Genomic DNA, 57,671 nt, shown 5'->3' with positions numbered 1-57,671 from the left:
AGCGACCAGCCGCTGTCGACACCGCGGCCGTCCTCCACCTCGACCCGGTTGAGCCGGGAGCGCTGCACACCGCTGCCGGTGCCCAGGACCGTCGTGCCGAAGTCGACGGTGTCACCGTCCTGGACCATGGAGAGCGTCCCGGCCCTGACCGAGGTGCTCAGCCGCTGGTCGGCGCTGCCGCCGCCCCCTCCCCCGCCGTCGGAGACGGTGAACGGCGCGGTCCGTACGGTCGCCGGATCGTTGCCCTCGTCGGCCTGGACCGCGACGACGGCGTCGGAGGTCACGGTGAACTCGACTGCGAACGTGCCGTCCGAGCCGCTCTTGACGTACACCGCGCTGTCGTCGAGCCCGGTGCCCGAGGCGTCGAGCCCGATGACGTTGATCCAGCGGTCCGGGTTGTAGTTCTTGCCGCTGACCGTGATCACACTGCCGACCGGTCCGCTGCTCCGCGACAGCGAGATCTCGCGGTCACCGGCCGCGACGGCCTTGACGGTGAGGGGGGCCGTGGCCTCCTTCGTACCGTCGTTGACCTTCACCTCGTACGTGCCGTCCGGCACCGCACCGGCCTCGGCGAGGGTGGCCGTACCGGTCAGCGTCCCGTCACCGCCGATGGCGAGCGTGTTGCTCCTGAACTTCAGCGGATCACAGCCTCCACCGCCCACCGCGCAGAGCGAGGGCACGGGCGCCCCGCCCGGAGTCCACCCCGAACCACCCAGCGCCACCTCGGTGTTGGGACGTACGGGATCGGCGGGGGCGGTCAGCGTGGCGGGCTCGGAGCCGGTGCCCTCCACCGTGACACTGCCGACGCTGCCGCCGCCGTCGACGACATCGCAGGGCGTCTCGAAGACCGAGCCGAGCACCTTGGTCTGCGTCAGCGTACGGATCGGGGTGAACGAGACGTCCCCGGAGGCGTTCGCCGGCACCAGGAAGTCACCCTCGTAGGGCGGGAGTTCGATGGGCGTCCCGGACGGGATGTCCATCGTGAACTCGGCACCCCGCACCGTGACGGTGCCGGTGGCCCCGCCGGACATGGCGAGGTCGAGGCTGGGGATGGTCGGCACGTCCTCCAGCGGCAGCGCGCTGGTGGCGGGTGACGGCCCCAGCGTGACCTTGGCGTGCACCTTCCCGCCCGGGGCGACGACCGCGGGCGACAGTTCGACGGTCATCTGCTGCGGCCCCGTCGCCTCGCCCTGCCCCGCGGGCAGGGTGCAGTGCACGGTCGGGGTGACCGTACCGGCGGCCCGCGATCCGACTGCCGGCGCGTCCTGCGGCACGGCCTGGGCGGTGGCCCCGGCGCAGCTCAGGGACAGTACGAAGCAGGCAGCGAGCAGACCGGTCACGCCGGGTCTTCGTCGTCGTATCACCAGACACCCCTCCATGGCCCATTGATTGCGCACATTGAGGAGGTCGTGTGCCGAGAAGTCAAGAGAGAATTGATTGATCCTTATCTGAAATGCCCGAAAAGCATTTCCATGGGAATTTCAAGTGCCTCTGTGGACATCTATTGACTTCTCTGAAGATCACAGTTTCACTGCTGCCGACATGCCGGGCCCGGCACGCAGATCCACTTCTCGGCTCTTCGGTGAATCTGCGGAATTCAGAACCGGAAGGAGTTCCCCCCGTCATGTCGTCGAATCGAAGACACATCCCGCTGGTACTGGCCGCGGCCTGTACCGTGGCCGGCGCGCTCGCGCTGGCTCCGACGGCCCAGGCCGTGGCTCCGCTCACCGCGACGGCCACGTACAACTGCGGCGCCTGGGGCAGCGGTCTCGCCACCCTGACCGCCGCCGACTCGGGCACGTCCAAGACCATCAAGATCACGTCCACCGCGATCACGATGCCGGCCGGTACCAGTGCCGACCCGAACAGCATCACGACGACGCTCAAGCTCACCAAGACCTCGGGCGGCGTCACCAGTCAGGTGCAGTTCTCCGGAAAGACCAACCCCGGCATGAGCGGCGGCAGCCCGATCACCCTGGGCCCGCTGAAGCTCACCTCCGGCACCCTGGCGGCGGGTGACAGCACGAACTCCGTGGTGCTGCCCCCTCCCCCGAGCGCCACCAACTGGTCACTGCAGATCGTGGCCTCGTCCCCGACGTCGGCCACGGTTCCGTGTGTGGCCACGTCGAACCAGTCGGCACCGTTCGTCTGGTAGCCGGGCCGTCCGTCCAGTAGCCGGGCCGTCCGTCCAGTAGCCGGGCCGTCCGTCCGGTAGTCGCGCCACCTCATCCGCACCCGCTTCCGCACCGTCATCCGCACGCACGACGTCGGCCCGGGGCAAGGACCGCTGTCCCCGCCCCGGGCCGGCACCAGCACGCCCCCGTGGGCTCACGTCATACGGGTGGCCCACTCCTGGACCTTCTTGATCCGCTGCTGGATCTGCCCGGCCGTGGCCTCCGCGCTCGGCGGCCCGCCGCACACCCGCCGCAGCTCGGTGTGGATCACCCCGTGCGGCTTGCCGCTCTGGTGCGTGTAGGCCGAAACCATCGTGTTGAGCTGCTTGCGCAGCCCGAGCAGTTGCTTGTGCGTGACCACCGGCCGCGCCTCGGCCGGCTTCTCCAGCAGGTCGGCCTCCACGGCCGGCCGCTGACGGCTGTGCGCGATCTGCCGGGACTGCCGCTTCTGGAGCAGCAGCTGCACCTGGTCGGGCTCCAGCAGCCCCGGAATCCCCAGGTAGTCCTGCTCCTCCTCGCTGCCGGGGTGCGCCTGCATGCCGAACTCGGCACCGTCGTACAGCACCCGGTCGAAGACCGCGTCCGATTCGAGGGCCTCGAAGGGCAGCTGCTCCTCGGTCTCCTCGTCCTCCAGCTTCTCGGCGTCGGCGAGGAGCTTGTCCTCCTCCGCGAACGGGTTCTCCTCGTCGCTGCCCTTCTTGGGCTTGTCGAGGACGTGGTCCCGCTCGACCTCCATCTCGTTGGCGAAGTCGAGCAGCATCGGAATGGTCGGTACGAAGACCGAGGCGGTCTCGCCGCGCCTGCGCGAACGCACGAAACGGCCGACGGCCTGCGCGAAGAAGAGCGGCGTGGAGATGGTGGTGGCATACACGCCGACGGCCAGGCGCGGCACGTCGACACCCTCCGACACCATGCGCACCGCGACCATCCAGCGCGAGTCGTCCCCGCTGAACTGGTCGATCCTCTTCGAGGCGGCCTTCTCGTCGGAGAGGACCACGGTGGCCTTCTCACCGGTGACCCGCTTGAGGATCTTGGCGTACTCGCGTGCCGATTCCTGGTCGGTGGCGATGACCAGCCCGCCCGCGTCCGGAATGCCCTTGCGGACCTCGGTCAGCCGCTTGTCGGCGGCGCTCAGCACATTGGGGATCCACTCACCGGTGGGCGACAGGGCGGTGCGCCAGGCCTGCCCGATGGCGTCCTTGGTCATCGGCTCACCGAGCCGGGCGGCGATCTCGTCACCGGCCTTGGTGCGCCAGCGCATGTTGCCGCTGTAGCTGAGGAAGATCACGGGCCGGACGACGCCGTCGGCGAGCGCGTTGCCGTAGCCGTAGGTGTAGTCGGCCGAGGAGCGCCGGATGCCGTCGTTGCCCTCCTCGTACACGACGAAGGGGATCGGGTTGGTGTCCGACCGGAACGGCGTACCGGTGAGCGCGAGCCGCCGGGTGGCCGGGTCGAACGCCTCCTGGCACGCCTCGCCCCAGGACTTCGAGTCACCGGCGTGGTGGATCTCGTCGAGGATGACCAGGGTCTTGCGCTGCTCGCAGCGGTTGCGGTGCAGCATCGGCCGCACGCCGACGCCCGCGTAGGTGACCGCGACGCCGTCGTACTCCTTGCTGAGCGGGCCCGCGCTGTAGTCGGGGTCGAGCTTGATCCCTATCCGGGCCGCTGCCTCGGCCCACTGCTTCTTCAGGTGCTCGGTCGGCGCGACGACGGTGACCTGCTGCACCACGTGGTGGTGCAGCAGCCATGACGCGAGGGTCAGCGCGAAGGTGGTCTTCCCCGCGCCGGGGGTGGCGACCGCGAGGAAGTCGCGCGGCTGCTCCTGGATGTACTTCTCCATGGCGCCCTGCTGCCAGGCTCGCAGCTTGCCGGCCGTGCCCCAGGGGGCGCGGCCGGGGAAGGCGGGTGAGAGGTGGTGGGAGGCGGTAGTAGTCACGGTCTCCGGTTCGGGTCTCTCGGGTACGTGGGGTGCTGTCCGCACGGCCGGGACGGACCCGCACGCGATACGACAACCGGGCCACCTTACCGGGGGGCGGCGTGGAACCTCGTACGGACGAACGGTGGTTCGGCGCCGCTGAGACCCTCTTCACAGATCGGCTTCACATGGCGAATCCGGGAAGCCGTTCAGCGATCCCGGACATGGCGAGGGCGCCCTGGCACACGTCCAGCACGAACTTCTCGGCCGCATCGGCATCGAAGTCCGCGCTCAGGCGATGCCCATTGATGTGCAGGAAGACCCAGGTGCCATACCAGGCGATGCGCTTGTTCCCGTCGACGAGCGCACGATTGCGCGCGAGGGACTCCATGAATGCCGCGGCCTTCTGCCACACGTCCGGATAGGCGTCCTGGCCGAACACGCTCGCCTGCGGGCGGGCGAGTGCCGAATCGAGCAGCCCGTAGTCGCGTACCTCGGCAGTCCCGAGGCGCTCGGCAAGGTTGAGCAGCTCGGGAAGTGTCAGGTACTGCATCAGGCGAGCCTCCGGTTGAGCTCCTCACTCACCTTCAGCACGTGGTCCGCGGCCTCGTCGAAGAGGCGCGAGTGTTCGTTTATGGCGGTGATCACCGCGTCGTGGGCGAACGACTGCATACTCCGCCCCTCCGACTCGGCGCGCGCACGCAGTGCGTCCAGCTCTTCTTCGGTGAACCGCAGATTCAGACCAGCCATGCGTGGATGGTGCCACGTGGCACTAAGCCTTGGTCCGCACCCGCGCCGCCACCCACGCCCCCACCAGCGCCACCCCCGCCATCGGCAGGAAGACCGCCGCGAACGCACCCGGATGGGACCCCGCGGCCCCCGCCCCCGCCGCGTCGTGCACGGCCCCCACGGCCCCGCCGCCGAGCGCCGCGAAGGCCGCTCCGCCCGCGGCGAGCAGCAGTACGTTCGAGAGCCCGTCGGAGATCTGGAGGGCGGCCGAGTTCGCCCCCGCCTCCTCCGGCGCCGACAGCTTCAGCAGCAGCACGCTCGTCGACGCGATCACCACGCCCATCCCGAAGCACCCGAAGGCCCAGGCCACGGCCACGGTCCAGACCGGCACCGAGTCGATCAGCACGGACGGCGCGGCCGCTATCGCCGCGGCGACCAGCACCATGCCGCCCACCATCAGGCGCTCCCGGTACGGCTCCAGGCGCGGCCGGGACTGTACGTACGAACCGAGCGCCCAGGTCCCGCCACCGGCGGCGAGCGAGAACCCGGCCATCGTCGGGCTGAGGCCGCGCTGGGTCACCAGCATCAGCGGTACGAAGGACTCGGCGGCGATGAACGACCCGGCCGCCACCCCGCGCAGCAGCACCACCGAGGGCAGCCCGCGCGCGGCCCGGCCGGTCCCCGGGGGCAGCAGCCCCCGCACGGCGGGCACGAGCAGCGCGACGCCCACGGCGGCCGGGAGCAGCGCGAACCAGTTCAGCTCCTGCCCGGCGTACTGGAGCAGCGCCGCGCCCAGCGAGATCCCGAGCGCGAGCAGGATGCGCCGCCGGTCGTACGGCTCGACGGGCGCCGTGGGATCGGCCGGTCCCGAAGCCCGCCGCCGGATCGCGGGCAGCGCGAGCGCCAGCGGGAACACCACGAGGACGGGGATGCCCATGAAGACCCAGCGCCACCCCAGGTGCTCGGTCACGCTCCCGGAGACGAGCGGCCCGACGACCGACGGGATCACCCAGCTCGCGGCGAACGCGGCCAGGATCGACGGCTGCAGCCGCTTCGGGTAGGCCCGGCTGATCACCACGTACAACGCCACGATCACCAGCCCGCCGCCGAGCCCCTGGACCGCCCGCCCCGCGACGAAGATCCACATGCTCCCGGCGGTCCCGCAGAGCAGCAGCCCCGCCGCGAACGCGCTGATCCCGGTGGCGAGCGGCCCCAGCGGCCCGCGCCGGTCCGCCCACTGCCCGGAGAGCACCATGGCGAAGAGGCTGGTCGTGAAGTACGCGGAGAACGCGAACGCATAGAGCGGGATGCCGTGCAGCTCACGGGCGGCGACCGGCATCGCGGTCCCCACGGCGGTCGCCTCGAAGGCGATCAGGAAGACGACGGAGACGATGCCGACGCTGAGCGCCCGGTAGGTCCGCCCGAGCACCCCTCCGGATTCGACGGCCGACCCGGTACCGCCGGGCACCTCCACGTCGTCGGCGGTGCCGGTCTCGACACCGGCGTCTCGTGGTTCCAGGGCACTCATGAGCCCAAGAGTAAGGGGCAAGATCTCATTTGAGCCCTGTCGCGAGACGGTCCTCCGGTCCTCCGTTGGTCGTAGGACCACGGCACCGAATGTGAACGCGCCATGGCAGTCGCATTGCACCCCGCCCCGCACTCTTGAGCGGCCGGGATGCCCGGTCCTACGGTCGGATCACGACGAGGAACACACGGCCGTGTGCCCGAGTGGTTCAGGGGCTCGACTGCAACTCGAGTTACACCGGTTCGAATCCGGTCACGGCCTCCACGCGGTGAGCCCGCCCAGCACGCGCCATACGTCGCGCCGGGCGGGCAGTCGCCTTCTCTCGTACGGTCCGCAGATCAGGAGGCGGTCGTCGTCTCCGCCTTGAACCCTTCCTTCATCATTTCCCGCAGGCGTGCCTCGTCCTCGTTGCTGAGCGACGTCTGCACGAGCTGACCGCCGAACTTGACGATCTCGGGGACGACCTTGTCGCGGACGGACTTCTTGACGAGCACGAAGACGGCGGCGGCGCCGGGCCGGAGATTGGTGCTGAGTTCCTTCATGAAGTTGTCGTTGACACCGGTGTCGATGGCGGACCCTCCGGCGGCGCCGGCCGCGGCGCCCACCGCGGCACCGAGGAACGGCACAAGGAAGAGCAGCCCGATGACGCTTCCCCACAGCGCGCCGCCCGCGGCACCGGTACCCACGTGGTTGACGGCCTGATGCAGCTTGATCTTGCCGTCCTTCTCACGCCGCTCGACGACGACGACGTCCTCCAGTTCGACGAGGTGCTCGCGGTTCATGGACAGCAGCTTGTCCCGGACCCGGTCGGCGGTGGCGAGATCGTCGTAGGCGATGACGAACAGATTGCTCATGCGGCTGACTCCTCCTCGTGGTGCGTTACGGCACCAACTATACGAAGCGATTCCAAACAGGGCATTCCGCCCCCCCCTGTATCCCCTCCAGGCCCGTCGACCAGCCTCCGTCGCAGCTGCCGCCCGCACCCGCCCCAGCCCCGCAAGGACCGCGCCGACCGCCTGCTCCACGCTCTGCCCGGCCGTGTCCGGCCAGAGCCCGATCCCCGGCATCTCCTCCCGCAGCACCCGGTCCAACGCCTCGACCGTCCACCCGGCCCCGTAACCGCTCCCGGCCCCGACCCGCGCGCAGCCCGACCCGTTCGACGCCTGACCGGCATACAGCTGTCAACAGATCTGCACCACCTGGCGGTTGACTGCCAGTCACATAGCCGCCACGCGCGACAGGCTTCAACTCCCGTCCCACGGACCAGACTCATCGCGACGCCCGGAACCACCCCTTCCCCCGGGCGTCCGAGGAGTGCGTCGTGATCAGACCTTCCGCAGGAGGAAGGGCCGCCCTGCTCGCCGCAGGGCTCTCCCTGGTGCTGCTCTCGGCAGGGCAGACCGCCGCCGCGCCCGATACCGCCCCGGACACCGCGTCCGCACCGGCCACCTTCGCCGGGGCCCGGGGCGCGAGCACCACCGTCACCCTCATCACCGGTGACCGCGTCACCCTCACCGACCTCGGCGGCGGCCGGAAGACCGTCACCGTCGACCGGGCCAAGGGCGCCACCGGGGCCGTCCGCAACGAGACCGTGAACGGCAGGGTCACCGTCATACCCGACGAGGCCCGTCCCTACCTGGCGGCCGGTGTCCTCGACCGGCGGCTCTTCGACGTCACCGGCCTCGTCGAGCAGGGCATCACCGGCGATCTGCCGCTGATCGTGACGCACGGCAAGGGTGCCCGCGCCGCCGTCGCCCCGCGCGGCACCAAGAGCGTCCGGGCCCTTCCCAGCATCGGCGGCGCGGCCGTACGAGCCACCGAACCAGCAGCCTTCTGGCGCGAGTTCACCGACTCCGCCCGCCCCGGCGCCCGCTCGGCCGGTGCCATGAAGGTCTGGCTCGACGCCCGGGTCAAGGCCGCCATGGCCGACTCCAACGCCCAGATCGGCACCCCCAAGGCCTGGGAGGCCGGCCTCACCGGCAAGGGCGTCAAGGTCGCCGTGCTCGACACCGGCGCCGACCTCTCCCACCCCGACCTCGACGGACGGGTCGCCGAGAGCCGGTCCTTCATCGAGGGCCAGGAGGTCGCCGACCGCCAGGGCCACGGCACCCATGTCGTCTCCACCGTCGGCGGCAGCGGCGCGGGCTCCGAAGGCAAGGAGCAGGGCGTCGCCCCCGGCGCCACCCTCGCCGTCGGCAAGGTCCTCAACGACCAGGGCACCGGCACCGAGTCGCAGATCATCGCCGGCATGGAGTGGGCCGCGAAGGACATCGACGCGAAGATCGTCTCGATGAGCCTCGGCTCCAGCGAGGCCAGCGACGGCACCGACCCCATGGCCCAGGCGGTGAACGCCCTCTCCGCCGAGACCGGCGCCCTCTTCGTCATCGCCGCCGGCAACTACGGCGCCCCGGGCTCCATCGGCTCACCCGGCGCCGCCGACTCCGCGCTCACCGTCGGCGCCGTCGACTCCGCCGACCGCGCCGCATCCTTCACCAGCAAGGGCCCCCGCTACGGCGACCAGGCCCTCAAGCCCGACATCTCCGCCCCCGGTGTCAACATTCTCGCCGCCCGCTCCCAGCTCGTCAGCGGCAGCGGCCTCTACACCTCCAAGAGCGGCACATCAATGGCGACCCCGCATGTCGCGGGCGTCGCCGCGCTCCTCGCCGAGCGGCACCCCGACTGGACCGGCGCCCAGCTCAAGAACGCCCTCATGTCCAGCTCCAAGACACTCACCGCGTCCTCGTACGCCCTCGGCGCGGGCCGGGTCGACGTAGCTGCCGCGATCTCCGCGAACGTCACCGCCACCGGCTCCGCCGACCTGGGCTTCTACTCCTGGCCGTACGAGACGAACAAGCCCGTGACGAAGACCGTCACGTACACCAACTCCTCCGACGCGCCCGTCGAGCTGAACCTGGCCGTCGAGGGCATGCCGCAGGGCACCACCACCCTCGCCGACACCACCCTCACCGTCCCGGCCCACGGCACCGCGCAGACCACCGTCACCGGCGACGGCGCCAAGGCCCCCGTCGGCAACAGCTCCGGCCGCATCACCGCCACCTCCGGCGGCACGCCCGTCACGCACACCGCGCTCGGCCTGGTCAAGGAGGAGGAACGCTACAACCTCACCATCCATGTCAAGGACCGCGACGGCGCCCCCACCCCCGCCTGGCTCGGGGTGCAGCACCTGGTGGCGGACGAAGACCCGTTCCCGGCGTCCGTCGGTGAGTCCGGCACCGTCCAACTGCGCCTGAGGCCCGGCACGTACACCGTCGACACCTTCCTCGACGTCCGTGGCTCGCACGGCAAGGACTCCCTCGGCCTCGGCTTCCTCACCGATCCGGAGATCGTCCTGGACCGCGACCGCGAGATCACCCTCGACGGGCGCCGGCTGCGTGAGATACGCGCCGAGGTGCAGAAGCGCACCGAGACCCGGCAGCTGCTGATGGAGTTCGACCGCAAGGCCAACGGGGCCGACTTCGGCGGCGGCGTCCAGGTCCCGCCGAAGTACGACTCGGTCTTCGCCGCGCCCACCACCAAGCCCGCCACCGGCACCTTCGATTACCGGACGGTCTGGCGGCTCGGCAAGCCGTTGCTCGAGGTCGCCGCGGGCGGCGTCCGGCTCTCCGACGTCACTGCGCAGCCCGGCGCCACCTTCCTCGACGGCCGCCACCGTCTCGGCGTCGTCGACGCGGGCACCGGCACCGCCGCGGAGTACGCCGGCAAGGACGTCACCGGCAAGGCGGTCCTGGTCCGCCGCACCGAGGGCGCCGACGCCACGCAGCTCGCCCAGACCGCCCAGGACGCGGGCGCCAAGGTCCTGTTCGTCACCGACGACAAGCCCGGCCGGCTGATGGCGTGGTTCGGCACCGCCGACAGCGAGGCACGGCCGCTCGCCGTGGCCACCGTGAACGCAGCCGACGCCGCAAGGATCGCGTCCGCCGCGGCCCGCGGGAAGGCCCTCGACCTGACGGGCACCCGCTTCACCCCGTACACCTACGACCTTTCCGAGGAGCACCCCGGAGCCATCGGCACGGACCTCGTCTTCCGGCCCGGCAAGGGCGAACTCGCCACGATCCACTCGAAGTACTACATGCCGACGGCCAAGAAGGAGCTCGGCGGCGAGTTCCGCTTCGCGATCAGCGACACCTTCCGGTACGGCTTCGGCTTCAAGGAGTGGATCGCCTTCCCGAGCAAGCGCACCGAGTACGCCTCCACCGCCGCCGGCCAGCGCTGGCACGAGTCCGTCGACCTGGAGAACTCGCTCGAGGAGCGCGGCGGCACCCCGTCCTACCGGGGCGGCAGCAAGGTCGAGCTGGAGTGGTTCAAGCCGGTCTGGCACCCGTGGCTCGGCACCGGCCTCGGCTGGGGTCAGGAGCGCTCCGGCAGCGAGCTGCGCTTCAACACGCCCGGCTGGGGCGACTCCGGACCGGACCACACCGGCTTCGGCAGGGTGTACGACGACCCGACGATGAGCCAGTACACCGAGGTGTACGTCAACGGCGAGCGGGTCGACCGCAGGAAGAGTTCCGGCGCCTACGCCCGGCCGGCCCCGGCAGAGGAGGCCACCTACAAGGTCGTCACCGACACCACGCTCGACCCGGCCCGCTGGCGGCTCGCCACCAAGGGCCACTCGGAGTGGACCATCCGCTCCAAGGAGACCCCGGCCGACCGGTGGACCTACCTGCCACTGATCAACCTCGGCTTCGACCTCGACACCGACCTCGCCGGCGACGTCCGGGGCGGCAGCCGGGTGCCCGTACGGATCTACGCCGAGTACGTGAAGGGCGCGCCGGACACCGGTGTCCTCGGCGGCGGCTCCCTGGAGGTCTCCTACGACGAGGGGGCGACCTGGACGAACGTCACGCTGAGCTCGTCGCGCGGTGCCTCCTGGAACGGTGAGCTGCGCGTCCCGAGCGGCGCGAAGTTCGTCTCGCTGCGGGCGGGCGTGAGCGACGACCGGGGCGGCTCGGTGAAGCAGGAGCTCATCCGCGCGGTGGGCGTGCGCTGACCATTCCGCGCATGACGCACAGTTCGACCAGGTCCTGGGGCGCGGCCGGAGCTGTCCGGCAGCCCCCGGGACCTGGTCCGCTCGGGTGGGCAGATGGTACGCATCGTGTCCGATAGCACCCAGATCATCCTGACTGACCACCAGATCGGGTTTGCTGGACCCGTCCCGACCGCTGGCGCTGCCATTGACACCGTTGAGTGCATATCGACTCGTTGAATCGATTCCGCACGTAGTGCCGCCCACTCTGCGTCAAACGTCCCGAATTCCCCCGCATTCACATCCGAGTACCGCCGAAAGCCTCAGCCCGGTATTCAGTGTGATCGCCGACGCAACTCGCTCGACTTCCCCGTGGGAGCCGGAGTGAGGGCCTCTCCCCACAACCTCTTCGCGCATGGAGCGCAACGCTTCAAACCACCCCCTCACCGTTCCTCACACACGGCACGGCGTCCGAGCCTCACAGCCCGCAAGCTGCCCCCCGCCCCACCTCAGCCCGATGCGACGGCACCGTCCACCCGCGCCCGCCCCAGCCCCGCGAGCACCGCGTCGACCGTCTGCTCCACGGTCTGCCCGGTCGTGTCCAGCCAGAGTCCGATCCGCGGCGTCTCCTCCCGCAGCACCCGGTCCAGCGATTCGACCGTCCAGCCGGCCCCGTAACCGCTCTTGCCCCGCCCGGCCTCCCGCTCGGCAACGGCCTGCGGCTCGGGGGCGAGCACGACGACGTACAGCGGCCGTGTCCGTACGAGACCGACGTACGCGGACAACTCCTCCCCCAACACCACGTCCTGCACCACAGCACTCCAGCCCTCATCCGCGTACGCGTCGGCCGTCATCGCGGACAGCCGGTACCGGAGCCGCAGTTGAGCCGCGGCCTCCTCGTACGCCCCCGGCACCATCTCGGCCCGCCCGGACACCACCATCCGCCGGAACACGTCTCCCCGCACATGCACGGCCCGCGGCAACCGCTCGGCGAGAGCCTGCGCCACGGTGGACTTCCCGGAGGCCATCACCCCGGTGATGAGCACGACGGCGGGCCCTGGCCCGTCGCCCTGCACCGGCTCCCGTTCTCCGTCTCCGCCCGCAGCCACCATCACGTCATCGCCCGCCTTTTCTCTCGCACCTACTGCCGGAACGGCTCACTGCAGGACCAGAAGTCAGAACGCTCCCGCGGTCCGAACTCCTCCGGCGGACGTTCCGGGAAACCTCCGAGGCTCAGCCAATGCCCCGTCCCACGATCAGGATCGCGGCGTCAGCACCGGCTTCTCGGGGAGCCCGCCGTCGTTCTCGCACTCCAACTCCTTTGCCAGGAAGAGGGATGCCGCATGCAGAAGCGTCAGGCTGACCTTCCTGGGGTCCGACGCCTTCGGTCCGCGGTCCTTCGGGCGGCCGAGTTGTCCGTGTATGCGCATCGGACGCACCTTCGACCCCTTGAACTGAGAACTCACACACTCAAAGTAGAGGGCAGCGGATTCGGGAGTCGCCTCGGACTGTTTGCCCATCGTGTAGAGCCGCCCTCCCGCCGGAAGACGAAGGTCGCCCACGTCCTGCGGCGCGTACATGGAGAAGGCGATTCCTGCCCGATCCGCCCTCCCACCACCCTCCGGAGCCAGTCGGCACAGAGTGCCGCCCCCGGCCCAGCTGTGGCCGGATTCGTACCCGGCCTTGAGCGCATCGACAACGCGGTCCAACTCTTTCGGGCTGGTCCAGGCGAACGAAGACGCGCCCATGACGGACTCGACCGTTTTCGCCAGCCGGCCTTTGAACACACCGTGGCACACCTCCTCCGTCCCAACGTACTCCGGCGGCGCCTCACCCTCGCCACACCCGGTCGCCGCCACGCCGACAGCCATGACCAACCCGACAACGCACAGCGCCCGTCTCGCGCGCACCGCTCCCACAGGTCTCATCTCCGCGCTCCGCCCTGCACCATCCACCGTCTCAGTCTTCGGTCTGGGGATCGCTGCCCTGCTGGTCCTCACGTTGAATCCCCTTTCCGTACCCGGCCGTCATCGACAGCTTCAAGTCCTGGCGGAAATCGTCGTCGACAGCAGGCGCATGACGCTTCAGGAACCCTTCCATGGGCGCAGCGTCTTCAGATGGGCCTTCCAGAAGTCGTGCACCTTGAGCACCGCCGACCCGCTCGCGAAGTTGCCGTTGGTCAGCGCGATCGCCGCGTCGAACGTGGCGGGACGGCCCGGTCCCCCTCCTTCGACAACCGGATCCGCAGGTCGTAGGCGTCGTTTCCGATGGCGCCGAGGGAGTCCCGGTTGACCACCAGGTCGGGGGCGCCACCCCTGCTGCCGCCGCCCTCGGCCGGGACGCTGTTGATCTGCATGGCACTCCGTCGCGCGGCTGCCGCGTCGCGAAGCTCCGCCCATTCCTCGTCGAAAGTCACGAACTCCCCCACAGTTCCCTCCTGTCGGCCGCCATGCTCGAAGAGCGCGGCCACCGCCCCGGTCACCGTGTCGGTTTCTTCGCCACCGACACCGGGCGGGCAGGACAGTATTCGTAAACAATCCCCGAGTCGAAGCGCAATGCCCGGGTGTGGTGTGCGGATGCGTGATTGTCCGAAAATAGCCGCCCCCGGTTCCGGCGATTTCGCCTCACGAATGCGGGGGTTGGGTTCGGGAGTTCGCTCTGCCCTGGCCAGTCGGTGGCGAGCAGGTGGTGAGCACGGATGTCGCACTCCGGGTTGTGTCCGCAACCCGGAGTGCGACATCCGTGCGGGGCTCAGGAGTTGGAGGCCGCCACCGCTGCCTGGGGTCTGATGGGGAGGCGGTTTATCGGGCGGCCGGTGGCGGCGCGTACGGCTGCGGCCACTGCTGCCGGGGACGTCACCACGGGGACCGCCGAGGCGGGCTTGGCGCCGAAGGGGGCCACCACGTCTCGTTCCTCGATGAGTTTGACGATGCGGATCTCGGGGGCGTCCAGGGCGGTCGGGAGGGTGTAGCCGGTGAGGTCGGGGTGGCGGATCAGGCCGCGGGCGCTGCGGAGGTTCTCGGTGAGGGCGGCGCCGATGCCCTGGGTGATGCCGGCCTCGATGCGGGTCGCGAGCTGGGACGGGTTGAGGACCCGGCCGACGTCCTGGGCGACCGCCATCTCCACGACCCGGATGGAGCCGAGCTCGATGTCGACGTCCACCACCGCGCGGATCGCGCAGAAGGCGAGGCCGACGAAGGCGTCGCCCTGGCCGGATTCGTCGAGGGGTTCGGTCGGGTGGGGGCGGCACTGGGCGGTGGCCCAGAGTTCCTTGCCGTCCATGGCCTCGGTGACCGTCGTGGACAGCACACCGTCGTACGAGGTGATCTTGCCGTCGGCGATCTGCAGCAGCTCCGTGGACATGCCGAACTTGTGGGCCAGGGGCTGGAGGAGCTGGGTGCGGACCATCTTGGCGGCGCGTTCCACCGCCCCGGCCGAGACCCAGGTGTGGCGGCCGTGCGTCGCCGGGCCGGCCGGGGGCTGGTCGGTGTCGACGGAGGCCACGTGGACCTCTTCGATGCCCAGGGTCTCCTGGACGACCTGGCGGGCGAGGGTCGAGAAGCCCTGGCCCGTCTCGACCGCCGCGCAGATGACCGTGGCGATGCCGTCGTGGACCCTGACCGTGGCCGTGGAGACCTCGTCGGCGCCCTCCGCGCCGAGCATGTGGACCATGCCGAGCGCGTAGCCGACCCCCCGGCGCACCGCACCGGGTTCGCCCGCGCCCTCGGGGCCGCCGGGGAGCAGCCAGTCGTCCTCCGGGGCGTCCTTGGGGAGGGAGGGGAGGGGGAAGTCCTGTACGGAGGCGAGGAGTTCGGCGACGGGTGCCGGGCAGGTCACCGTCTGGCCGGTGGGCAGGATGTCGCCGGTGGACAGGGCGTTGCGCAGGCGCAGTTCGACCGGGTCGATGCCGAGCTTGGCGGCCAGCTTGTCCATCTGGCCCTCGTACGCGGCGCAGACCTGCATCGCGCCCTCGCCCCGGACGTGGCCCGACGGCGGGTTGTTCGTACGGACCGCCCAGCCCTCGATGAACGCGTGCGGGACGACGTACGGGCCGCAGGCGAACGCGACCGCGGCGGCCAGCGACTCGGACGAGGAGTCGGCGTAGGCACCCGCGTCGAGCAGGATCTGCGCCTCGACCTTCACCAGCCGGCCGTCGGCGTCCGCGTGGTGGCGGTAGCGCAGCAGCGTCGGGTGCCGGTGGGAGTGGCCGAGGAAGGACTCCTCGCGGGTGGCGGCCAGCTTCACCGGGCAGCCGGTGCGCAGGGCGAGCAGGCCGAGCGGGAGCTGGAAGCCGGGTTCCTCGCGGTCGCCGGTCGCGCCGGGAACGCCCGTGACGACGACCTTCACCCGCTCCGGTTCGAGGCCGAAGCAGGCGGCGGCGAGATCGCGGTCGGTGTGCGGGTCGGTGGAGGCGGTGTAGATCTCCACGCCGCCGTCGGGGCGGGGCACGGCGAGCCCGGCCTCGGCGCCGATGGGAGCCGGGTCCTGGCGGCCGATGCGGTACAGGCCCTCGACGACGACCTCGCCGGTGGCGTCGGGGTCTCCGTAGCGCAGCGGGATGTGGCGGATCAGGTTGCCATCAGGGTGCAGCGGTTCGGCGGCGAAGGCCTTCTCCGGGTCGGTGACCGGATCGAGGACCTCGTACTGGACGGCGATGGCCGCGGCGGCGAGCCTGGCCGTGTCGGGGTGGTCGGCGGCGACCGCGGCGATCGGCTCGCCGTGGTGGCGGACCAGGTCGGAGGCGAAGACCGGACGGTCGACGACCCGGCGTCCGTACGCGCTCTCGCCCGGGATGTCCTCGTGCGTGATGACGGCCTGTACCCCCGTCATCTCGACGGCGGCCGAGGTGTCGATGGACAGGATGCGGGCGTGCGGGTGCGGGGAGCGCAGGACGGCCGCCCAGAGCAGGCCCTCGGCCCAGAGGTCGGCGGCGTACGGGAAGGTGCCCTCGGTCTTGGCGCGCGCGTCGGCGGGCGGCAGCGAGACACCGAGACCGAGTGCGGGCGGCTCGGTGTCGGGGCCCTCGGCCGTCGGGACGGTACCCGCCGGGGTGGTGATCCGTGTGCTGGTCGCGTTGGCAGCGGTGGCTGCGTCGTTGCTCACGCCATGCCTCCGTCCTGCGGGTGCGACTGGACGCTACCGGCGCCGGGGGCCGCCTGGTGCGGGATACGGGCCTCGTCGGGCTCCGGGGACGTGGAGTCCGACGAGGCGGGGTCGGTGCCGGCCTCGCGGCCCGCGATGACCTCGTTGACGGCGTCGAGGACACCGCGGTAGCCGGAACAGCGGCAGAGGTTTCCGCAGAGCGCCTGGCGCGTCTCCAGTTCGCTGGGGGCGTGGTTGCCCTCCAGCAGGTCGTGGACGGTCATGGCCATGCCGGGGATGCAGAAGCCGCACTGGACGGCGCCGCACTTGGCGAGGGCGCGCTGGACGTCGGACGGCTCGCCGTCCACGGCGAGGCCCTCGACCGTACGGACCTCGCTGCCGGCCGCGGTGGCCGCGGGGACCAGGCAGGAGGCGACCAGCCTGCCGTCCACCTGGACGTTGCACGCGCCGCACTCGCCCTGCGAGCAGCCGTCCTTGGCGCCCGCGAGGCCGAGGCGCTCGCGCAGCACGTAGAGGAGCGACTCTCCGATCCAGGCGTCGGTGACGGGTCGGTCGGCGCCGTTCACGTGCAGGACGTAGGAGGTGGCCGGGCGGTCGTCGGGAACGCCGAGCGGGGCGGGGTCGACCGGCTGGGAGTCAACCGGCTGGGAGTCAACCGGCTGGGGATCGAGGGGCCGGGATTCCTCGGGAGGGGATTCGGGATCGGCCGCCCCGGCCTGTGCGGCCGCCGAACCCGCTGCCTGCTCCGGGTCCTCGGGCGCGGCCTCCGCCGGCTGCTCGGAGGTGACGTTGTTCGCGTCGGGTTCGGGAGTGGTGTCAGGGACTGTGTCGGGGACGGCTTCCGGAGCGGTTTCTGCGGCGGTTTCGAGGGGGGTTCCCGCGGGCTTCGCCGGCTCGGGGGCCGCATCGACGGGGTGCGGGGCGCCTCCGTCGGGTACGGGGGCGGCCTCCGTCTCCACGGGGGCAGCGGCCTCGGGGGCGCGCAGGACGTCCTCGTACGTCACGGACGACGCCTCGGCCGACGGCTGCTGCTGCTCGAACCCGGCTTCCGGCGCGTGCTCCGGCTCTATGTCCGCCAGGAGTGCCGGCTCCGCCGCGAACTCGGCCTCGGGCTCCTCGTGGACGGGCTCCGGGGCCGGCTCCTGCGTCGCCCACGGCGCGGGCGCACCGCCCGGCAGCGTGGCCGGCGGGGTCCGGTCCCCGTACCACTGGGCGGCCAGGGCCGAGGCCGCGAACTCGCCGGACTCCTCCGGGAGATCACCGTCGGCGACCGGAATCGTCCACTGACCCGTGTGCCCGGTGTGGCCCGTGTGCCCGGTGTGGCCCGTGTGTCCGGTGTGGCCCGTGTGTCCGGCGTGCCCGGTGCTGTCGCCGTGCTGACCGGTGTGGTCGACGTGATCGGCGAGCCCCGCCTGGCCGGCCTGGCCCGTGTGGACGCCGAACTCCGTGGACTCGGTGAAGTTCCACTGGCCCGTGGCCGCCGGGCTCTGCTGGTACTGCTCCTGCGCATACGGATCGTGCGGGGGCTGCGGGGCGTGGGGGACCTGAGGGGCGTGGGGAGCCTGCTGCGGGTACTCGTACTCGTAGTCGTACGGGCCCTGCTGCTGGTTGGGGTCCGGCCAGTGCACCGTCTCGGGGGCCTGCTGCTCCGCCCCCGCACCGCGCTCCTGCTGGCTCTGCGTCTGCACGACCCAGCTGCCCGTCGCCGACGGGTCGAGCCCGGCCGCGGGGGTCAGCGGAACGATCATCGGCGGTACGTAGCCGTGGCCGGGTGCGGCCAGCGGGATGTTCGCCAGGTCCTCCGGCGGCAGGTGGACGAAGGCGGTCGCCTCCGCGTCGTACTCGCCGCCCTGCGGCGTCGGCTGCCAGCCCCCGTGCTGCAGGTGCTCCTGCTGCCCGTGCTGATCGTTGCGGTCCTCGTTGCTCACGACAGTGCCCTCCCCAGCGCGCGTCGGGCCAGCGCGGCGACGGTCCGCCGCAGGTGCAGTACGGCGGGGGGCAGCGGTTGTGCCTCTCCCCCGTCGGCGGGTGGTTCCTGGTCCGGGATGCAGGCCGCGGCAACGTACTCGCCGAAGGCGGCCAGCGCGTCGGGGGCCAGGCCCCGTTCGCCGTCCCAGTCGATCAGCGAGGCGATCCAGCGTTCGGCCTCCAGCGGCCGCAGCGGCATCGGGGCGATGGCTCCGACCGCGCAGCGCACCCCGCGCCGGGCCGGGTCGAGGACGATCGCGACGGACGCGGTGGCGCGGCCGGGGCCGGTACGGCCGGTGGCCTTCAGGAAGACCTGGGGGGCGTGCAGCAGCGGCACCCGGACGAAGCCGATGAGCTCGGCGGGTTCGAGCATGTCGCGGCCGGCCAGCAGGTGCGAGACGGGGATCTCGCGCCGGGCGCCGCCCGGACCCGCGATGACCAGCTCGGCCTCCAGCGCGGCAAGCACCGGCAGGGCGTCGCCGGTCGGGGCCGCGGTGGCGATGTTGCCGCCGAGCGTTCCGGCGTTACGGATCTGGGGCGGGCCGGCGGCACGCGCCGACGCGGCCAGTGCGGGGATCAGGGCCGCGAAGTCGGGCCGTCCCATGCGTGCGTGGGAGAGGCCGGCGCCGAGCAGGGCGTGGCCGTCCTGGTAGTGCCAGCCGCGCAGCTCGCTGATCCGGCCGAGGCCGACCAGGCCCGAGGGGCGCAGCAGCCCCTTGTTGACGGCCGCCATCAGGTCCGTGCCGCCCGCCACGGGAACGGCGGCGGGCATGGCGCTGAGCGCCGCCACGGCCTCGTCGAGCGAGGCCGGCAGCGTCACGGACTGCGTCGCCTGCGGTGCGTGCGTGGTCAACCCAGCTGCCCCTTCCCGGTGTCCCGGCTGTCCGGCTGTTTCGCCGTACGGTACGTGCTCAAAGCCTGGACGTGGCAACTCTGGCACATCTTCGGATCGGACCGACGCGAGGGTCCGCGAAGGGCGTATCCATCCCCGATCAGGGGAATGTTCCCGTTTCACCCTGCTTCGGCGCAGAGTGTGAATTGCAGCTCTTCGGCATGGCTCATGACTGATTGTTCCGTTCTGGCGCTTCGTTGCCGCGTCCCGTTCCGACAGAGCGAGTTCCGGACAAAAAAGCGCGGCCGGCCCGCCCTCTCGGAGCGGGCCGGCCGGCGACCGGGTACGGCCGGGATCACACGTTCGGGGGCACCCCGTCGATGGGCCGGCCCAGCACGCCGGGGCGCTGCTGCCGGGGCAACGGGCCGCCCGGCGGCCGGTAGTCGACGCCGAGGGCGTCGAGCCGGGCGTAGTGCGTGGTCATTCGGCTCTCGAAGCCGGCGAAGTCCCGCTCGGCGGGGGCGGGCAGCGGCGACCAGGCGACCTCCGCGAACGCCGCGAGGCGCGGGAAGACCTGGTAGTCGACGCGGGCCCGGTCCTGCATCACCTCGGTCCAGACATTGGCCTGGGTGCCCAGGACGTGACGGGCCGCCTCCTCGGAGAGGCCCGCCGGTACGGGCTCGAAGCGGTAGACGTCCTCCAGGGTGCGGACGAAGCCGATGGGCATCGGCTCGTCGGGGCCGCCGTCCTGACGGTGGTCCAGGTACACGTGCTGCTCGGGGCACATGACGACGTCGTGGCCGGCCTCGGCGGCGGCGATGCCTCCGCCGTAACCCCGCCAGGACGACACGGCGGCGCCCGCCGGGAGACCGCCCTCCAGGATCTCGTCCCAGCCGATCAGCCGGCGGCCGCGCGCGGTGAGCCAGGTGTCGAAGTGCCGGATGATCCAGGACTGCAGCTCGTCCTCGTTGGCCAGCCCGAATTCCTTGATCCGGGCCTGGGCGACCGGCGAGTCCTTCCACTGCTCCTTGCGGCATTCGTCGCCGCCGATGTGGATGAACGGCGAGGTGGCGGCGGGGAAGAGGTCGAGGACCTCTTCGAGGACGCCTTCGAAGAAGCGCAGGGTGTTGTCGGTGGGGGCGAGTACGTTCGAGTTGATGCCCCAGGTGTCCCAGACGGAGAGCGCGGTGGTGTCGACGACGTCGGTGTTGCCCAGTTCGGGGTAGGCGGCGATGGCGGCCTGCGAGTGGCCGGGGATGTCGATCTCGGGGACGACCCGGATGTGCCGCTCGGCGGCGTACGCGACGATCTCGCGGATGTCGTCCTGCGTGTAGTAACCGCCGTGCGGGGTCTCGTCCCACAGCTCGGACGCCCGGTGGCCGTGCTTCGTGCGGGAGCGCCAGGAGCCGACCTCGGTGAGCCGGGGGAAGCGCTTGATCTCGATGCGCCAGCCCTGGTCGTCGGTGAGGTGGAAGTGGAAGACGTTCAGCTTGTGTGCGGCGAGGAGGTCGAGGTAGCGCAGCACGTCGTCCTTGGGCAGGAAGTGCCGTGCCACGTCGAGCATCATTCCGCGCCAGGGGAAGCGGGGGCTGTCCTCGATGTCCGCGAAGGGGATGGCGCGCCGGGTGCCGGGGGCGACGGGGGCGCGGCGGAAGGCCTCGGGGCCCAGGAGCTGACGGAGGGTCTGCGCGCCCCAGAAGACCCCGGCGGGGCTGCCGCCGGTGATCTCGACGCATGTGCCGGTCCCGGTGCTCAGCCGGTAGCCCTCCGGTTCCAGCGCCGGGTCGATGCCCAGCCGGACCGTGTTCGTGGCGTGCTCGTCGCCCTCGGCGGCCGGCCGCGGGGCGAGCGGCAGACCGAAGGCGGCGCCGAGCGTGGTGCGCAGCCAGCGTTCGGTGTTCTCCGTGCCGGGGGCCGCCGTGATGGTGGTGGACGGGTCGAACAGGAAGCCGCAGCGCCCTTCACCGCCGGCGCGCACGGGTGCCGGGGCGATGTGCGCGGGGGCCGGGACGATGTCTGCGGGCGCCGGTGCCGGGTTCATTTCGTTGTCGGTGTCCATGGCGTCAGTCCTTTACCGCTCCGCCGAGTCCCGAGACCAGGCGGCGCTGTACGAGTACGAAGAAGACCGGTACGGGAACGGTCATCACCGTCGAGGCGGCCATGATCCCTCCCCAGTCGTTCTCATCGGGTTTGAAGAAGACCAGCAGCGCCATGGGGAGCGTCGACTGGGAGGTGTCGCTGATGATGAACGACTTCGCGAACAGGAAGTCGTTCCAGGTGGAGATGAACGAGAAGACGCTGGTCGCCACCAGGCCCGGGAAGGCCAGCGGGAAGAGGATCTGCCACAGGAAGCGGGTGCGGCTCGCGCCGTCGATGTACGCGGCCTCCTCCAGGGCCTCCGGGACGGCCTTGACGAAGCCGCGCAGCATCCAGATCGCGAACGGCAGCGAGAAGGCGAGGTGCGGCAGGATCAGCGAGCCGAGCGTGTTGAGCTGGCCGAAGTCCCGCATCAGGAACGAGTCCAGGGACGGCGACAGCGTCCACGGGCGGGGGTCGGTGGACTGGATCTCGCCGGCCGGTTTGAGCGCGGAAAGCACCATCCAGCAGAGCGGGAAGGCGAAGGCGGTGACGGTCGCGTTGCCGCCCATGGCCGCGAACTTGGCGGCCGGACAGTTGTCGTCGCCGAAGAGCGAGGTGTAGGCCTCGATGCCCTTGCGGGTCTTGTCGCTGTTGATGGCCGCCTTGTACGTTCCGCCGCTCTCGTCGGCGAGTTCGCCGTCCTTGACGTATCCGGCGGTGTCGGTGTTGCCGTACTCGATGAGGTCCGGGGCGCTCTTGGGGTCGTTGAACGTCGCCTTGATGCGCTGGGCGCGGGTGTCGACCGGTATGTACTCGATCTCGACCTCCACGTCCCTGCGGGCCTTCTTGAAGTCGGCGACCGCCGCGTCGACGACCTGTTCCTTGGGCTTGTTGCCGACTTCCTGGAAGAGCCAGACACGCAGTGTGCCGGTCCTCTCGTCCCCTTGGCCCCGGTGTCGGAGGTCTGCGGCGCGCATGCGGTGGCGGCGAGACCCGCCAGCACAAGGGCCGCGGCCGAGACGGCAATTCGGGCAGACAGCTTCATCCGGGAACCGTTCCTAGGCCAGTGTGCATGAGTGGGTCCCGGACCCACTCATGCGTGCTGGGCGCATCCCGAACGGTGTTGGATGCGCTGGGTCCCCGCTTTCTCGTCCCGCTCGGCGGCACGCCTCCGGGGGCGTGGTCCGTGACGGGTGGGCGGGTTCCCTCACGCCCCCGTGCACCTGGTCGGGCCTGGGCGGTCCGATGCCCCGCACGATCACTCCGGTCGTGTGGGGGCGGTGCCGTCCGACGCCGGATCGGGTGTCCGAGGGCGCGTCGTCCGATCGCGATGCCTGCGGCATCGTGACGGGACAGTCTGCGGCGCGGGGTGGCCAGTGGCTTCTGCCAGTGCTGGGCACCCCACACGGAGGTGTAGGCGGGATCGACCGCGACAATGCTCAGGCCCTGTTCGGTGGCCATGGAGACCAGCCGGGCCCTGAGTTTCCCGGTCGGGATGCCGGAGATCAGCTGCCGGAACCGTTTGCGGCGGCCGTGTTTCTCCCGGGTCTTCTCGGCGGTGAAGTCGAGGTCCTCGATCGCGATCGCACCCGCACCGGTCTGCCTGGCCCAGTGCAGGAGCCGGGTCAGGGCGTGGCGGATCTGGGCGTCGCGGTGTCCGGTGGTGCCGGACAGGTCGTAGAAGAACCGCCGGGGTTCGCCGACCGGGTTGCCGTGGGGGTCGAGGTGGTAGGCGGCGAAGTGGTCGGCGTTGGTGTCGACACCGATCATGCCCCGGGCGCGGGCGGCCTGCAATGGGATCATCTGGACAGCGGGGCGTTGCCAGGACGCGGTGAGGTACCAGCGGACGCGGTCGGTGTCGAGATGGATGCGGTAGGCGACGGCCCGGTTCGCGGCGATCCGGTCGGCCCACTCCACGCCACGGTGCGCGAAGCTGACACGTGCGGTGAGGGTGTACCGGCCGTGCTTGGCATTGGCCAGGTGGGCCAGCGGGGCGGGAAGCTTGATCGACACTTCGCCGGTGTCGGTGACGCGGATCGTCTCGTTCCCGAACCGCTTCCCCGACTCACCGTCCGCGGCGATGAACCAGCGTTCCGCCTCCCACCACTGCCGCCACTGCTCCTCGGTGAGATGGGCCTGGGCGAGGTGGTGGCGGGTGTTCAGGAGACGCTTGCCGCCCCGCACGACCCGAACGCGTCCGGCCTGCCGGTCACGGACCGCCGCGGTGTGGCGTGCTTCCAGGGCTTTGAGGCGGCGGGACTTGTGGAACCACTCGCCCCGGGAGCGGTAACCGCCCGGGGCGCGCTTCGTCCCGGGCGCGCCGATGGGGAGGGACAGGCGGTGCCGCAGCGTCCTGATCCCGGCTTCGAGTGTCTGGATGTATGCGGCCTGGCAACGGCGCGCGAGTGCCCACTGGTCGTGTGTGGCCTTGGTGATCGCACCCGCGATCCGCGACGACGACACCCCGGTCAGTCCCCGCTTCCGCGACGCCCAGGACTCCGCGCCGTGCTCCAGACCATCCGCACAACGGGCCTTCAGATCACGCGAAGCCAGACGCCCCTGATACTCACCGACCAGACGCAGAACCTTCTCGTCCTGGGGCGTGAGGTGCTTGAGACGGTCCCGGACCGCCACCCCGCACGGCCCTGACACCACGAACGGCGCCGCCAACTCCCGCACACCACCCACCACAACACCCCCTCCCCACGAGACCGGACACCACCACCCAGCCCAACGAGCACCGGCCGCCAAGGTCACCCATTCGGCACCAGAACTACCGTTCCCACCCCACGAAATCACCGACCGGACCCACTCCCGCCCACCACAACTCACTCCAGCCACCCAAATCGACAGCAGCTCACAACCCCTACCGGTCCGCGTTGCAGCATACGCAACGAGCGTTTCGTACTGCACAACTGGCAGGAGAGTAGGTGCGTACGCAGACGCCGACAAGTGGTCTCTACCACTCTGTGACCCGGCGAAGCAGTCCGTGCAACGCGAAGGCCCCGGGACGCGGGTTCGTGCAACGCGACGGACCCTCGGGGCACGCGTCCGTACAACGCGAAGGGCCCCCGGGGCACGCGTCGTACGCGTGCCCCGGGGGCCCGAAGCGGAGGTCGCCGGACGGCTCCGGCCCGCTTCTCGCTACTTCTTGTCCTTGCCGCCCTTGCCCTTGTCCTTGTCGCCACCGGCGCCCATGGACTCGTAGATCTCCTTGCACATCGGACAGACCGGGTACTTCTTGGGATCGCGCCCCGGCACCCAGACCTTCCCGCACAGTGCGACCACGGGGGTGCCCTCCAGGGCACTCGCCATGATCTTGTCCTTCTGGACGTAATGGGCGTAGCGCTCGTGGTCGCCGTCGCCGTTCGACACCTGCGGCGTCGGTTCCACGAGGGTTCCGGTACCTGCCCCGCGCTCGGGCTCGAGAGTGCTCATAACCGCCAAGGGTACCGACCGCCCGGAGCTTCAGTTCAGCGAAGGGTCGTCCGGATACGTGGCGATCATCGCCAGTTCGCTGCGCTGGCGGCGCAGGACCGCGCGCCAGAGGTGCTCCGGGCGCGGGGAGGAGACGTCCCCGGGTTCGGACTCGACCACGTACCAGGCACCCTCGGTCAGTTCGGTCTCCAGCTGTCCGGGGCCCCAGCCCGCGTACCCGGCGAAGATCCGCAGCGAGCCGAGCGCCGCGGCCAGCAGCTCCGGGGGCGCCTCCAGGTCCACCAGCCCGATCGCCCCGTACACCCGGCGCCAGCCGAGCGGGCCCTCGTCGCCGGGGATCACGGCCACGCCGAGCGCCGAGTCGAGCGAGACCGGGCCGCCCTGGAAGACGACGTCCGGCTCGCCGGTCAGGCCGGCCCAGGGCGTGAGGATGTCGCCGACGCCGACCGGGGTCGGGCGGTTCAGGACCACGCCGAGTGAGCCCTCCTCGTCGTGGTCGAGGAGGAGCACCACCGCACGGTCGAAATTCGGGTCCGCGAGCGCGGGTGTGGCCACGAGCAGTCGCCCTGTGAGCGAGGACACCTCCGTCATGGCAGAAATGATCCCGCATCTTCGCCCGCCGCGGGGGCCAAGCGGGCGGCCCGGTCACCGGCCGGGCCGGAGCGCAGCTCAGGGCGCACGGATGCATGGGGAGCGCGCGATCCGGAGGGCCTTGCGGACGGTAACCCTCCGCAAGACCCGGGGAGCAGAGCGTGTTGTGGCGGATTCATGACGTTCGTACACCCCCGGTTCTCTTACGGAATGGGGGTAGTCGGCCATTACTCTTTCGTTTGGCCCCCTGCCCGACCACTCCGGAACGCGAGATTCATGACCGGCACAGACGATGTCCTGCTTGTCCACGGCGGAACCCCGCTGGAGGGCGAGATCCGCGTCAGAGGCGCCAAGAACCTGGTGCCGAAGGCGATGGTCGCCGCGCTGCTCGGCAGCGGGCCCAGCCGGCTGCGCAACGTGCCCGACATCCGCGACGTGCGGGTGGTCCGGGGGCTGCTCCAGCTGCACGGGGTGACGGTCCGGCCCGGTGACGAACCGGGTGAGCTGATCCTGGACCCGACCCATGTGGAGAGCGCCAACGTCGCCGACATCGACGCCCACGCGGGCTCCTCGCGCATTCCGATCCTGTTCTGCGGCCCGCTGCTGCACCGGCTCGGCCACGCGTTCATCCCGGGCCTCGGCGGCTGCGACATCGGCGGCCGGCCGATCGACTTCCACTTCGACGTGCTGCGGCAGTTCGGCGCGACCATCGAGAAGCGGGCGGACGGGCAATACCTGGAGGCCCCGCAGCGGCTGCGCGGCACGAAGATCCGGCTGCCGTACCCGTCGGTTGGTTCCACCGAGCAGGTGCTGCTGACGGCGGTGCTCGCCGAGGGCGTCACCGAACTGTCCAACGCGGCCGTGGAGCCGGAGATCGAGGACCTCATCTGCGTACTGCAGAAGATGGGCGCGATCATCTCGATGGACACCGACCGGACGATCCGGATCACCGGTGTCGACCGGCTGGACGGTTATACCCACCGGGCCATCCCGGACCGCCTGGAGGCGGCCTCCTGGGCGTCCGCAGCGCTGGCCACCGAGGGCAACATCTACGTACGGGGCGCACAGCAGCGCTCGATGATGACGTTCCTCAACACCTTCCGCCGGGTCGGCGGCGCCTTCGAGATCGACGACGAGGGCATCCGCTTCTGGCACCCGGGCGGCGCGCTGAACGCCATCGCCCTGGAGACGGACGTGCACCCCGGTTTCCAGACCGACTGGCAGCAGCCGCTGGTGGTGGCCCTGACGCAGGCCACGGGCCTGTCCATCGTCCACGAGACGGTGTACGAGTCGCGGCTCGGCTTCACCTCCGCGCTCAACCAGATGGGCGCGCACATCCAGCTCTACCGCGAGTGCCTGGGCGGCTCCGACTGCCGCTTCGGCCAGCGCAACTTCCTGCACTCGGCGGTCGTGTCCGGGCCGACCCGGCTGCAGGGCGCGGACCTGGTCATCCCGGACCTGCGCGGCGGTTTCTCGTATCTGATCGCCGCGCTGGCGGCGCAGGGCACGTCGCGGGTGCACGGCATCGACCTGATCAACCGCGGCTACGAGAACTTCATGGACAAGCTGGAGAAGCTGGGCGCGAAGGTCGAGCTGCCGGGCGGGGCGCTGGTCTGAGACCGGGCGCCGGACGGCTGCTGACGGGGGTTCGGGGCACTGCCCCGGGCCCCCGTTGCCCGTTTCCGGGCCTCTGTTCCCCGTCGACCGGGCCCCCGGGGCCTCGATACCGGGCCTCAGAGGCACAGAACGGGGCCTCTCGGGCCGGTACACCGAAGGGCGGTCACCCTGGTGGGGTGACCGCCCTTCGTCGCGCCTGTGGGGCTTACTTGCCCTTGGCGGCTTCCTTGAGCTTGGAGCCCGCGGAGACCTTCACGCTGTAGCCGGCCGGGATGTTGATCGGGTCGCCGGTCTGCGGGTTACGAGCGGTGCGAGCGGCACGGTGGGTGCGCTCGAAGGTCAGGAAGCCGGGGATGGTGACCTTCTCGTCGCCCTTGGCGACGATCTCACCGACGGTCTCGGCGAGGGCGGCCAGCACGGCGTCGGCGTCCTTGCGAGTCACCTCGGCGCGGTCGGCCAGGGCGGCCACCAGCTCACTGCGGTTCATGTTGTTACTCCCGTGTTCTTCTTGCCTGTGAGGCGTGAGATCGAAGCCGATGCTGCCAGGGCCCTCGGACAGTCCCCGGACCCGGGTCTGTCGTCAGACCCTCGCGCCCGATTACGCATCCTGCCCCCACCTGCGGCGGTAACGCCAATCCGGCACCCTCCGGAGTCACACGAAAAGCGCCACCGCCTCCTCGTGGTGACGTTCCGTCGACTCCCCGAAAGCGTTCCGCAGTGGACGCGGGGCTCAGGGCTGCCCCGTAATCCCTGGCGGGCGGGACGCGCCGCCCGCCCACCCTAAAGGGGCGTTTGGGGCGTCGCGACCCGCGACGCGCCGTAGGCCGGGCCGACGTGGGCCGGACCTGCGTGGGGCGCCGCGGGCGCGCACGGCGACGGCAGGGGTCGCGCCGGGGCGTGCGGGCGGATCCGGGTCAGACGAGGTTGCCCGGGGCCACCCCGGCGGCGGCCTTCGCGGCCTCCCGGACGGCGCCGGCGACCGCGCCCGCGACCCGGTCGTTGAAGACCGACGGGATGATGTAGTTCGCGTTCAGTTCGTCCTCGGCGACCACGTCGGCGAGGGCACCCGCCGCGGCAAGCATCATCTCCGTGTTGACGGTGCGGGACTGGGCGTCCAGCAGACCGCGGAAGACACCCGGGAAGACCAGCACGTTGTTGATCTGGTTCGGGAAGTCGGAGCGGCCGGTGGCGACAACTGCTGCCGTCTGGCGAGCGATTGCCGGCTCCACCTCGGGGTCCGGGTTCGCGAGCGCGAACACGATCGCGCCCTCGGCCATGGCCGCGACGTCGTCGCCGTCCAGCACGTTCGGGGCGGAGACGCCGATGAAGACGTCGGCGTCCACGACGGCCTGCTTGAGGGTGCCGGTGACGGACTCCGGGTTGGTGTTGTCGGCGATCCAGCGCAGCGGCGAGTCGGCGTCGGCGGAGACGAGGTCCTCGCGGCCGGCGTGCACCACGCCGTGGATGTCGGCGACGACGGCGTGCTTGACGCCCGCGGCGATGAGGAGCTTCAGGATGGCCGTACCGGCCGCTCCGGCGCCGGACATGACGACCCGTACGTCCCCGATTCCCTTGCCCACCACGCGAAGTGCGTTGGTCAGCGCGGCCAGCACGACGATCGCGGTGCCGTGCTGGTCGTCGTGGAAGACCGGGATGTCCAGGGCCTCGCGCAGCCGTGCCTCGATCTCGAAGCAGCGGGGTGCGGAGATGTCCTCCAGGTTGATGCCCGCGAAGCCGGGGGCGATCGCCTTGACGATCTCGACGATGGCGTCGGTGTCCTGGGTGTCCAGGCAGATCGGCCAGGCGTCGATGTCGGCGAACCGCTTGAAGAGGGCCGCCTTGCCCTCCATGACCGGCATGGCGGCCATCGGGCCGATGTTGCCGAGGCCGAGCACGGCGGAGCCGTCCGTCACGACCGCAACGGTGTTGCGCTTGATGGTGAGGCGGCGGGCGTCCTCGGGGTTCTCGGCGATCGCCATGCAGACCCGGGCCACGCCCGGGGTGTAGATCATCGAGAGGTCGTCACGGTTGCGGATGGGGTGCTTGGACGCCATCTCGATCTTGCCGCCGAGGTGCATCAGGAACGTACGGTCGGAGACCTTGCCGAGGACGACGCCCTCGATGCCGCGCAGGCCCTCGACGATCTCGTCGGCGTGCGAGGTGGAGGTGGCCGCGATGGTGACGTCGATCCGGAGCTTCTCGTGACCGGAAGCGGTCACGTCGAGGCCGGTGACCGAACCGCCGGAGGACTCCACGGCCGTGGTGAGCTGAGAGACCGCTGTGCCGCTCGCGGGCACCTCCAGCCTGACCGTCATCGAGTACGAGACGCTGGGCGCCGTTGCCATGGCCGAGTCCTTCGCTTTCCCTAGCTTCTTTGCCGCGCGGCCGGGGCGCTCGCCTCGGACACGCTTCCCGATCGTCGCACCTACTAGCCGGTAGCCGGTAATGACTGCCACTCTTCGGAAAGTAATTTCCACCATACGAGATATGAGGGCTCCAGCGGAAGCCCCAAATCTCCGGCGGAAGCCCCGGAACTGCGGTGCAAGCCCGGAAACACGAACAGACCCGCGCCACCAAGAGGTGACGCGGGTCTGTCGTACGGGTCAAGCGGCACCGACCCGCCATGCTCGCCTCGCGGCAAGTGGTCGCTCGTAGCGACGAAGGTTGGGCCCGGGGGCTTGGATCGAGCCGGTGCCGACACCAGGCTAACAAAGACCCCGAAGAAGTGATTCCCCGCGGCACAGGTTGACCCGGAAAACAGGCGATCAGTCCCTCAGCAGGTCCGGGACGCCGTCCTCGTCGGGCAGGTCCCGCTCCCCCGAGACCACCGTGAGCTGCTGTGTCGCACGCGTCAGCGCCACGTACAGCACCCGCAGGCCCGCCGGGGACTCGTCCGCGATCTCCGCGGGCGAGACGACCACCGTGGCGTCGTACTCCAGTCCCTTCGCCTCCAGGCTGCCCAGCGCCACCACCCGCTCGCCGAGCTCGGCGAGCCAGGCGCGGGCCTGGGCCCGGCGGTTCATCGCGACGACCACGCCCACCGTGCCGTCGACCTCGCCGAGCAGCCGCCGCGCCTCCTCGCGCACCGAGGCGGCCAGGTCGCCGTCGCGTACCGTCTCGAAGCGCGGCTTCACTCCGGTGGAGCGGACCGCGGACGGGGACTCCATCCCGGGCATCGCCAGCGCCAGGACCTTCGAGGCCAGCTCGGCGATCTCCGCCGGGTTGCGGTAGTTGACCGTGAGGGTGAAACGGCGGCGCGGCCGGTTGCCGAGCGCCTCGTCGCGCGCGCGGGCGGCCTCGTCCGGGTCGGACCAGGAGGACTGCGCCGGGTCCCCGACGATCGTCCAGGTGGCGTGCCTGCCGCGACGGCCGACCATCCGCCACTGCATGGGCGTCAGGTCCTGCGCCTCGTCGACGATGACGTGCGCGTACTCCGTACGCTCCGCCGCCAGCCGCTCGGCGCGCTCGCGCTGCGTCTCCTCGCGCTGCGGCATCAGCTCCTCCAGACCGGAGAGCTGGTCCAGCGGGTCGAGTTCGCGCTTCTTCTTCGGCCGGTGCGGGGTGCCCAGAAGCGTCTGGAGCTCGTCGAGGATGGCCACGTCGTGCACCGACAGCGGCCCGTTCCCCGCGCTGTCGAGCCGCTTCAGGGAGCGCACAAAACGGCGCACCTCGCCCTGGTTGAGCACCCGGCGGGCCCAGCGGCCGAGCCGCTTCTCGTCGGCCATCGCCGCGAGCACCCCGCGCGGGGTGAGCTCGGGCCACCAGGCGTTCAGGAAGTCGAGGAAGTCCGTCTCGGTGGAGACGTCCTCGTCGAAGGAGGAGCGCAGTTCGGCAGCGAGCTCGGGGTCGGTGTAGCGGCCCCGGCCCGAGGACTTGTTCCACAGGGCGTCCAGCAGCAGTCTGCGGGCGCGCGGGCGCAGCAGGTTGACCGGTGCGGTGCCGCCGAGGACGGACTGCCGGATGCGGTGGAGCTCGTCGGCGTTCAGCTCGACGCGGGCGCCGAACGCGACGACCCGCAGCCGGGTGGGGGTGGCGGGGGTCGCGTCCGCCCCTTCGTCGCCGAAGGACAGCTGGCCGTCCCGGTCCGCCGCCGCCTTGCGGGAGGTGCCGGGCTGTTCCAGCGCGCCCCGGGACGCCCTGCGCAGCACCTGGAGCATCCGGGAGGAGCCCTTGATCCGGGCGACGGCGGGTTCGTCGTAGGTGGTGGCGCCCTCGACGCCGGCCGCCTCGTCGGAGAGCGAGCCGACGGCGCGGATCGCGACCTGCCCCTCCTCGCCCAGCGAGGGCAGCACGCCCTCGGTGTACGCGACCAGGAGCGGGGTCGGCGAGACGACGAGGATGCCGCCCGCGTAACGCCGCCGGTCCTGGTAGAGGAGGTACGCGGCGCGGTGCAGGGCGACGGCCGTCTTGCCGGTGCCGGGGCCGCCGGAGACCTCGGTGACCGAGGCGGCGGGGGCCCGGATCACCAGGTCCTGTTCGGCCTGGATGGAGGAGACGATGTCGCGCATGGTGTGGCTGCGGGCCTGGCCGAGCGCCGCCATCAGGGCGCCGTCGCCGATGACGGGCAGCTTGTCGCCGTCCAGGTGCGCGGTCAGCTCGGGGCGCATCAGGTCGTCCTCGACCCCGAGGACCTTGCGGCCCTTGGAGCGGATGACCCGGCGGCGTACGACCCTGCCGGGTTCCTTCGGCGTCGACCGGTAGAACGGTGCGGCGGCCGGCGCGCGCCAGTCGATGACCAGCGGCGCGTAGTCGGAGTCGAGGACCCCGATCCGGCCGATGTGCAGCGTCTCCGCGATATCGGCCGACAGGTCGTCGCGTACCGCGTCCTCGGCCGGTTCGACGGAGGTGTACGCGCCGTCCGGACCGCGTACGCCGTCCTTGCCGAGCAGCAGGTCGATCCTGCCGAAGAGGAAGTCCTCGAACTCGCTGTTCAGCCGGTTCAGGTGGATTCCGGCCCGGAACACCTGGGCGTCGCGCTCGGCGAGCGCCCCAGGCGTACCGACCTGGCCGCGCTTGACGGCGTCATTCATGAGAAATTCCGCCTCGTGGATCTTCTCCTCAAGGCGGTGGTACACACGGTCGAGATGTTCCTGCTCGACACCGATTTCCCGGTCCCGCAACGAATCGACAGCGGCATCCTGCGCGGCCACCGAGGCCCCCTTCTGACGTGCATTGGGCAGCCGTCAACCTTATGCGAAGGGGGACCCGCCGCGCACCTGCCGCGCGTCTCGAAATGGTCTGCCCGGGATCTCGGTCAGGCATCGACCTCGACCAGCCGCCTGCCGTCGAACGTACGCACCTCGAAATGGTCGATGTCGCCCCGGCCCATGGCGGCGCCGCCGGAGACCTGGAGCGGGTATCGCGCTCCCGGGTACGTGGAGCCCTCGATGCCGTATCCCCACTCCGGCACGGACCAGGAGGAGACGACCTCCTCCTCACCGGTCTTCGACACCGCGATCAGCCGGCATTTCTGCGGGCCCTTGACGTTCCTGAGCTCCAGCACGGTGCTGGTGCCCCAGGGCTTCCTCGCCATGCCGATCGTGGCGTCGACCCGGGTGACGGGGTCGGTGGCCCGCACCTTCTCCGGCATGCGGCCGACGGAGGCGTCCCCGGAGTCCACGGAGTCTCCGGCGGGGCTGGTGGGACTGGTGGGGCTGGTGGGGTACGGTTCGGCCGCCCGTGTCGTCGGGCCGTCGTCGCCGCTCGCCAGGACCACGGCCACCGGGCCGCCGATGATCAGTGCCACCGCCGCCGCCACCAGCCAGATGGAGCGGCGCCTGCGCCGGGCCCGCCCGGCGCTCACCTCGTCGAGCAGCCGCTCCAGCACGCGGGGGCCGGGCTGCCCCGGTACGTAGCGGGCGGCGGGGGCGCCCGGGGACACGGAGACCCTCGCGAGCACGGGCCCCAGGGCTGCGAGCTCGTCGAGCCGGGCGGCGCACAGGTCGCAGTCGGCGAGGTGCGCCTCGAAGGCGGACGCCTCGGCGTCGTCGAGAACACCGAGGAGGTACGCGCCGGCGGCGTCGTGCCCGGCGGCGTCGGCCGCGTGACCAACGGGGCCGGGGCGGCCGCAGGGCCCGGCCGGACCGGGTCCGAAGGGCTCCCACTCGTGGTCGTCGTTCATGCCGTGATCCCCCTCTCCTCCAGCGCGAGCTTCATCGAGCGCAGTGCGTAGAAGACCCGCGACCGTACCGTCCCGCTCGGAACGCCCAGCACCTCGGCCGCCTCGCCGACCGTGCGGCCCTTGAAGTAGGTCTCGATCAGGGCTTCCCGGTGCGCGGCGGTCAGATCGTCGAGCGCCTCGGACAGTGTCATCAGCCACAGCGCCTTCTCCATCTCGTCCTCCGCCGGAACGGCCTCCAGCGGCGACGGATCGACCTCGGGCGGCCGGGCCTGCCGGCTGCGGTGGCCGTCGATGACGATGCGCCGGGCGACCGTCACCAGCCAGGGCCGGACCGATCCGGTGGCGCTGCCCAGCCGTCCGGCGTTCTTCCAGGCGCGGATGAGCGTCTCCTGCACCACGTCCTCGGCGCGCTGCCGGTCACCGGCGACCAGCCGGAGCACGTAGGCGAACAGGGGCCCGGCATGCTCCCGGTAGAGCGCCCGCATCAGCTCCTCGTCCGGGACGGCGGAAGGTGACGAGGGCGGAGGCTCGGGCGCGGAAGGCTGGGGTGGTGGCGGCTGTGTCTGCCCGTCGCGGTGCCGAGCCCTGTGCGGACGATCATCGGCCACGGCCGCATCCTTGCGCACCCGAACCTCCCGGTCGAGACCCTGTGGAGCTCCTAGGTCATCGAATACGGGGGCGGACCGCGATCCGTTCAAACCTGGCTCGGGTTTCCTTACGGGACCGCCGCGTCCGGCACCGCCACGGCCGCCACCCGACGCCGGTGCCGGGCCACCCGCTCACGGTTCCCGCAGACCTCGCCGGAGCACCAGCGGCGCCGCCGGCCGCGTGAGGTGTCCAGGTAGAGGCGGCGGCAGTTGTCCGCCTCGCAGCGGCGCAGTCCGGCGCGGGCCACGGGGTCGGTGAGGAGTTCGACGGCGTCACGGGCCACGGCGGCCAGCAGCGCCCCGCACTCGGGATCGGCGCTCAGTGTCCGTACCAGCTTGCCGCTCCTGCCGCGCACGGCCCGCAGACCCGGTGGCGCCTCGGCAGCGAGCGCGTTGACCCGGTCCAGGGCGCCCCCGGCGCCACGGCCGCCCAACTCGGCGGTCAGCAGCCGTTCGACGCCGGTCCGCAGCTGCCGGAAACGCACCACCCAGCTCTCGTCCACGGCGTCGAGGCACGTGCCGTCCGGTACGAGTCCGGCGGCGAGCAGCCAGTCGGCCAACCGCTCGGCGCAGTCGAGCAGTTCGCACGCGCCGGTGGTTCCGACCCCGGTCGCCACGAGGTCGAGGCAGGGCCGACCGGAGTCGAACCGCCAGTCGCACGAGCTCTTGGCCGCCATGCGCATGTCACCGCCTCGGGGTCACCGGTGGGGTCTCCCCCAGAGTGCTCCTCGCGGGGCGAGCCCGGAACCCCTGCTGCCGCGCGGTGTCCGGGGACATGGGCCGTACGGTTGCCGGATGGACGACGATCACGCCACCACCGACACCCTCTCGGCCGGCCCGCTCCTGCTCAGGCCCTGGCTGGCCGCGGACCTCCCGGCACTGATCGAGGCGTACCGCGATCCCGCGATGCGCGCCATGCTGCGTTCCCAGGTCACGGACGAGGCGGAGGCGGAGCAGTGGCTGCGGGTGCGGCAGGAGGGCTGGGAGTCCGGCAGCTACTTCAGCTTCGCGGTGGTGGACCGCGATCGCGACGGCGAACTGGTCGGAAATGTGGCGCTCAAGTACCCCGCACCGGGCACCGGCAGCGCGGAGGTCGGCTACTGGACGGCGGCGCCCGCACGCGGCCGAGGGATCGCGCCACTGGCGCTCGGGGCGCTCGGCGACTGGGCGTTCGAGGCGTTCGCCGGGGACGGACTGACGCGCCTGGACCTGATGCACCGACTGGACAACGAGGCGTCCTGCCGGGTCGCGGAGAAGAGCGGGTACGGCTTCGTGGAGGTACTTCCGGCGCGGCCGCCCTGGCCAGTGGACGGGCACCGGCACACGCGGCTGCGTACCGGAAGCGTGCAGCTGGTCAGCCCGTGGGCGGACCGTCGTGCAGGATCCGCTGGAACAGGCAGTGGTCACGCCATTCGCCGTTGATGTGGAGGTAGCGCGGGGCCATCCCGAACTGCTCGAAGCCGCACTTGGCGAGCACCCGCTGCGAGGCGAAGTTGTCCAGTACCGTCCCCGCCTCCACCCGGTGCAGGTGCAGCTCGTCCCTGGCCAGCTCGCAGATCCGCTCCACGGCGGCCGTGGCGAGACCGCGGCCCGCGTACTCGACGTCGACCCAGTACCCGAGCGTCCCGCTGCGCAGCGGCCCGAGCACGATGCCGTTCAGGTTGAACGCGCCGATCGCGCGGTCCTCCTCGTCGGCGAGCACCCAGGGCATCACCCGCCCCGCGTCGCGGTCCGCGAACATCGCGGCCAGCCGCTCCGACTGACCCTGCTCGGTGTAGAAGAAGTCGGGCCGTACGGGCTCCCAGCGCTCCATGTACGCACGGCTGCGGGTCAGCGAGACGGCGAGGGAGGCGGCGTCGGCCGGGGCGGCGGGGCGGAGCCGTACCTCCGCGTCGAGCCGGTGGATGTCCTGAGTCATCCCGGCACGCTATCCCGGTGCGATCCCCCCTCGCGCCCCCTTACTGCGCCGTGTGCGCCTGCTCTGCCAGGGCTATCAGCCGGTCGAAGGTGCGGATCAGCTCCGCTCGTCTGTCCTCCTTGTACTCCGGCTCGGGCTCCAGGTCGTCGATGGTCCGCTCCCACACGTCCATGAACGTCTTCTTCCAGCCCTCGGCCACCACCGGCTCCGGCACGCTCGCGCCGACGTGGTTCTGCTCCGCCATCAGGCACAGCAGCTCGACGTTGCACGGCACGGCGACGCCGTCGTACTCGTCGGGCTCCAGGCCGACCGGGTCACCGGCCATCGCCTCCTCGATCTCCGAGACGAGCCGTCCGGTGATGCCCGACAGATGGTCCGCCGCCGTGTCACTGTCGAAATTCCCGCTGCCCCAGGTACCCACGGGGCCCCCTTCCGCCGGTCTTTCCTGCCTGCCCCCGTTCTACCAAGCGGCACTGACAGCGGAGCACCTGCGGCAGCGGTCTCAGGGGCGGGCTCAGGAGCAGCCTCGGCGGCGGCCCTCGCCGCCCTCCGCCGTGTCCAGCGCCAGCCGGTAGCCGCGTTTGACGACCGTCTGGACGATCCGGGGCGCACCCAGTGCCGTGCGCAGCCGCGCCATGGCCGTCTCCACCGCGTGCTCGTCGGTGCCGCCGCCGGGCAGCGCGCGCAGCAGATCGGCGCGGGACACCACCCAGCCCGGCCGGCGGGCCAGGGCGTGCAGCAGGGCCATACCGGCGGGCTGCACCGGGCGCGGCTCCCCGTCGACGGTCACGGCATGGCCCCGGATCTCGACCCGGTGCCCGGCGACCGGCAACGCCGGGGCCCTGGCGGGGAGTTCCTGGCAGAGCAGCTGGACGAGCGGGGCGATCCGGAAGCGTTCCGGCTGGACGGTGCCGATGCCCCTGGCCTGCAGGGGCTGGGCGGTGACCGGTCCGACGCAGGCCACGAGGACGTCTTCGCGCAGTGCGCTCAGGAGCTCCGGGAGCAGCCCGCGCTTCTCGGCCCGGCCGAGCAGGGAGGCGGCGGCCGGGGCGCTGGTGAAGGTGAGCGCGTCCAGGCCGCGGGCGAGGGTGGTGTCGAGCAGCCGGTCGAGCGGGGCGATGTCCTCGGGGTCCGTCCAGCGGTAGACGGGTACGGCGAGGACCTCGGCGCCCGCGGCGCGCAGCGACTCGATGAAGCCGGGAAGGGGTTCGCCGTGCAGCTGGAGGGCGATGCGGCGGCCCGCCACGCCCTCGGCCAGGAGCCGGTCCAGTACCTCGGCCATGGACTCGGAGGCGGGTGACCACGTCTCGGTCAGCCCGGCGGCCCGGACGGCGCCCTTGACCTTGGGGCCCCGGGCCAGCAGTTCGGCGCCGCCCAGGGCCGCCGACAGCCGTTCGCCCAGGCCCCAGCCCCCTGCTGCCTCGATCCAGCCGCGGAAGCCGACCGCGGTGGTGACGACGGCCACGTCGGGGGCGGTGTCGACGATTGCGCGGGTGGCGGCGAGCAGTTCGCCGTCGTCGGCGAGCGGCACGATCCGCAGGGCGGGTGCGTGCAGGACCACGGCGCCCCGGCGTTCCAGCAGCGCGCCGAACTCCTCCGCGCGCCGTGCGGCGGTGACCCCGACGGTGAAGCCCGCGAGGGGGCCGTGCTGTTCGTCCTCGTGCATGTGGTCTTCCCGGCTCTCGTCCCGCTGCTGCCCGATGATGCCGAGGGGCGAGCCTGCCAATGATGCGTGACAGGGCTGGTTCACCCGTATTTCCCGCCGGTTACGTCACCCGGCACCGAACGGCCGTACCCGTACCCGGCCCGCCGAAGGTATACCGCACACAGCGCGTACGAGCGGGCTCAACCGCACGCAGCACGTACGAGCAGGTCAGCCGCAGGCAGCACGTACGAGCAGTTCAGCGCACGCAGCACGTACGAGCAGTTCAGCGCACGCAGCACGTACGAGCAGTTCAGCGCACGCAGCACGTACGAGCAGTTCAGCGCACGCAGCGCGTACGAGCCGGCTCAGCCGGGCTCCAGCATCAGTGCCTCGTCCGGCCCGGGAAGCCAGGTGTCGGCGGGGCGCACCAGCCAGCCCTCCGCGGAGCCCAGCCGGGCCGCGGCCTCGCGCAGGGCGTCGAGGCCCGGGTGGCGCAGCCCCTTGCGCCAGACCAGCAGGAGCGGCGAGAGCGGCACCGGCCGGACCAGCGGACGCACCACGGTGCCCGGCACCGGGGGGAAGTCGACGACGGCGAGCACCGGGTGCCGGGACTTGGCCATGACCCGCTGGAACTCCGCCACGCCTATGGCGAGCGGGGCGGGCGGCGCCAGTTCGATGCCCCGCTCGGCGAAGAGCAGCCGGGCGAAGTCCGTCCACTCCTTCGTGCGCGGGTTCCCGGCGCCCGCGTAGACGGTCTCACCGGCCAGGTCGTCGAGCGCGACGGCCTCGCGCGCGGCGAGCGGGTGGTCGTCGGGGAGCAGCACGGCCATCGGCTCGTACCGCACCGGCTGTGTGGCCAGCCGGGCTCGTACCGAGGGGTCGAGACCGGCGGCGCGGCCGAAGGAGACATCGAGCCGCCCGGCGAGGATCTCGTCCGCGGCCCAGGTCAGGCCGCTCTCGAACCGGGCCATGAGCTCGCACTCCGGAGCCAGTTCGCGGGCGCGGGCGAGTACCCGGGCGGCCGCCATGCCGTCGGTGTTGAGGTCGACGAAGAGCGGCCGGGCCGCCGGGTCGGCGAAGGCGGCGGCGAGGTCGGCGTGCGCGTCCAGCACCCGTCGCGCGTACGGCAGCAGCCGCTCGCCGTCGGCGGTGAGGGCGACCTGCCGGGTGGTCCGTACGAACAGTTCCGCGCCCAGTTCGCGCTCCAGCCGGCGGATGTCACGGCTCAGTGCCTGCTGGGCGATGTAGAGCCGGGCGGCGGCGCGGGTGAAGTGCAGCTCCTCGGCCACCACGACGAAGGCGCGGAGCAGCCGGGGGTCGGTATGGGCATGGGCGGTACGCGTCCGGGTGCTCGTATCGTCAGCGGAGGAGGCCACACCAGAATTTACAACACAGATGCGTCAATCGGCGCGGAGAAGGTGTTGGACCCCGGGGACCGCCTGCCCGGAGGCTTGCTCCATGCCGTACGAGAGAAACCCCGCCACCGACCCCCTGCTCACCGTCTCCGGTGACCTGCTGGTCATCGCCCAGCGCACCGCCCCCGCCCGGCGGGCCTCCACCAACCCGTACCGCAGGCTGCTCGCCACCCCGGGCGCCCGCGCCTTCACCGTGGGCAATCTGATCGCCAGGCTGCCCATGGGGATGTTCAGCGTCAGCGCGGTCATCATGATCGCCGGGTCGCGCGGCTCGTACGCCCTGGCCGGAGCCGTCACCGCGACCGGCCTCGCCGCCACGGCGGTGGTCGCCCCCTGGACGGCCCGGCTCGTCGACCGGTACGGGCAGGCCAGGATCGCGGTGCCCGCCACCGCGATCGCCGCGCTCGGCTCGCTCGCCCTGCTGCTCTGCGTCCACTACGACGCCCCGGCCTGGACCCTCTTCGCCTCCTACGCCGCGACCGCCACCACCCCCAACACCGGCGGAATGTCCCGGGCCCGCTGGGCCCATCTGCACCGGGGCGACCCGGCCGCCCTGCACACCGCGAACTCCTTCGAACAGGCCGCCGACGAACTCTGCTTCATGCTCGGCCCGGCCCTCGCCGCACTGCTGTGCGCGGCGCTCTTCCCGGAAGCCGGAACGCTCGTCGGGGCGATCCTGCTGATGACCGGCGTCCTGATCTTCGCCGCCCAGCGCGCCACCGAACCACCGGTGGCACCCCGCACCCACGCGGGCTCCCCGCTCCGCACCCGGGGCATGCCCGCGCTGCTCGCCGCCTTCCTCGCCACCGGCGCGGTCTTCGGCGCGATGGAGGTCGTCACGATCGCCCACGCCGGAGGCGCGATCCTGGCGCTCCAGGCGGCCGGCTCGTGCGTGGCGGGCCTGCTGTACGGCTCGCTGCGCCCGGCCGCCGACATCCGGCGCCGGCTGCTGGTCTGCCTGACCGGAATGACGGCCCTGATGTCCCTGCCGCTGCTCGCCGCCGCCTCGACCGGCTCACTGCTCGCCCTCGCCGGCGCGCTGCTGCTGGCCGGCGCGGCGACGGCACCGACCATGGTCACCGGGATGACCCTGGTGCAACGCCTCACTCCGGAGAGCCAGTTGAACGAGGGCATGACGCTGGCCGTGACCGCACTGCTGGGCGGAATCGCCGCGGGTTCGGCGACCGGCGGCTGGATGGTCGAGCACACGGGCCGGGTGACGGGCTACGTCGTACCGGTCTGCGCGGCAGGCCTGGCACTGGCCGTCACGGCGGCCGGGGTCCGGGCACCCCGGGGACGGTGACCGGCAAAAGCATCCCCGGGGCCGATGACCGGCACAAGAACGAGGACCCCGCTGCCGGTGGGCAACGGGGTCCTCGTTCACATGGGAATTGTGGAGATGGCGGGAATCGAACCCGCGTCCAACGGTGCAGAATCAGGGCTTCTCCGTGTGCAGTTCGCTGCGCTTTTCTCAGCCCCGGAAATCACGCGAACAAGTCTCCGACGGGCTCAGTCACTGTTTGATTTCCTTCTAGGCCCCGTGACCGGGTCTAGAAGTTTAGATCCCTTGATGATGCCAGGATCCGGGTCGGGATCACCCCCGGGCTGACACTTCGCAAGTCGCTACTTAGGCAGCGAGGGCGAAGGAATCGCGCTTGGTGTTGGCGATTATTGGTTGCGACATATGGTTTACGAGATCATTGCCGCTTCCTCGACACGCTTCCCCTGCTTCGACATCCGCTGTCGAAACCGATCATCCCCATGTTTTGTTTTCAATGCGTGCACCTGCTGTGAGGTGCAGTGCCATCGTACGTGACCAACGCGCGACGATGCCAGCCTATTCCTGCCACCGGCTGCCCGAGCCGGTGCTACGCGCTCCGCTGGCGCCTGCGCGCCGCCGCGATCGCGCGGTTGGTCTCCCTCGTGTCCTGCTTCTCGCGGAGGGTCTGGCGCTTGTCGAACTCCTTCTTGCCCTTGGCGAGGGCGATCTCGACCTTGACCCGGCCGTCCTTGAAGTACAGCGCGAGCGGCACGATCGTGTGGCCCGTCTCGCCCGACTTCGACTCCAGCTTGTCGATCTCGGCCCGGTGCATCAGCAGCTTGCGCTTCCGCTTGGCCGAGTGGTTGGTCCAGGTCCCCTGCACGTACTCGGGCACGTGGATGTTGTGCAGCCATGCCTCGCCGCCGTCGATCTGGACGAAGCCGTCCACCAGGGAGGCCCGGCCCAGCCGCAGTGACTTGACCTCGGTGCCCATGAGCACGAGGCCGCACTCGTAGGTGTCGAGGATGTGGTAGTCGTGCCGCGCCTTCTTGTTCTGCGCGATGAGCTTGCGCCCTGTGTCCTTTTCCTTAGCCATAGTGCGGCCATTTTCGCACTACGACCCACCCCCGAGGCCACTCAATACCGTCTCGGCCCGCTGCTCGGCCTTCGAGCCGACCGCGAGGTCCGGGGTGATGCCGTGTTCCTCGACGGTGCGCCCGGCCGGAGTGCGGTAGTGGCCCACGGTCAGCTCGGCCACCGATCCGCCCGGGAGCTTGCTCGGCATCTGGACCGAGCCCTTGCCGAAGGTCCGTGAGCCGACGGTGACGGCGCGGCCCCGGTCCTGGAGCGCGCCGGTGAGGAGTTCGGCGGCGCTCATCGTGCCGCCGTCGACCAGGACGACGAGGGGGCGGCCGGTGTCGCCGCCCGGCTGCGCGTACAGGGCGCGCTGCTCGCCGTGCACGTCGTACGTGGCGACCAGGCCGCCGTCCAGGAAGGCGGAGGCGGCGGTGACGGCCTCGGCGACCAGGCCGCCGGAGTTTCCGCGCAGGTCCAGGAGCACCCCGGCGTCCGACGGCGCGTCCCGGACCGCGTCACGGACCTTGGCGCCCGAGCCCCTGGTGAACGAGTCGACCTCGATCATCACGGCCCCGGAGGAGGACGAGGGGGAGGACGAGGAGGAGGCGGCGGAACGAGGGGGGCCGAGTCGTCGCACGGTCACGGGGTCGGTGGTGAGTCTGGCCCGGTGCAGCGTCTCGGTCCGCAGGCGGGCGCCGCGCCCGATGCCCAGGACGACGGTGGAGCCCGCGGCGGCCTCCGTACGGTCTCCGCGCAGCAGGGCGACGACCTCGGCGACGGGGCGCTTGTCGACCCGGTGGCCGTCGATCGTGCGGAGCAGGTCCCCGGGCTCGATGCCGGCCCGGTCGGCGGGGCCGCCGGGCTGCACCCGGGCCACCTCGACCTGCCCGTCGGCGGAGCGCTTCGCGGCGATCCCGACACCGGTGTACGAGCCGTCCAGGGCCTGCTCGAACTCCTCGTACTGCCGCTCGTCGTACACCGCGCCCCAGCGGTCGCCGCTGCGGCTGACGACCTCCTCGGCCGCCTCCTTGCCGGACTTGCCGTCGGCCACGGCCCGCGCGGCGGCGTCGGCCACCTCGTCCTGGTCGACGGTGGAGGCGACGGAACGGCTCGCCAGGGCCTCGGACTTCGCGCCGCCGCGGGGCAGCGAGCCGGTGACCGCCCCGGTGGCCAGCACGCCCGCGAAGACCAATGTCAGAGCAGCCCCGCGGCGGACGCCGCGGGGCCCGAAACACTGCGTGGGGCCCGACATGTCGCCGAGTCTAGGACAACGCCCCCTCGGCGCACGGCCGGTTGGCCGCGCACCGAGGGGGCGCTTGTCACACCTTGAGGTACTTGCGGAGCGCGAAGAGCGCGGCAACGGCGGGCATCAGCAGGCCGATTGCCAGGACCAGGGGCAGCTTGGTGAAGACCGCGTCCCAGCCGATGAAGTCGATCAGATTCAGCTTGCTCTGGAGCGCCAGGCCGCCGTCGATCAGGAAGTACCGGCCCGCCAGCAGCATCACGCAGGCCAGGACACCGCCGATGAGACCGGCGAACGCGGCCTCCATGATGAACGGCATCTGGATGTAGAAGCCGGAGGCCCCCACCAGCCGCATGATGCCCGTCTCGCGCCGCCGGCTGAACGCGGACACCCGGACGGTGTTCACGATCAGCATCAACGCGATGACCAGCATCAGCGCCATGACGAAGAGTGCGGCCACGTTCATGCCGTTCATCAGCTGGAAGAGGTTGTCCAGGATGCTTCTCTGGTCCTGGACGGACTGCACCCCGTCACGGCCGGCGAAGGCGGTGGCGACGACCTTGTACTTCTTCGGGTCGTGGAGCTTGACCCGGTAGGACTCCTGCATCTGGTCCGGCGTGATGTTGCTCGCCATGGGCGAGTCGCCGAACTGGTCCTGGTAGTGCTTGTACGCCTGGTCGGCGGACTCGTACGTGACCGTGTCGACGACGTCCATCTTGTCGAGGTCGGTCTGGATCTGCTTCTTCTGCTCCGCGGTGACAGCGCCCTTGGCGCACTTGGGAGTCGAGGTCACATCGCTCTTGCTGCAGAGGAAGATCGAGACGTTGACCTTGTCGTACCAGTAGTCCTTCATCGTGCTGACCTGCTCGCGCATGAGCAGCGCGCCGCCGAACAGGGCGAGCGAGAGGGCGACGGAGACGACGACGGCGAAGGTCATCGTGAGGTTGCGACGGAGGCCGACGCCGATCTCCGACAGGACGAACTGGGCGCGCATGGCGTCCTTTCAGTGCTCGGTGCTCAGTGCTGGTAGCCGTAGACGCCGCGGGCCTGGTCGCGTACGAGACGGCCCTTCTCCAGCTCGATGACGCGCTTGCGCATCTGGTCGACGATGTTCTGGTCGTGGGTCGCCATGATCACGGTGGTGCCGGTCCGGTTGATCCGGTCCAGCAGCTTCATGATGCCGACGGAGGTCTGCGGGTCGAGGTTGCCGGTCGGCTCGTCCGCGATCAGCAGCATGGGGCGGTTCACGAACGCCCGCGCGATCGCCACGCGCTGCTGCTCACCACCGGAGAGCTCACCGGGCATCCGGTCCTCCTTGCCGCCGAGGCCGACCAGGTCGAGAACCTGGGGCACCGCCTTGCGGATCTCTCCGCGCGGCTTGCCGATGACCTCCTGCGCGAACGCCACGTTCTCCGCAACGGTCTTGTTGGGCAGGAGCCTGAAGTCCTGGAACACGGTGCCCAGCTGGCGCCGCATGTGCGGCACCTTCCAGTTGGACAGGCGCGCGAGGTCCTTGCCCAGGACGTGGACCATGCCCTGGCTGGCACGCTCCTCGCGGAGGATGAGTCGCATGAAGGTGGACTTGCCGGAGCCGGATGAGCCCACCAGGAAGACGAACTCGCCCTTCTCGATATCGAGAGACACATCCCGTAGAGCGGGACGGCTCTGCTTCGGGTAGGTCTTGGAGACGTTGTCGAATCGGATCACGGATGCACCACGGTCGGCCGGGAGTAGGTGTGCGTGACACTACGCGACCCGGACTGAGGCGTGCAGGCGCGCGTCCGAGGATGGGCGTTTTATGGCGGAACGGGATCGGTCGGAAGCCGGTGCGAAGCAGGTCCGAAGCACTATGGATCGGGTGATGTCCGGCGGGCCGCGCCGAAATCCGCGCGAGCTGGCACAGTGGTAGGGGGAACGGTTGCGTTTCCATGAGCGTTGTGCGGAGAGAAAGCGTATGCGGCTCCGCCGCGCGGGAGGAGGAAAGCGCATGACCTATGACCGACTGGTGTGCGCGAACTGCGCGGCACCCGTCAACGAGGGCCGTTGCCCCGTGTGCCGGGCAAGCCGCGCGCGGCTGCAGCAGGAACAGGAGCAGGGAATGTTCGCCGGGCTGAACCCGGCGATGCTGGTGGCCCTGCTGGTGGTGCTGCTGGGCGCGCTGGCGCTGCTGGCGCACCAGACCGCGTAGCCGCGCGCTCCACCGGACCGCCCGCAGGCGTCGGGACGTGTACGCGGAGGGGCCCGGGATGCCGATCGGCGTCCCGGGCCCCTCTGTGCCTATCTGTTACCGCAGGTGACCCTTAGGCGACCGAACGGCTGCCCATCAGGCGCGGCATGACCCGGAAGCCGATGCCTCCGGCAATCATCGTCGCGGCGCCGACCAGCAGGAACGTGGTCTCGGCGGCACCGGTCTCGGCGAGCTCGTCCTTGCCCTTGCCCTGCTCGACCGGCTGGTTGCCGGCGGAGTCGGGGGTGGTGTTGTCCGCGCAGTTCGCGCCGTCGAGGTCGACGGTGCAGGCGTCGTCGCCACCGGTGGCGGAGCCGGTGGTGCCGCCGTTGCCGGAGGTGCCGCCGTTGTCCGTGCCGCCGTTGTCCGTGCCGCCGTTGCCGTTGCCGCCGGACTGGTGGCCACCGTTGCCGTTGCCGCCGTTGCCGTTGCCGCCGTTGTCCTGGCCGCCGTTGCCGTTGCCACCGTTGTTGCCGTTGCCGCCGTTGTCCTGGCCACCGTTGTCGGTGCCGGCGTCGGTGCCAGCGTCGGTCCCGGCGTCGGTGCCCGCGTCGGTCCCGGCGTCGGTGCCAGCGTCCGTACCAGCGTCGGTCCCGGCGTCGGTCCCGGCGTCGGTGCCAGCGTCCGTACCAGCGTCGGTCCCGGCGTCGGTCCCGGCGTCCGTACCCGCGTCGGTCCCGGCGTCCGTACCCGCGTCGGTCCCGGCGTCCGTACCCGCGTCGGTGCCAGCGTCCGTACCGGCATCCGTGCCCGCGTCCGTACCGGCGTCGACGCCGCCGCCGATGTCGGCACCGTCGGTGCTAGCCGCGGGCGCCTTGATGCCGGCGTCGATGCCCAGGCCGCCCTCGTCGACCTCCGCCTTCGCGGAGACGACGCCGAGGTCGACACCGATACCGACCGCCGATGCCGCACCGGCGGCAGTGAGCGAGGCGCCGGCGGCGATGACCGCACCGGCGGCGATCCGCGCGACGCGCAGTCGCGTCTTCTTCGTCATGTGCTGCTACCCCCAGTAGCTGTTCTCGTCAGTGGAGCAGCCATATGCGGGCCCCGGCTCTGCGGGGTTCGCTCCGAGCAGCGCCACTTGGAGCCGTGGTCATGCCGCCCGCCCCCGTTCACACCCGTCCCAGACATACGCATGCTGCCCTAGCACCCTGTCCACAGTTAAGGACTACGTCAAGGCCGTTCCGTGCAATATGCACTGCTTTATTCGCAGTTGGTCTTCATTCGGAGTCACGACTGTGACGCACTCGCCACAGCTCCCGCGCAACCCGAAGCCTCAACTCCCCTTCGGGAACGGCCCCGTGCGGCCGACGAAAAGCGGCGGTGCCGGAGACCCCGTGGGGATTCCGGCACCGCCGTGAACGCTTGCTGTTCCTACTTCTCCCGCTGCTTGCGCCAGCGGATGCCCGCTTCCAGGAAGCCGTCGATCTCGCCGTTGAAGACCGCTTCCGGGTTGCCCATCTCGAACTCCGTACGCAGGTCCTTGACCATCTGGTACGGGTGCAGGACGTACGACCGCATCTGGTTGCCCCAGGAGTTTCCGCCGTCGCCCTTGAGGGCGTCCATCTTGGCCTGCTCCTCCTGGCGTCGGCGTTCGAGGAGCTTCGCCTGGAGGACGTTCATCGCGGATGCCTTGTTCTGGATCTGCGAGCGCTCGTTCTGGCACGAGACGACGATGCCGGTCGGGAGGTGGGTCAGGCGGACCGCGGAGTCCGTGGTGTTGACGCCCTGGCCACCGGGGCCCGACGAGCGGTACACGTCCACGCGCAGCTCGGACTCGTCGATCTCGATGTGGTCGGTCTGCTCGACCACCGGCAGCACCTCGACGCCCGCGAAGGACGTCTGGCGGCGGCCCTGGTTGTCGAAGGGCGAGATCCGGACGAGCCGGTGGGTGCCCTGCTCGACGGAGAGCGTGCCGTAGGCGTACGGCACCTGGACGGCGAAGGTGGTCGACTTGATGCCGGCCTCTTCCGCGTACGACGTCTCGTAGACCTCGGTCTTGTACCCGTGCCGCTCGGCCCAGCGGATGTACATGCGCTGGAGCTTCTCGGCGAAGTCGGCCGCGTCCACGCCACCGGCCTCGGCCCGGATGTTGACCAGCGCCTCGCGGGAGTCGTACTCGCCGGAGAGGAGCGTACGGACCTCCATCTCGTCCAGCGCCTTGCGGACCGACTCCAGCTCGGACTCGGCCTCGGCCAGGGCGTCGGCGTCGCCCTCGTCCTGGGCGAGCTCGAAGAGGACTTCGAGATCGTCGATCCGGCCGCGGAGGGCCTCGGTCTTGCGGACCTCGGCCTGGAGGTGCGAAAGCTTGCTGGTGATCTTCTGCGCCGCCTCCGGGTCGTCCCAGAGGGAAGGCGCTGCCGCCTGCTCCTCGAGCGCGGCGATGTCCGCCCTCAGCGCATCCAGGTCCAGGACGGCCTCGATCGACCCCATGGTCGAGGAGAGGGACTTCAGCTCTTCGGAAATATCGACGACTGCCACGGGTCCAGCGTAACGGCTGTCGGCACGGACGTTCCTCGGGCCGCATGATCAGGACCCCGCGACCATGTGCCGGGCGCCTGTGGGGGCGCGTGCCGGGCGCCTTCCCCGGCCGCTCCCGGGCCCGCCGGGAGCCTCCTCGCCGAGCCCTCGGGTCAGGGCGTGCCCGGCGCCGAGTTGCCCGTCTCCCGCGCGGGTGCGCCCGCGTCGTCGTCGCTCAGCGCCAGCCAGCCGCCCACGCCCAGCGCCACCAGCAGCACCAGGGCCGCGGCGCCCAGGGTGAGGCGGCGCTTGCGGACGGCCGCGGACTTGTTGCGGGCGGAGCCGGGGCGGGGCGTGCCCGGGGAGCGGGGGGCCCTGGCGGTGCCCCGGGGGCCGCCGGAGAGCTCGTCGGGGGCCGGGACGCGCATGCTCGTGTGGGTGTCGCGGTTGGAGTCGGCGGACGAGCCGGGGACCAGCGGGACCGCGCCGCGGCGGCGGGGTTCCTCGGGGGCGGGGGTGTACTGCTGCTCGTCGTACGTCTGAGGTTCCGGCTCGGTGCCCGGCTCGTCCACGTCGAGCGGCGGGATGCCGGTCAGGTGCGGGAGCTGCTCGCGCAGCCGGGCCGCGAGCTCGGAGGCGCGCAGCCGGGAGGCGGGGGCCTTGGCCAGGCACTGGACCAGGAGCTGCCAGAGCTCGTCGGGGATGCCGGGGAGCGGTACGACCGTCTCCGTGACGTGCCGGCGCAGCACGGCGCCGGGGTGTCCGCCGCCGAAGGGCGTGAAGCCGGCGAGGAGTTCGTACAGGACGGTGGCGAGGGCGTAGATGTCGACGGCGGCGCGCGGCGGCAGCCCCTCGACTATCTCGGGGGCCAGGTAGTCCGGCGTGCCGATGATCTTGGTGGCCTTGGTGCGGCGGGGGGTGTCGATCAGCTTGGCCACGCCGAAGTCGGTGAGCAGCGCGGGGTGCGAGCCGCCGGGGCCGAGCGGGCCCTCCATGTCGAGCAGGATGTTCTCCGGCTTGACGTCGCGGTGGACCACTCCGGCCGCGTGCGCGGCGGCGAGGCCGTCGGCGACGTCCGCGATGATCGCCACCGCGGCCTCGGGGGCGAGGCGGCGTTCGCGGTCCAGGCGGGTGCGCAGGTCGGTGCCGCGTACCAGGTCCATGACCAGTGCCAGGTCGTTGCCGTCCACCACGAGGTCGCGGACCGCGACGACGTGCGGATGGTCGAGCCCGAGCAGGGCGGTGCGCTCCTGGACGAAGCGGCCGACGAGTTCCTGGTCGGACGCGAGGTCCTCGCGGAGCAGCTTGATGGCCACCGGGCCCTCGGGCCCCTCGCCGAGCCAGACCGTGCCGGCGCTGCCGCGCCCCAGGATCTGGTGTGCGGTGTACCGGCTGCCGATATTCCGTGCCAAGACTGCTCCCTCAGCGGCTGGCGATGGACCGTCGCTCATGACCCCCGGTCGACAAAGTTACGCGTCGGCCGGGGGGTTGAGTGCCCGGGATGGTGCCAACCTTCACTTCCGCGGGCGATATGCGGTGGAAACTGGCCCGCGGAAGTCGATATAGCTACAGATTTGATGGTGTTGCGGCCCCTCGGAGGCCGGTGTCCCGGCCACGGCTCAGGGGCTGATGTCGCGACCGCGCTCAGGGGCCGGTGTTGCCGCTGCTGCTGCCACCGCCGTCGCCGCCGCCCAGTTTCGAGATCCAGTCCGTGACGGTGGAGACCGTGTCGGTGATCGCCTGCCAGTAGCTCTTGCCCTGGCCGATCCAGTCCTGCAGCGGGGTCAGCTCCCAGATCAGCCAGCCCGCGACGAACAGCAGCACCAGGGTGAACAGACAGCCCTTGAGACAGCCGAGGCCGGGGATCCGCATCGGGTTGGCGCTGCGCTGCCTCGGCTCGCGGGGCTGGCGCGGGGCCGGCGGCTGGGGCGCCGGCTGCTGTGGGGGCGCGTACTGCTGCCGCTGGGGCTGGGGCTGGGGTTGCGGCTGGTACTGCTGCTGGTGCTGGGGGTACTGCTGCTGCGGCTGCTGGTACTGCTGATGCGGCGGCGGCTGCTGCCTCCGCTGGGGCTGCTGAGGCTGCTGGGGCTGCGGGCGCTGGGGGCGGCGGCGCAGCGGGTCCTGGCCCGGGTCGAGGTACTGAACCTGGGTCTGCTCGTTGCGGTCGCGGGCCGCCCGGAGCTGGGACTGCCAGGGGTGCGGCTCCTCGGGCTGCGGAGGGCCGTCCGGGCGCGGCGGCACGGGCGGCAGGACCGAGGTCGGGTCGGCGTGCCCGCCCGTGCCCTGGCCGGGGGCGTGCTGCATGACGCTGGTGGCGGCGTTCGGGTCGTACGAGCCGGCGTTGCTCGGCAGCACCTGCGTCGGGTCCGCCGCGCCGGGGGTCTGCGGAACGGCCGTGGGCGCCGGGTCGGGGGCGAGCAGGGCGCCCACGCCGTCGGCCGCGGCGATCTGGGCGGAGCTGGCGTGCACGCCGATCCCGTCCGCGACGACGCGCAGGCCGCGGGCCAGGTTCTCGGCGCTGGGCCGCCGGTCGGGGTCCTTGCTCAGGCAGCGCTCTATGACCGTCCACAGCGGGGCCGGGACGGTGGAGGGGCGGCGGGGCTCCTCGCTGAGGTGCCGGTGCAGCACTTCGAGGGCGGTGCCGCCGGCGAACGGCGGACGGCCGGTGACCAGCTCGTAGAGCAGGATGCCCGCGCCGTAGATGTCGACGGCGGAGGTCTGCGGGCGGCCCTCGGCGGACTCGGGCGCCACGTAGGCGGGCGTGCCGACGAACTCATGGGTCCGGGTGAGCCCCGGGGAGTCGGCCAGGCGAGCGATGCCGAAGTCGGTGAGCATCGGGTGCATCTGGCCGTCGCGCTCGTCGAGCAGGACATTGGCGGGCTTCAGGTCGCGGTGGACGACGCCGTCGGCGTGGCTGGCGGCGAGCGCGTCCGCGATCTGCGCGGTGAGCAGCGCGGCGGCGACCGGGGTGAGCGGGCCGTTCTCACGGAGGTAGCGGTGCAGGTCGGGGCCGTCGACCAGGTCCATGACGAGGGCGAGGAGGTCACCCTCGACGACCAGGTCGCGGGTGCGCACGATGTTCTCGTGGGTGAGCCGGAGCAGCACCGAGCGCTCGCGCAGGAACCGCATCACGACGTCGGCGTCGTTGGCGAGCTCCTCCTTCAGGACCTTGATCGCCACGGTCTCGCCGGGCTCACCCGCGACGGCCGCCTCGGCGCCCGCGGCCTCCCGCTGGCGGGCACGCCAGACGGTGCCGGTGGCGCCGCGTCCCAGCGGCTCCTCCAGGAGGTACTTGCTGCCTACCGGCCGCACGTCATGCGCTCCCTGCAGATCGTGGTGCTTACGGTCTTCCCGGATCCGCCCGGGAGTTCGGGCCCAACTCTAGGGCCTGCCGTCAAACCGCCGCCTACGCCCGGAGGGCGGCCGGGCGGCATCCAGGGCCTCTCGTCGTCCACCGCGGCCGGTGCCGCCCCGAGGCGGCACCGACCGGTTGCGGAACAAGACGCTCACATCGGGCGGATGGTTGCCGCACACGCGTGCGACGCGCCGCCCCGGACGCCCTTCCGGAACGGTTCCGTCGCCGTCGGCAACGTTCCGAGCAGGCACCCAAGCAGGCACTTATGGGCGCACAGCCGACGTTTCAAGATCACTTAGCCGTGACCGCCGGGCGTGTTGTCAGTGGCAGGTGCGAGGATGCCTCCAGCACGGACTGTGGGGTCGGGAGCCCCGCGGCACGTGACGAACCTGTACCGGACGACGCGTCCGTGTCGGGTGGGGGGAATCACAGGCCGTTCCCCCTGCCCGGCGCCCCGCGCAGAAGGGACCGCTGACGGCGATGCAGATCCGGCTGACCGTCCTCGCGCCGCGCAGCGGCCAGACCCCGGCGCGCGCGTGCGACGTGCTGGTCACCGCCCCGTCGGGGACGGCACTCGCCACCGTGGCGTCCAACCTGGCCGCGGCCGTCCTGGGGCCGGACGGCTCGCTCGGCAGCGGCGCGGTGGTGCTGTTCGCCGGGCGCGAGCGGCTCGACGCGCAGCGGTGCGCTCTGGGTGAGCCGCCACTGGTGGACGGGGCGGTGCTCTCGCTCCAGGTCCCGGGCGAGGACGAGGCGGTGGACGACGCCGTCCCGGCGCGGCTGCACGTGGTCGCGGGGCCGGACGCGGGCGGGGTCCATCTGCTGCACGGCGGGCAGATCCGGGTCGGCCGCTCCGCCGACGCGGACGTGCCGATCGACGACCCCGATGTGTCCCGGCTGCACTGCGCGGTGACGGTCTCCGCCGACGGCCTGGTCTCGGTGGCGGATCTCGGCTCCACCAACGGCACCCTGCTCGACGGCGCGGCGGTCCGCGACCGGCCGGTCCGGCTGAAGCCCGGTGCGCTGCTGCGGCTCGGCGAGTCCACGCTCCGGCTGACCTCCGGCGCGCCCGCTCCGGCGCTGGCCACGGCCCCGGACGGCGAGGGTCATCTGCGGGTGTCCGGCACGTCGGCCGCGGCCGGTGCCATCGGCCGTACCGAGGAGCACGGCTCCGGCCACGGGTACGCCCCGGCGGACTCCCCCGGCTCCGGTCCCGTCCCCCACGAGGGGTCCGGTTCCGGTCACGCGTACGGGGACGGCGACGGGCGTACCGACGGCGGGCGGCCGGCCCCGGGCGAGGAGTCGCCCCGGCGGGGCGGGATCGGCGCCTGGGCCCGCAGACTCGCTGGCAACAAGGGCGAGCCCGTCCACGAGGCGGCGCCCGACAGGACGGGCGCGGCCGAGCCGCTGTTCCCGGCCGCCCCCGCGGCGCCGTCCGGGACCGCCGCGCAGAGCGTCTGGCCGGATCCGGCGGCCGTGCTGCTGACCGCTCTCGGCCCCGGCCCCCGGCTGTGGGAGCGCGGCACCGCCCACCCCGAGGCGCTCGTGGTGCGGCTGGGCACGACGGACCGGGCCGAGCTGCCCGCCGTGCCGGTGACGGTGGGGCTGCGGGAGGCCGGTTCGCTCGGCCTCGCCGGGCCGCGGACCCGGCTGGCCGGGCTCGCCCGTTCGACGGTGGCCCAGCTCGCCGCGCTGCACTCCCCCACCGATCTGGAGATCGTGCTGATCAGCACGGACCGCACCCGGAGCGCCGAGGAGCGCAGGCGAGAGTGGGCCTGGCTCGGCTGGCTGCCCCATCTGCGGCCGATGCACGGCCAGGAGTGCCGGCTGCTCCTCGCGTACGACCGCGAGCAGGCAGACGCCCGTACGACGGAGCTGGTGCGCCGGCTGGACGACGGGCCGCTCGGGCCCGGCTGGGCGAGCCAGGACCGCACCACGATCGCCGAGGCCGCGCAGCGGTACACCGGTCCGTACACCGTGGTGGTCGTCGACGGCGACCCGGGCTCGGCGGCGCTGCGCGAGAACACCGCCCGGCTGGCCGCCGCCGGTGCCGCGGCGGGCATCCATCTGATCTGTCTGGCCGAGACCCCGGCCGCCACCCCCACCTCTCCGGTCGCGGCGACGTACGAGGCCGCCTGCCACGCCTCGATCGCGTTCCGCGAGTGCGGGGCGGTGGCGATGCTGAGCGGCGACGTGGCGACGGCCCTGCGGCTGCTGCGGACGGCGGACGGTCGGGCCGCGGGCCGGGGCACGGTCGCCGCGGTGGACGCGGTGTCGGCGCACTGGGCCGAGCGGTTCGGCCGGGCGCTGGCCCCGCTGCGTACGGAGGGTGCCGCCACGGCCCCCGGCCGGCCGGCGGCGGCCGCGCTCCCGACGACCGCCCGGCTGCTCGACGAGCTGGGCCTGGCCCGCGCCACCCCGGCCTCCCTGATGGCCCGCTGGGCCTCCACCGCGGACGACCAGCCCGGTGCCACGGTGCGCGGTTCGGGCCGCTGGTCGGGCGGACCGGCGGGCGGCGCCGATACGGACACCCCCGGCTCGGGCCGTACGGAGTATCCGCGCTCCACGGCTCCCCGGGTCGGCGCCCAGCGGCTGGGCGGCACGCCGGGCCCGGACGGCACGGGCGGATACGCACCAGGCTCGGGCCGCACCCCGTACCCCGGCAGTGAGAACGCCACCCACATCGGCACCCCGGGCCACCCCTTCGCCCCCGACGACGCCCACGACTCCGGCCGCACCCCGTATCCCGGCGGTTCCGTGCCCCGGGTCGGCGGGCAGCGCCACGGCAGCGCGCCCGGGGACACCCCGAGCTCGCGGACCGTTTCCGGATCGGGCCGCACCCCGTACCCCGGCGACGGTGACGTCCAGGGGGCCGAAAGTCTGCGTACGGCCGGGTCGGGGCGCGGCTCGAACCGGGTCAGCGGGCCGCGCGGCGCCGACACCCCCCGGATCGCCGCGCGAGGCGCCGGGAGCGCCGCCACGGCCGGGCACCCCGCCCCGGAGGGCGCCGACACGCCCGCAGCTGCCCCGGCTCCGGCCGAAAGCACCGCCCCCGCCGCCGTCGGGCGGCCCGTGGTGGTGCTCGGGGCCGGGCCCCGGGGCGCGGTCAGCGTGGACCTGGCGGAGGAGGGCCCGCACCTCCTCATCGAGGGACCGGCGGGCAGCGGACGTACGGAGCTGCTGCGGGCCGTCGCCGCCTCGCTCGCCGCGGCCGCCCGTCCCGACCTGCTGGGCATCCTGCTGGTGGACGGCGCGGGCGGCGACCGGGGCGAGGGCCTCGGCCCCTGCACCGAGCTCCCGCACGCGTTCATGCACCTGGTGGCCTCCGATCCGGTGCGGATGCGGGAGTTCGCCCAGGCGCTGGGCGGCGAGCTGAAGCGCCGTGCCGAGCTGCTCGGCCCGTACGACTTCACCGAATGGCACCACCGCCACGAGGTGGCGCGGCGGATGGTCGGCCAGCGCCCGCCGGTCACCGCGGAACAGCGCGGTGACGTGGACGCCCCGATGAGCGGGACGCTCCGGCTGCGCCCCGCCGCCCCGGCCCCGGACCCCGGGCCCTCCCCGCTGCCCCGGCTCGTCGTCCTGGTCGACGACTTCGACGCGCTGGTCGCCCCGGCGCTCGGCAGCCCCGGCCGCCCCGCCGCGGGTTCGGTGGTGCGGGCCCTGGAGGCCGTGGCGCGGGAGGGCGGCCGGCTGGGCGTCCACCTGGTCGCGGCGTCCGCCCGCCCGGAGCGCACGGAGGACACGGACCTGGCCCACGGCGCCCGGCTGCGCATAGTGCTGGACGCCCCGGTGGTCCCGCCGTCGCCGGAGGACCCCGCGCCCGGACGGGGCAGGCTCGGGCATCCGGACGGGCGGGTGACGCCGTTCCAGGGCGGCCGGGTGACCGGACGCATCCCGCGTACCGCCACGCTGCGGCCCACCGTCGTACCGCTGGAGTGGGAGCGGATGGGCGATCCGCCGACCCGGCGCCCGGTCCGCGAACTGGGCAACGGACCGACGGACCTGGCGCTGCTGGCCAGTGCGCTGGAGTGGGCGGCCCGTTCGGTGAACGCCGAGCCCATAGCCCCGCTCGAACCCGTCCACACCTGACCGAGAGCGGGTCCGGACATCCACTGACATCACGTCACGAGCCCATCACGATCAAGGAGTTGACACGAGAAGCGGTATTGCGGCACCCGAACGCCGGGCGTAGGACTGTGCGCACACAACGATGTGAGAGACGGGGAAGCAATGCGCACAACCCTTCGGATCAGCAGGGCCGCCGCGGTGTTCACCGCCATCGGCGCCCTGGCCCTCACCGGTTGCGGTGACGACGGCGGCGGGAAGAACAAGTCGGACAAGGACTCGGGGAGCGACAAGCAGAGCTCGTCCGTCACCCTGCCCGAACTGGACGGCGAGAAGCTCTCGGTCGCGGCCGTCTGGACCGGCGCCGAGCAGGCCAACTTCGTGAAGGTGCTCAAGGAGTTCGAGAAGCGCACGGGCGCCGAGGTCACCTTCGTCCCGGCGCAGGACCCGATCGTCAACTTCCTCGGTACGAAGATCGCGGGAGGCCAGCCGCCGGACGTCGCGATGATCCCGCAGGTCGGCGCGATCCAGCAGGCCGCGCAGAAGAAATGGGCGAAGCCGGTCGGTCCCGAGGCCAAGGCCCAGCTGGCCAAGAACTACTCGCAGGTCTGGCAGGACCTCGGCGCGGTGGACGGCACCCAGTACGGCGTCTACTTCAAGGCCGCCAACAAGTCCCTGATCTGGTACAACGCCAAGGCGTTCGAGAACGCGGGCGCGGCCGAGCCGAAGACCTGGAAGGACTTCCTGAAGACGGCCGAGACGGTCTCCGCCTCGGGTGTCACCCCGGTCTCGGTGGGTGGCGCGGACGGCTGGACGCTCACCGACTGGTTCGAGAACATCTACCTCTCCCAGGCCGGTCCGGAGAAGTACGACCAGCTGGCCCAGCACAAGATCAAGTGGACGGACCCGTCCGTCAAGGCCGCGCTGACCACTCTCGCGGAGCTCTTCGGCAAGCCGTCGCTGATCGCGGGCGGCGCCGACGGCGCCCTGCAGACGGAGTTCCCGGCGTCGGTCACCCAGACGTTCACCGGTGGCGACCAGCCCAAGGCCGCGATGGTCTACGAGGGTGACTTCGTGAGCGTCAACATCGCGCAGACGAAGGCGAAGATCGGGACGGACGCCAAGGTGTTCCCGTTCCCGGCGGTCGGCGCCGAGTCCCCCGTCGTGACCGGCGGCGATGCCGCGGTGGCGCTGAAGGACGGCAAGGGTGCCCAGGCCCTGCTGACCTGGCTGGCCTCGACCGATGCCGCGCAGATCATGGCCGAGCAGGGCGGGTTCATCTCGCCGAACAAGGCCCTGGACGCCGCCGCGTACCCGAACGACGTGCAGCGCACGATGGCGAAGGCGCTGGTCGCGGCCGGTGACTCCGTCCGGTTCGACATGTCCGACCAGGCGCCGCAGTCGTTCGGCGGGACGCCCGGCAAGGGTGAGTGGAAGACCCTCCAGGACTTCCTGAAGAACCCGAAGGACATCGCGGGGACTCAAGCGAAGCTGGAGTCCGACGCGGCCAAGGCGTACAAGAGCTGACGGGATGACGACAGCCGCAGCGGGGGGCGCCGACGCGGTGCCCCCCGCCGACAAGCAATCGTCCGACAACCAACCGTCCGGGAAGCAATCGTCCGGAGAGCCGTCGGTGCCCGCGCCCAGGAAGCCGTCCGATCCGTCGGCCGGCGGCGCGGGACGCAGCCGCAGGAGTGTGACCGGCACCCGCCGGTTCCTCGCCGCCCTCTTCCTGGCACCCGCGCTGGTGCTGCTGGGCGCGCTCGTGGTCTATCCGATCGTGTACTCCGTCTACCGGTCGTTCTTCGACCAGGCCGGTACGGGCTTCGCCGGACTCGACAACTACAAGGCGCTGTTCACGGACGACACCATCCGTACGGCGGTCAAGAACAACGCGATCTGGGTCGTGCTCGCGCCGACGGTCGCCACGGCCCTCGGGCTGATCTTCGCGGTGCTGACGGAGCGGATCCGCTGGGGCACGGCGTTCAAGCTGGTGGTCTTCATGCCGATGGCGATCTCCATGCTCGCCGCCGGCATCATCTTCCGGCTGGTGTACGACGCCGCCCCGGAGCGCGGGGTCGCCAACGCCGTATGGGTGGGTGTGCACGACACGTTCAACGAGTCGTCGGGCTACCCGAAGGCGCACCCGCTGCCCGTCCACCCGCTCAAGGCGGGGCCCGGCGGCTCGTTCGTCACCAAGGCGCCGGTGCGGGCCGGGCAGCCGGTGCGGCTGCCGCTGGTCGGTGTGATCCCGGCGAACATGCCGAAGGACGCGAAGCCGGCGAAGGCCGCGGCCGCGGGGAACGGGGAGATCACCGGTACCGCGTGGCTGGACTTCACCAAGGGCGGCGGCGGCAGGCCCAACGTCATCGACACCAAGGAGCTGGGGCTCAAGGGGCTCAAGGTCGAGGCGGTCAAGGACGGCAAGGTCGTCGCGTCGGCCACGGCGGGCGCGGACGGCACGTTCACCCTGCCCGCCTCGGCGGACGGCGCCGGACTCCGGCTCCCCGCCTCGAACTTCAAGGAGCCGTACAACGGGGTCGAGTGGCTCGGCCCGACCCTCGTCACGCCCGGGATCATCGGTTCCTACGTCTGGATGTGGGCCGGGTTCGCGATGGTGCTGATCGCGGCGGGGCTCGCGGGGCTGCCCCGTGAACTCCTCGAAGCGGCCCGGGTGGACGGTGCGAACGAGTGGCAGGTGTTCCGCCGGATCACGGTGCCGATGCTCGCGCCGGTGCTCGTGGTGGTGCTGGTCACGCTGATGATCAATGTGCTGAAGGTCTTCGACCTGGTCTTCATCATCGCGCCGGGCTCCTCGCAGGACGACGCGAACGTGCTGGCGCTCCAGCTCTACCGGTCCTCGTTCGGCACGGACGCGGACCTCGGGATCGGCAGCGCCATCGCCGTACTCCTGCTGCTGCTGGTACTCCCGGTGATGTACGTCAACATCCGCCGGATCCGGAAGGAGGGGCGCCGATGACGACAGCGTCGACCACGGCCACGAACACACCGGCCGACGATGTTCCGCTGAAGGCCGAGCGGTCCCTCGGCGCACGGATCGCCGCCCGCGCCGGCGGCGGAGCGATGCGGATCTTCCTCGTCCTGGTGGCCCTTTTCTGGCTGATGCCGACGATCGGGCTGCTGCTGTCCTCGCTGCGCGGCTCGGACGACATCGCGGCGAGCGGCTGGTGGAAGGTCTTCACGGCCCCGTCCCAGCTCACCTTCGACAACTACGCCACGCTGCTGGAAAATTCGACGATCACCCACTCCCTCCTCAGC

At 71.6% G+C, this 57,671-nt stretch carries 46 protein-coding genes, 1 tRNA gene, 1 other RNA gene and 1 pseudogene (2 of these 49 cut by a window edge); 11 read left to right on the top strand and 38 right to left on the bottom strand.

What is annotated here, in order from left to right:
- On the bottom strand, positions 1–1,340 hold the 5' portion of the coding sequence (locus tag ACFYY7_RS34800) for a hypothetical protein (RefSeq protein ID WP_388667814.1). Its footprint begins 289 nt before the window's first position; 1,340 of the gene's 1,629 nt are visible here — the first part of the coding sequence; the start codon lies at positions 1,338–1,340; its stop codon lies off the left edge, out of view.
- Positions 1,341–1,624: 284 nt separating this feature from the next.
- Between ACFYY7_RS34800 and ACFYY7_RS34795 the strand changes: the two genes are divergently transcribed.
- On the top strand, positions 1,625–2,155 hold the full coding sequence (locus ACFYY7_RS34795) for a hypothetical protein (protein WP_388667813.1): 531 nt from the start codon (positions 1,625–1,627) through the stop codon (positions 2,153–2,155).
- Positions 2,156–2,328: 173 nt separating this feature from the next.
- On the opposite strand, the gene ACFYY7_RS34790 is transcribed toward ACFYY7_RS34795, so the two are convergent.
- From ACFYY7_RS34790 to ACFYY7_RS34775, 4 genes are all read right to left on the bottom strand, one after another.
- Positions 2,329–4,110, bottom strand: coding sequence for a DEAD/DEAH box helicase (locus tag ACFYY7_RS34790; protein WP_376634474.1), 1,782 nt, complete (start codon positions 4,108–4,110; stop codon positions 2,329–2,331).
- A 163-nt stretch (positions 4,111–4,273) separates the two neighbouring features.
- Positions 4,274–4,642, bottom strand: coding sequence for a type II toxin-antitoxin system death-on-curing family toxin (locus tag ACFYY7_RS34785; protein ID WP_388667812.1), 369 nt, complete (start codon positions 4,640–4,642; stop codon positions 4,274–4,276).
- Positions 4,642–4,839 (bottom strand): Arc family DNA-binding protein, encoded by a 198-nt coding sequence (locus ACFYY7_RS34780; RefSeq protein WP_383973851.1) that lies wholly within the window; start codon positions 4,837–4,839, stop codon positions 4,642–4,644. Before ACFYY7_RS34780 ends, ACFYY7_RS34785 begins: the two co-directional genes overlap by 1 nt.
- Positions 4,840–4,861: 22 nt before the next feature.
- Positions 4,862–6,346, bottom strand: a complete 1,485-nt coding sequence (locus ACFYY7_RS34775) for an MFS transporter (RefSeq protein ID WP_388667811.1) — start codon at positions 6,344–6,346, stop codon at positions 4,862–4,864.
- Positions 6,347–6,532: 186 nt separating this feature from the next.
- On the opposite strand from ACFYY7_RS34775, the gene ACFYY7_RS34770 reads away from it, so the two are divergent.
- Positions 6,533–6,607, top strand: a tRNA-Cys gene (locus tag ACFYY7_RS34770).
- Between the two features lie 74 nt (positions 6,608–6,681).
- Here ACFYY7_RS34770 and ACFYY7_RS34765 read toward each other — a convergent pair.
- A complete protein-coding gene (locus ACFYY7_RS34765) occupies positions 6,682–7,197 on the bottom strand; it encodes a DUF1269 domain-containing protein (RefSeq protein ID WP_388667810.1) in 516 nt (171 codons plus the stop codon).
- Positions 7,198–7,664: 467 nt separating this feature from the next.
- On the opposite strand from ACFYY7_RS34765, the gene ACFYY7_RS34760 reads away from it, so the two are divergent.
- Positions 7,665–11,351, top strand: a complete 3,687-nt coding sequence (locus tag ACFYY7_RS34760; protein ID WP_388667809.1) for a S8 family serine peptidase — start codon at positions 7,665–7,667, stop codon at positions 11,349–11,351.
- 485 nt (positions 11,352–11,836) lie between these two features.
- Here ACFYY7_RS34760 and ACFYY7_RS34755 read toward each other — a convergent pair whose 3' ends face one another.
- The 12 genes and pseudogenes from ACFYY7_RS34755 to ACFYY7_RS34700 form a co-directional block, all read right to left on the bottom strand.
- A complete protein-coding gene (locus ACFYY7_RS34755; protein ID WP_388667888.1) occupies positions 11,837–12,439 on the bottom strand; it encodes an AAA family ATPase in 603 nt (200 codons plus the stop codon).
- 144 nt (positions 12,440–12,583) lie between these two features.
- Positions 12,584–13,198 carry a hypothetical protein gene (locus ACFYY7_RS34750; protein ID WP_388667808.1) on the bottom strand — a complete coding sequence of 205 codons (615 nt, stop codon included), beginning with the start codon at positions 13,196–13,198 and terminating at the stop codon, positions 12,584–12,586.
- Positions 13,199–13,286: 88 nt separating this feature from the next.
- Positions 13,287–13,427 carry a hypothetical protein gene (locus tag ACFYY7_RS34745; RefSeq protein ID WP_388667807.1) on the bottom strand — a complete coding sequence of 47 codons (141 nt, stop codon included), beginning with the start codon at positions 13,425–13,427 and terminating at the stop codon, positions 13,287–13,289.
- A gap of 5 nt (positions 13,428–13,432) precedes the next feature.
- Positions 13,433–13,743 (bottom strand): annotated as a pseudogene (locus ACFYY7_RS34740) (hypothetical protein); the annotation flags it as partial.
- 335 nt (positions 13,744–14,078) lie between these two features.
- Entirely contained in the window at positions 14,079–16,430 is a 2,352-nt protein-coding gene (locus tag ACFYY7_RS34735) for a xanthine dehydrogenase family protein molybdopterin-binding subunit (RefSeq protein ID WP_388667806.1), read from the bottom strand.
- Positions 16,427–18,358 carry a 2Fe-2S iron-sulfur cluster-binding protein gene (locus tag ACFYY7_RS34730; protein WP_388667805.1) on the bottom strand — a complete coding sequence of 644 codons (1,932 nt, stop codon included), beginning with the start codon at positions 18,356–18,358 and terminating at the stop codon, positions 16,427–16,429. Before ACFYY7_RS34730 ends, ACFYY7_RS34735 begins: the two co-directional genes overlap by 4 nt.
- Positions 18,355–19,251 (bottom strand): FAD binding domain-containing protein, encoded by an 897-nt coding sequence (locus tag ACFYY7_RS34725; RefSeq protein ID WP_388667804.1) that lies wholly within the window; start codon positions 19,249–19,251, stop codon positions 18,355–18,357. The genes ACFYY7_RS34730 and ACFYY7_RS34725 overlap by 4 nt, the downstream gene beginning before the upstream one ends.
- Positions 19,252–19,585: 334 nt before the next feature.
- Positions 19,586–21,271 carry a beta-N-acetylhexosaminidase gene (locus ACFYY7_RS34720; protein WP_388667887.1) on the bottom strand — a complete coding sequence of 562 codons (1,686 nt, stop codon included), beginning with the start codon at positions 21,269–21,271 and terminating at the stop codon, positions 19,586–19,588.
- 22 nt (positions 21,272–21,293) lie between these two features.
- Positions 21,294–21,878 (bottom strand): carbohydrate ABC transporter permease, encoded by a 585-nt coding sequence (locus ACFYY7_RS34715; RefSeq protein ID WP_388667886.1) that lies wholly within the window; start codon positions 21,876–21,878, stop codon positions 21,294–21,296.
- Between the two features lie 472 nt (positions 21,879–22,350).
- Positions 22,351–23,997, bottom strand: coding sequence for an IS200/IS605 family accessory protein TnpB-related protein (locus tag ACFYY7_RS34710; RefSeq protein ID WP_388667885.1), 1,647 nt, complete (start codon positions 23,995–23,997; stop codon positions 22,351–22,353).
- 456 nt (positions 23,998–24,453) lie between these two features.
- Positions 24,454–24,747, bottom strand: coding sequence for a DUF3039 domain-containing protein (locus ACFYY7_RS34705; RefSeq protein ID WP_072484142.1), 294 nt, complete (start codon positions 24,745–24,747; stop codon positions 24,454–24,456).
- Positions 24,748–24,777: 30 nt separating this feature from the next.
- Complete coding sequence (locus ACFYY7_RS34700) at positions 24,778–25,338, bottom strand: YqgE/AlgH family protein (protein ID WP_326765863.1); 561 nt, start codon at positions 25,336–25,338, stop codon at positions 24,778–24,780.
- A gap of 276 nt (positions 25,339–25,614) precedes the next feature.
- Between ACFYY7_RS34700 and murA the strand changes: the two genes are divergently transcribed.
- Positions 25,615–26,955, top strand: a complete 1,341-nt coding sequence (murA, locus tag ACFYY7_RS34695; protein ID WP_124723249.1) for a UDP-N-acetylglucosamine 1-carboxyvinyltransferase — start codon at positions 25,615–25,617, stop codon at positions 26,953–26,955.
- A 205-nt stretch (positions 26,956–27,160) separates the two neighbouring features.
- Here murA and ACFYY7_RS34690 read toward each other — a convergent pair whose 3' ends face one another.
- The 6 genes from ACFYY7_RS34690 to ACFYY7_RS34665 all read right to left on the bottom strand — a co-directional run bounded on the left by ACFYY7_RS34690 (position 27,161) and on the right by ACFYY7_RS34665 (position 34,400).
- Positions 27,161–27,442, bottom strand: a complete 282-nt coding sequence (locus tag ACFYY7_RS34690; RefSeq protein ID WP_003968811.1) for an HU family DNA-binding protein — start codon at positions 27,440–27,442, stop codon at positions 27,161–27,163.
- 427 nt (positions 27,443–27,869) lie between these two features.
- Positions 27,870–29,300 (bottom strand): NAD-dependent malic enzyme, encoded by a 1,431-nt coding sequence (locus ACFYY7_RS34685; RefSeq protein ID WP_388667803.1) that lies wholly within the window; start codon positions 29,298–29,300, stop codon positions 27,870–27,872.
- A gap of 420 nt (positions 29,301–29,720) precedes the next feature.
- On the bottom strand, positions 29,721–32,105 hold the full coding sequence (locus ACFYY7_RS34680; protein ID WP_388667802.1) for a HelD family protein: 2,385 nt from the start codon (positions 32,103–32,105) through the stop codon (positions 29,721–29,723).
- A gap of 104 nt (positions 32,106–32,209) precedes the next feature.
- Positions 32,210–33,076, bottom strand: a complete 867-nt coding sequence (locus ACFYY7_RS34675) for an anti-sigma factor family protein (RefSeq protein ID WP_388667801.1) — start codon at positions 33,074–33,076, stop codon at positions 32,210–32,212.
- Positions 33,073–33,702 (bottom strand): sigma-70 family RNA polymerase sigma factor, encoded by a 630-nt coding sequence (locus tag ACFYY7_RS34670; RefSeq protein WP_388667800.1) that lies wholly within the window; start codon positions 33,700–33,702, stop codon positions 33,073–33,075. Before ACFYY7_RS34670 ends, ACFYY7_RS34675 begins: the two co-directional genes overlap by 4 nt.
- 89 nt (positions 33,703–33,791) lie before the next feature.
- The gene (locus tag ACFYY7_RS34665) at positions 33,792–34,400 is read right to left on the bottom strand and encodes a CGNR zinc finger domain-containing protein (RefSeq protein WP_388667799.1); all 609 of its coding nucleotides are present in this window, start codon (positions 34,398–34,400) and stop codon (positions 33,792–33,794) included.
- Positions 34,401–34,518: 118 nt separating this feature from the next.
- On the opposite strand from ACFYY7_RS34665, the gene ACFYY7_RS34660 reads away from it, so the two are divergent.
- Complete coding sequence (locus tag ACFYY7_RS34660) at positions 34,519–35,145, top strand: GNAT family N-acetyltransferase (protein WP_388667798.1); 627 nt, start codon at positions 34,519–34,521, stop codon at positions 35,143–35,145.
- On the opposite strand, the gene ACFYY7_RS34655 is transcribed toward ACFYY7_RS34660, so the two are convergent.
- From ACFYY7_RS34655 to ACFYY7_RS34635, 5 genes are all read right to left on the bottom strand, one after another.
- Positions 35,078–35,641, bottom strand: a complete 564-nt coding sequence (locus ACFYY7_RS34655) for a GNAT family N-acetyltransferase (RefSeq protein ID WP_376307063.1) — start codon at positions 35,639–35,641, stop codon at positions 35,078–35,080. The two genes, ACFYY7_RS34660 and ACFYY7_RS34655, sit on opposite strands and share 68 nt — an antisense overlap.
- A 40-nt stretch (positions 35,642–35,681) precedes the next feature.
- On the bottom strand, positions 35,682–36,062 hold the full coding sequence (locus ACFYY7_RS34650) for a DUF4259 domain-containing protein (protein ID WP_388667797.1): 381 nt from the start codon (positions 36,060–36,062) through the stop codon (positions 35,682–35,684).
- Between the two features lie 93 nt (positions 36,063–36,155).
- A complete protein-coding gene (locus tag ACFYY7_RS34645; protein ID WP_388667884.1) occupies positions 36,156–37,307 on the bottom strand; it encodes a uroporphyrinogen-III synthase in 1,152 nt (383 codons plus the stop codon).
- A gap of 179 nt (positions 37,308–37,486) precedes the next feature.
- Complete coding sequence (locus ACFYY7_RS34640) at positions 37,487–37,612, bottom strand: hypothetical protein (RefSeq protein WP_388667796.1); 126 nt, start codon at positions 37,610–37,612, stop codon at positions 37,487–37,489.
- 39 nt (positions 37,613–37,651) lie between these two features.
- Positions 37,652–38,662, bottom strand: coding sequence for a LysR family transcriptional regulator (locus ACFYY7_RS34635; protein WP_388667795.1), 1,011 nt, complete (start codon positions 38,660–38,662; stop codon positions 37,652–37,654).
- A gap of 82 nt (positions 38,663–38,744) precedes the next feature.
- Between ACFYY7_RS34635 and ACFYY7_RS34630 the strand changes: the two genes are divergently transcribed.
- The gene (locus ACFYY7_RS34630) at positions 38,745–40,004 is read left to right on the top strand and encodes an MFS transporter (RefSeq protein WP_388667794.1); all 1,260 of its coding nucleotides are present in this window, start codon (positions 38,745–38,747) and stop codon (positions 40,002–40,004) included.
- Positions 40,005–40,092: 88 nt separating this feature from the next.
- On the opposite strand, the gene ssrA is transcribed toward ACFYY7_RS34630, so the two are convergent.
- The 5 genes from ssrA to ftsE form a co-directional block, all read right to left on the bottom strand.
- Positions 40,093–40,462: a transfer-messenger RNA gene (gene ssrA, locus ACFYY7_RS34625) on the bottom strand.
- A gap of 107 nt (positions 40,463–40,569) precedes the next feature.
- A complete protein-coding gene (gene smpB, locus ACFYY7_RS34620; RefSeq protein WP_356087135.1) occupies positions 40,570–41,058 on the bottom strand; it encodes an SsrA-binding protein SmpB in 489 nt (162 codons plus the stop codon).
- Between the two features lie 18 nt (positions 41,059–41,076).
- Entirely contained in the window at positions 41,077–42,291 is a 1,215-nt protein-coding gene (locus ACFYY7_RS34615) for a S41 family peptidase (protein ID WP_388667793.1), read from the bottom strand.
- A 67-nt stretch (positions 42,292–42,358) separates the two neighbouring features.
- A complete protein-coding gene (ftsX, locus tag ACFYY7_RS34610) occupies positions 42,359–43,276 on the bottom strand; it encodes a permease-like cell division protein FtsX (RefSeq protein WP_383722055.1) in 918 nt (305 codons plus the stop codon).
- A 23-nt stretch (positions 43,277–43,299) separates the two neighbouring features.
- On the bottom strand, positions 43,300–43,989 hold the full coding sequence (ftsE, locus tag ACFYY7_RS34605; protein ID WP_030922922.1) for a cell division ATP-binding protein FtsE: 690 nt from the start codon (positions 43,987–43,989) through the stop codon (positions 43,300–43,302).
- Positions 43,990–44,269: 280 nt separating this feature from the next.
- Between ftsE and ACFYY7_RS34600 the strand changes: the two genes are divergently transcribed.
- Positions 44,270–44,470, top strand: coding sequence for a hypothetical protein (locus tag ACFYY7_RS34600; protein WP_266732537.1), 201 nt, complete (start codon positions 44,270–44,272; stop codon positions 44,468–44,470).
- A gap of 112 nt (positions 44,471–44,582) precedes the next feature.
- Here ACFYY7_RS34600 and ACFYY7_RS34595 read toward each other — a convergent pair whose 3' ends face one another.
- The 4 genes from ACFYY7_RS34595 to ACFYY7_RS34580 form a co-directional block, all read right to left on the bottom strand.
- Positions 44,583–45,503, bottom strand: a complete 921-nt coding sequence (locus ACFYY7_RS34595) for a hypothetical protein (protein ID WP_388667792.1) — start codon at positions 45,501–45,503, stop codon at positions 44,583–44,585.
- Positions 45,504–45,883: 380 nt separating this feature from the next.
- Positions 45,884–46,990, bottom strand: a complete 1,107-nt coding sequence (gene prfB / locus ACFYY7_RS34590) for a peptide chain release factor 2 (RefSeq protein WP_124723230.1) — start codon at positions 46,988–46,990, stop codon at positions 45,884–45,886.
- Positions 46,991–47,142: 152 nt separating this feature from the next.
- Positions 47,143–48,381 (bottom strand): serine/threonine-protein kinase, encoded by a 1,239-nt coding sequence (locus tag ACFYY7_RS34585; RefSeq protein ID WP_388667791.1) that lies wholly within the window; start codon positions 48,379–48,381, stop codon positions 47,143–47,145.
- A gap of 232 nt (positions 48,382–48,613) precedes the next feature.
- Positions 48,614–50,281 (bottom strand): serine/threonine-protein kinase, encoded by a 1,668-nt coding sequence (locus ACFYY7_RS34580; protein WP_388667790.1) that lies wholly within the window; start codon positions 50,279–50,281, stop codon positions 48,614–48,616.
- A 523-nt stretch (positions 50,282–50,804) separates the two neighbouring features.
- Here ACFYY7_RS34580 and ACFYY7_RS34575 point away from each other — a divergent pair.
- From ACFYY7_RS34575 to ACFYY7_RS34560, 4 genes are all read left to right on the top strand, one after another.
- On the top strand, positions 50,805–54,416 hold the full coding sequence (locus ACFYY7_RS34575) for an FHA domain-containing protein (protein WP_388667789.1): 3,612 nt from the start codon (positions 50,805–50,807) through the stop codon (positions 54,414–54,416).
- 141 nt (positions 54,417–54,557) lie between these two features.
- Positions 54,558–55,919: an ABC transporter substrate-binding protein gene (locus ACFYY7_RS34570; protein ID WP_388667788.1), complete on the top strand. Its 1,362-nt coding sequence runs from the start codon at positions 54,558–54,560 to the stop codon at positions 55,917–55,919.
- A 4-nt stretch (positions 55,920–55,923) separates the two neighbouring features.
- A complete protein-coding gene (locus ACFYY7_RS34565) occupies positions 55,924–57,372 on the top strand; it encodes a carbohydrate ABC transporter permease (protein ID WP_388667787.1) in 1,449 nt (482 codons plus the stop codon).
- Positions 57,369–57,671: the 5' end (the start) of a carbohydrate ABC transporter permease gene (locus tag ACFYY7_RS34560; protein ID WP_388667786.1), read on the top strand. Its footprint extends 609 nt past the window's final position; the window shows 303 of its 912 coding nt (coding positions 1–303); the start codon lies at positions 57,369–57,371; its stop codon lies off the right edge, out of view. Before ACFYY7_RS34565 ends, ACFYY7_RS34560 begins: the two co-directional genes overlap by 4 nt.

Origin of the sequence: Streptomyces sp. NPDC001933 (assembly GCF_042890955.1) — a bacterium.
Classification (GTDB): Bacteria; Actinomycetota; Actinomycetes; order Streptomycetales; family Streptomycetaceae; genus Streptomyces.
This window is presented reverse-complemented; position numbering and strand designations above follow the sequence as displayed.

What these genes read in the sequence shown, in the direction of transcription:
- ACFYY7_RS34795 (WP_388667813.1), top strand. Translation starts at nt 1,625, where the DNA reads ATGTCGTCGAATCGAAGACACATCCCGCTGGTACTGGCCGCGGCCTGT.
- ACFYY7_RS34785 (WP_388667812.1), bottom strand. Translation starts at nt 4,642, where the DNA reads ATGCAGTACCTGACACTTCCCGAGCTGCTCAACCTTGCCGAGCGCCTC.
- ACFYY7_RS34780 (WP_383973851.1), bottom strand. Translation starts at nt 4,839, where the DNA reads ATGGCTGGTCTGAATCTGCGGTTCACCGAAGAAGAGCTGGACGCACTG.
- ACFYY7_RS34775 (WP_388667811.1), bottom strand. Translation starts at nt 6,346, where the DNA reads ATGAGTGCCCTGGAACCACGAGACGCCGGTGTCGAGACCGGCACCGCC.
- ACFYY7_RS34765 (WP_388667810.1), bottom strand. Translation starts at nt 7,197, where the DNA reads ATGAGCAATCTGTTCGTCATCGCCTACGACGATCTCGCCACCGCCGAC.
- ACFYY7_RS34755 (WP_388667888.1), bottom strand. Translation starts at nt 12,439, where the DNA reads ATGGTGGCTGCGGGCGGAGACGGAGAACGGGAGCCGGTGCAGGGCGAC.
- ACFYY7_RS34750 (WP_388667808.1), bottom strand. Translation starts at nt 13,198, where the DNA reads ATGGCTGTCGGCGTGGCGGCGACCGGGTGTGGCGAGGGTGAGGCGCCG.
- ACFYY7_RS34745 (WP_388667807.1), bottom strand. Translation starts at nt 13,427, where the DNA reads ATGGAAGGGTTCCTGAAGCGTCATGCGCCTGCTGTCGACGACGATTTC.
- ACFYY7_RS34720 (WP_388667887.1), bottom strand. Translation starts at nt 21,271, where the DNA reads ATGAACCCGGCACCGGCGCCCGCAGACATCGTCCCGGCCCCCGCGCAC.
- ACFYY7_RS34715 (WP_388667886.1), bottom strand. Translation starts at nt 21,878, where the DNA reads ATGGGCGGCAACGCGACCGTCACCGCCTTCGCCTTCCCGCTCTGCTGG.
- ACFYY7_RS34705 (WP_072484142.1), bottom strand. Translation starts at nt 24,747, where the DNA reads ATGAGCACTCTCGAGCCCGAGCGCGGGGCAGGTACCGGAACCCTCGTG.
- ACFYY7_RS34700 (WP_326765863.1), bottom strand. Translation starts at nt 25,338, where the DNA reads ATGACGGAGGTGTCCTCGCTCACAGGGCGACTGCTCGTGGCCACACCC.
- murA (WP_124723249.1), top strand. Translation starts at nt 25,615, where the DNA reads ATGACCGGCACAGACGATGTCCTGCTTGTCCACGGCGGAACCCCGCTG.
- ACFYY7_RS34690 (WP_003968811.1), bottom strand. Translation starts at nt 27,442, where the DNA reads ATGAACCGCAGTGAGCTGGTGGCCGCCCTGGCCGACCGCGCCGAGGTG.
- ACFYY7_RS34685 (WP_388667803.1), bottom strand. Translation starts at nt 29,300, where the DNA reads ATGGCAACGGCGCCCAGCGTCTCGTACTCGATGACGGTCAGGCTGGAG.
- ACFYY7_RS34675 (WP_388667801.1), bottom strand. Translation starts at nt 33,076, where the DNA reads ATGAACGACGACCACGAGTGGGAGCCCTTCGGACCCGGTCCGGCCGGG.
- ACFYY7_RS34665 (WP_388667799.1), bottom strand. Translation starts at nt 34,400, where the DNA reads ATGGCGGCCAAGAGCTCGTGCGACTGGCGGTTCGACTCCGGTCGGCCC.
- ACFYY7_RS34660 (WP_388667798.1), top strand. Translation starts at nt 34,519, where the DNA reads ATGGACGACGATCACGCCACCACCGACACCCTCTCGGCCGGCCCGCTC.
- ACFYY7_RS34655 (WP_376307063.1), bottom strand. Translation starts at nt 35,641, where the DNA reads ATGACTCAGGACATCCACCGGCTCGACGCGGAGGTACGGCTCCGCCCC.
- ACFYY7_RS34645 (WP_388667884.1), bottom strand. Translation starts at nt 37,307, where the DNA reads ATGCACGAGGACGAACAGCACGGCCCCCTCGCGGGCTTCACCGTCGGG.
- ACFYY7_RS34630 (WP_388667794.1), top strand. Translation starts at nt 38,745, where the DNA reads ATGCCGTACGAGAGAAACCCCGCCACCGACCCCCTGCTCACCGTCTCC.
- smpB (WP_356087135.1), bottom strand. Translation starts at nt 41,058, where the DNA reads ATGGCTAAGGAAAAGGACACAGGGCGCAAGCTCATCGCGCAGAACAAG.
- ACFYY7_RS34615 (WP_388667793.1), bottom strand. Translation starts at nt 42,291, where the DNA reads ATGTCGGGCCCCACGCAGTGTTTCGGGCCCCGCGGCGTCCGCCGCGGG.
- ftsX (WP_383722055.1), bottom strand. Translation starts at nt 43,276, where the DNA reads ATGCGCGCCCAGTTCGTCCTGTCGGAGATCGGCGTCGGCCTCCGTCGC.
- ACFYY7_RS34600 (WP_266732537.1), top strand. Translation starts at nt 44,270, where the DNA reads ATGACCTATGACCGACTGGTGTGCGCGAACTGCGCGGCACCCGTCAAC.
- ACFYY7_RS34595 (WP_388667792.1), bottom strand. Translation starts at nt 45,503, where the DNA reads ATGACGAAGAAGACGCGACTGCGCGTCGCGCGGATCGCCGCCGGTGCG.
- ACFYY7_RS34575 (WP_388667789.1), top strand. Translation starts at nt 50,805, where the DNA reads ATGCAGATCCGGCTGACCGTCCTCGCGCCGCGCAGCGGCCAGACCCCG.
- ACFYY7_RS34570 (WP_388667788.1), top strand. Translation starts at nt 54,558, where the DNA reads ATGCGCACAACCCTTCGGATCAGCAGGGCCGCCGCGGTGTTCACCGCC.
- ACFYY7_RS34565 (WP_388667787.1), top strand. Translation starts at nt 55,924, where the DNA reads ATGACGACAGCCGCAGCGGGGGGCGCCGACGCGGTGCCCCCCGCCGAC.